47 protein-coding genes are annotated in these 54,258 nt (G+C 70.1%); 29 read left to right on the forward strand and 18 right to left on the reverse strand.

All coding sequences use genetic code 11. The features are described 5' to 3' along the window. On the reverse strand, nt 1-574 hold a 574-nt coding region (locus tag A3IG_RS0115275), incomplete at its 3' end, for an RNA-guided endonuclease InsQ/TnpB family protein (RefSeq protein WP_018384347.1). 161 nt (nt 575-735) lie between these two features. Between A3IG_RS0115275 and A3IG_RS0115280 the strand changes: the two genes are divergently transcribed. Next, nucleotides 736-2,145: a glucoamylase family protein gene (locus A3IG_RS0115280; protein ID WP_018384446.1), complete on the forward strand. Its 1,410-nt coding sequence runs from the start codon at nt 736-738 to the stop codon at nt 2,143-2,145. Between the two features lie 67 nt (nt 2,146-2,212). Here the strand turns inward: A3IG_RS0115280 and A3IG_RS0115285 are convergent, their stop codons facing one another. Then, nucleotides 2,213-2,602, reverse strand: coding sequence for a VOC family protein (locus A3IG_RS0115285; RefSeq protein ID WP_026220286.1), 390 nt, complete (start codon nt 2,600-2,602; stop codon nt 2,213-2,215). 85 nt (nt 2,603-2,687) lie between these two features. Beyond that, nucleotides 2,688-4,121 carry an MFS transporter gene (locus A3IG_RS0115290; protein ID WP_236719058.1) on the reverse strand — a complete coding sequence of 478 codons (1,434 nt, stop codon included), beginning with the start codon at nt 4,119-4,121 and terminating at the stop codon, nt 2,688-2,690. A 190-nt stretch (nt 4,122-4,311) separates the two neighbouring features. Between A3IG_RS0115290 and A3IG_RS29875 the strand changes: the two genes are divergently transcribed. Beyond that, nucleotides 4,312-5,211, forward strand: a complete 900-nt coding sequence (locus A3IG_RS29875; RefSeq protein ID WP_018384449.1) for a helix-turn-helix transcriptional regulator — start codon at nt 4,312-4,314, stop codon at nt 5,209-5,211. Between the two features lie 25 nt (nt 5,212-5,236). Here A3IG_RS29875 and A3IG_RS0115300 read toward each other — a convergent pair whose 3' ends face one another. The 4 genes from A3IG_RS0115300 to A3IG_RS0115315 form a co-directional block, all read right to left on the reverse strand. Further along, nucleotides 5,237-5,629: an SgcJ/EcaC family oxidoreductase gene (locus A3IG_RS0115300; protein WP_051087513.1), complete on the reverse strand. Its 393-nt coding sequence runs from the start codon at nt 5,627-5,629 to the stop codon at nt 5,237-5,239. A 70-nt stretch (nt 5,630-5,699) separates the two neighbouring features. Continuing rightward, nucleotides 5,700-7,532, reverse strand: a complete 1,833-nt coding sequence (locus A3IG_RS0115305) for a serine/threonine protein kinase (RefSeq protein WP_018384451.1) — start codon at nt 7,530-7,532, stop codon at nt 5,700-5,702. 227 nt (nt 7,533-7,759) lie between these two features. Then, nucleotides 7,760-9,382, reverse strand: a complete 1,623-nt coding sequence (locus A3IG_RS0115310; RefSeq protein WP_018384452.1) for an alkaline phosphatase D family protein — start codon at nt 9,380-9,382, stop codon at nt 7,760-7,762. A 273-nt stretch (nt 9,383-9,655) separates the two neighbouring features. Beyond that, nucleotides 9,656-10,153, reverse strand: coding sequence for a YbaK/EbsC family protein (locus tag A3IG_RS0115315; protein WP_018384453.1), 498 nt, complete (start codon nt 10,151-10,153; stop codon nt 9,656-9,658). A gap of 109 nt (nt 10,154-10,262) precedes the next feature. Here A3IG_RS0115315 and A3IG_RS0115320 point away from each other — a divergent pair, with 109 nt between their 5' ends. Then, the gene (locus A3IG_RS0115320) at nt 10,263-10,805 is read left to right on the forward strand and encodes an XRE family transcriptional regulator (protein ID WP_018384454.1); all 543 of its coding nucleotides are present in this window, start codon (nt 10,263-10,265) and stop codon (nt 10,803-10,805) included. Between the two features lie 16 nt (nt 10,806-10,821). Here A3IG_RS0115320 and A3IG_RS0115325 read toward each other — a convergent pair whose 3' ends face one another. Further along, complete coding sequence (locus tag A3IG_RS0115325; protein ID WP_078500529.1) at nt 10,822-12,165, reverse strand: transcriptional regulator; 1,344 nt, start codon at nt 12,163-12,165, stop codon at nt 10,822-10,824. A gap of 337 nt (nt 12,166-12,502) precedes the next feature. Here A3IG_RS0115325 and A3IG_RS0115335 point away from each other — a divergent pair, with 337 nt between their 5' ends. Further along, on the forward strand, nt 12,503-12,658 hold the full coding sequence (locus A3IG_RS0115335) for a hypothetical protein (RefSeq protein ID WP_236719056.1): 156 nt from the start codon (nt 12,503-12,505) through the stop codon (nt 12,656-12,658). A 318-nt stretch (nt 12,659-12,976) separates the two neighbouring features. Here the strand turns inward: A3IG_RS0115335 and pdxR are convergent, their stop codons facing one another. Continuing rightward, nucleotides 12,977-14,302, reverse strand: a complete 1,326-nt coding sequence (gene pdxR / locus A3IG_RS0115345; protein WP_018384459.1) for a MocR-like pyridoxine biosynthesis transcription factor PdxR — start codon at nt 14,300-14,302, stop codon at nt 12,977-12,979. A 184-nt stretch (nt 14,303-14,486) separates the two neighbouring features. On the opposite strand from pdxR, the gene A3IG_RS0115350 reads away from it, so the two are divergent. After that, on the forward strand, nt 14,487-14,939 hold the full coding sequence (locus A3IG_RS0115350; protein WP_018384460.1) for a carboxymuconolactone decarboxylase family protein: 453 nt from the start codon (nt 14,487-14,489) through the stop codon (nt 14,937-14,939). A 123-nt stretch (nt 14,940-15,062) separates the two neighbouring features. On the opposite strand, the gene A3IG_RS34275 is transcribed toward A3IG_RS0115350, so the two are convergent. The 5 genes from A3IG_RS34275 to A3IG_RS31960 form a co-directional block, all read right to left on the reverse strand. Further along, on the reverse strand, nt 15,063-15,641 hold the full coding sequence (locus tag A3IG_RS34275; protein WP_157862235.1) for a hypothetical protein: 579 nt from the start codon (nt 15,639-15,641) through the stop codon (nt 15,063-15,065). A 2-nt stretch (nt 15,642-15,643) separates the two neighbouring features. Further along, nucleotides 15,644-17,923, reverse strand: coding sequence for a hypothetical protein (locus tag A3IG_RS0115355; RefSeq protein WP_018384461.1), 2,280 nt, complete (start codon nt 17,921-17,923; stop codon nt 15,644-15,646). 6 nt (nt 17,924-17,929) lie between these two features. Next, nucleotides 17,930-18,322 carry a hypothetical protein gene (locus A3IG_RS0115360; protein WP_018384462.1) on the reverse strand — a complete coding sequence of 131 codons (393 nt, stop codon included), beginning with the start codon at nt 18,320-18,322 and terminating at the stop codon, nt 17,930-17,932. Between the two features lie 210 nt (nt 18,323-18,532). Continuing rightward, nucleotides 18,533-20,938: an ATP-binding protein gene (locus A3IG_RS29880; protein ID WP_018384463.1), complete on the reverse strand. Its 2,406-nt coding sequence runs from the start codon at nt 20,936-20,938 to the stop codon at nt 18,533-18,535. Between the two features lie 4 nt (nt 20,939-20,942). Next, nucleotides 20,943-21,455 (reverse strand): hypothetical protein, encoded by a 513-nt coding sequence (locus tag A3IG_RS31960; RefSeq protein ID WP_018384464.1) that lies wholly within the window; start codon nt 21,453-21,455, stop codon nt 20,943-20,945. Nucleotides 21,456-21,826: 371 nt separating this feature from the next. Here A3IG_RS31960 and A3IG_RS0115375 point away from each other — a divergent pair, with 371 nt between their 5' ends. The 3 genes from A3IG_RS0115375 to A3IG_RS0115385 all read left to right on the forward strand — a co-directional run bounded on the left by A3IG_RS0115375 (nt 21,827) and on the right by A3IG_RS0115385 (nt 25,379). Next, nucleotides 21,827-23,095: a DUF1266 domain-containing protein gene (locus tag A3IG_RS0115375; protein ID WP_018384465.1), complete on the forward strand. Its 1,269-nt coding sequence runs from the start codon at nt 21,827-21,829 to the stop codon at nt 23,093-23,095. 91 nt (nt 23,096-23,186) lie between these two features. Next, nucleotides 23,187-23,918 carry a demethylmenaquinone methyltransferase gene (locus A3IG_RS0115380; RefSeq protein WP_018384466.1) on the forward strand — a complete coding sequence of 244 codons (732 nt, stop codon included), beginning with the start codon at nt 23,187-23,189 and terminating at the stop codon, nt 23,916-23,918. 174 nt (nt 23,919-24,092) lie between these two features. After that, nucleotides 24,093-25,379 (forward strand): geranylgeranyl reductase family protein, encoded by a 1,287-nt coding sequence (locus A3IG_RS0115385; RefSeq protein WP_026220289.1) that lies wholly within the window; start codon nt 24,093-24,095, stop codon nt 25,377-25,379. A 75-nt stretch (nt 25,380-25,454) separates the two neighbouring features. Here the strand turns inward: A3IG_RS0115385 and yidD are convergent, their stop codons facing one another. After that, the gene (gene yidD, locus A3IG_RS35250; RefSeq protein WP_018384468.1) at nt 25,455-25,769 is read right to left on the reverse strand and encodes a membrane protein insertion efficiency factor YidD; all 315 of its coding nucleotides are present in this window, start codon (nt 25,767-25,769) and stop codon (nt 25,455-25,457) included. 555 nt (nt 25,770-26,324) lie between these two features. On the opposite strand from yidD, the gene A3IG_RS0115395 reads away from it, so the two are divergent. The 21 genes from A3IG_RS0115395 (at nt 26,325) to A3IG_RS0115495 (ending at nt 51,386) form a co-directional block, all read left to right on the forward strand. Further along, on the forward strand, nt 26,325-26,684 hold the full coding sequence (locus tag A3IG_RS0115395; protein WP_018384469.1) for an NADH-quinone oxidoreductase subunit A: 360 nt from the start codon (nt 26,325-26,327) through the stop codon (nt 26,682-26,684). 65 nt (nt 26,685-26,749) lie between these two features. After that, nucleotides 26,750-27,304 carry a NuoB/complex I 20 kDa subunit family protein gene (locus A3IG_RS0115400; RefSeq protein ID WP_018384470.1) on the forward strand — a complete coding sequence of 185 codons (555 nt, stop codon included), beginning with the start codon at nt 26,750-26,752 and terminating at the stop codon, nt 27,302-27,304. An 88-nt stretch (nt 27,305-27,392) separates the two neighbouring features. After that, a complete protein-coding gene (locus tag A3IG_RS0115405) occupies nt 27,393-28,106 on the forward strand; it encodes an NADH-quinone oxidoreductase subunit C (protein ID WP_236719055.1) in 714 nt (237 codons plus the stop codon). Next, complete coding sequence (locus A3IG_RS0115410) at nt 28,106-29,440, forward strand: NADH-quinone oxidoreductase subunit D (RefSeq protein ID WP_018384472.1); 1,335 nt, start codon at nt 28,106-28,108, stop codon at nt 29,438-29,440. The genes A3IG_RS0115405 and A3IG_RS0115410 overlap by 1 nt, the downstream gene beginning before the upstream one ends. Beyond that, nucleotides 29,437-30,213: an NADH-quinone oxidoreductase subunit NuoE gene (nuoE, locus tag A3IG_RS0115415; protein WP_018384473.1), complete on the forward strand. Its 777-nt coding sequence runs from the start codon at nt 29,437-29,439 to the stop codon at nt 30,211-30,213. The genes A3IG_RS0115410 and nuoE overlap by 4 nt, the downstream gene beginning before the upstream one ends. Then, nucleotides 30,210-31,574, forward strand: coding sequence for an NADH-quinone oxidoreductase subunit NuoF (nuoF, locus tag A3IG_RS0115420; RefSeq protein WP_018384474.1), 1,365 nt, complete (start codon nt 30,210-30,212; stop codon nt 31,572-31,574). The genes nuoE and nuoF overlap by 4 nt, the downstream gene beginning before the upstream one ends. Next, nucleotides 31,571-34,135 (forward strand): NADH-quinone oxidoreductase subunit G, encoded by a 2,565-nt coding sequence (locus tag A3IG_RS29890; RefSeq protein ID WP_018384475.1) that lies wholly within the window; start codon nt 31,571-31,573, stop codon nt 34,133-34,135. The genes nuoF and A3IG_RS29890 overlap by 4 nt, the downstream gene beginning before the upstream one ends. Then, nucleotides 34,132-35,511 (forward strand): NADH-quinone oxidoreductase subunit NuoH, encoded by a 1,380-nt coding sequence (gene nuoH, locus A3IG_RS0115430; protein WP_018384476.1) that lies wholly within the window; start codon nt 34,132-34,134, stop codon nt 35,509-35,511. The genes A3IG_RS29890 and nuoH overlap by 4 nt, the downstream gene beginning before the upstream one ends. 43 nt (nt 35,512-35,554) lie before the next feature. Beyond that, nucleotides 35,555-36,121: an NADH-quinone oxidoreductase subunit NuoI gene (gene nuoI / locus A3IG_RS29895; protein WP_236719057.1), complete on the forward strand. Its 567-nt coding sequence runs from the start codon at nt 35,555-35,557 to the stop codon at nt 36,119-36,121. After that, entirely contained in the window at nt 36,118-36,987 is an 870-nt protein-coding gene (locus A3IG_RS0115440) for an NADH-quinone oxidoreductase subunit J (RefSeq protein WP_018384478.1), read from the forward strand. Before nuoI ends, A3IG_RS0115440 begins: the two co-directional genes overlap by 4 nt. Beyond that, nucleotides 36,984-37,283, forward strand: a complete 300-nt coding sequence (gene nuoK, locus A3IG_RS0115445) for an NADH-quinone oxidoreductase subunit NuoK (RefSeq protein WP_018384479.1) — start codon at nt 36,984-36,986, stop codon at nt 37,281-37,283. Before A3IG_RS0115440 ends, nuoK begins: the two co-directional genes overlap by 4 nt. A 13-nt stretch (nt 37,284-37,296) precedes the next feature. Then, nucleotides 37,297-39,243 carry an NADH-quinone oxidoreductase subunit L gene (gene nuoL / locus A3IG_RS0115450; RefSeq protein ID WP_018384480.1) on the forward strand — a complete coding sequence of 649 codons (1,947 nt, stop codon included), beginning with the start codon at nt 37,297-37,299 and terminating at the stop codon, nt 39,241-39,243. A gap of 1 nt (nt 39,244) precedes the next feature. Then, nucleotides 39,245-40,984, forward strand: a complete 1,740-nt coding sequence (locus tag A3IG_RS29900; protein WP_051087512.1) for an NADH-quinone oxidoreductase subunit M — start codon at nt 39,245-39,247, stop codon at nt 40,982-40,984. Continuing rightward, the gene (gene nuoN, locus A3IG_RS0115460) at nt 40,981-42,630 is read left to right on the forward strand and encodes an NADH-quinone oxidoreductase subunit NuoN (RefSeq protein WP_018384482.1); all 1,650 of its coding nucleotides are present in this window, start codon (nt 40,981-40,983) and stop codon (nt 42,628-42,630) included. The genes A3IG_RS29900 and nuoN overlap by 4 nt, the downstream gene beginning before the upstream one ends. A 213-nt stretch (nt 42,631-42,843) precedes the next feature. Beyond that, nucleotides 42,844-43,851 (forward strand): polyprenyl synthetase family protein, encoded by a 1,008-nt coding sequence (locus A3IG_RS0115465; RefSeq protein WP_018384483.1) that lies wholly within the window; start codon nt 42,844-42,846, stop codon nt 43,849-43,851. 264 nt (nt 43,852-44,115) lie between these two features. After that, nucleotides 44,116-45,402, forward strand: a complete 1,287-nt coding sequence (locus tag A3IG_RS0115470; protein WP_018384484.1) for a LolA family protein — start codon at nt 44,116-44,118, stop codon at nt 45,400-45,402. Nucleotides 45,403-45,606: 204 nt separating this feature from the next. After that, complete coding sequence (locus tag A3IG_RS0115475; protein WP_018384485.1) at nt 45,607-46,590, forward strand: ABC transporter ATP-binding protein; 984 nt, start codon at nt 45,607-45,609, stop codon at nt 46,588-46,590. Then, the gene (locus A3IG_RS0115480; protein ID WP_018384486.1) at nt 46,577-47,491 is read left to right on the forward strand and encodes an ABC transporter permease; all 915 of its coding nucleotides are present in this window, start codon (nt 46,577-46,579) and stop codon (nt 47,489-47,491) included. Before A3IG_RS0115475 ends, A3IG_RS0115480 begins: the two co-directional genes overlap by 14 nt. A gap of 518 nt (nt 47,492-48,009) precedes the next feature. Next, nucleotides 48,010-49,290: an ABC transporter substrate-binding protein gene (locus A3IG_RS0115485; protein ID WP_026220292.1), complete on the forward strand. Its 1,281-nt coding sequence runs from the start codon at nt 48,010-48,012 to the stop codon at nt 49,288-49,290. 414 nt (nt 49,291-49,704) lie between these two features. After that, the gene (locus A3IG_RS0115490; RefSeq protein ID WP_018384488.1) at nt 49,705-50,529 is read left to right on the forward strand and encodes a carbohydrate ABC transporter permease; all 825 of its coding nucleotides are present in this window, start codon (nt 49,705-49,707) and stop codon (nt 50,527-50,529) included. A 2-nt stretch (nt 50,530-50,531) separates the two neighbouring features. After that, the gene (locus A3IG_RS0115495) at nt 50,532-51,386 is read left to right on the forward strand and encodes a carbohydrate ABC transporter permease (RefSeq protein WP_018384489.1); all 855 of its coding nucleotides are present in this window, start codon (nt 50,532-50,534) and stop codon (nt 51,384-51,386) included. A gap of 115 nt (nt 51,387-51,501) precedes the next feature. On the opposite strand, the gene A3IG_RS0115500 is transcribed toward A3IG_RS0115495, so the two are convergent. From A3IG_RS0115500 to A3IG_RS0115510, 3 genes are all read right to left on the reverse strand, one after another. Continuing rightward, nucleotides 51,502-51,816, reverse strand: coding sequence for a MazG-like family protein (locus A3IG_RS0115500; RefSeq protein WP_018384490.1), 315 nt, complete (start codon nt 51,814-51,816; stop codon nt 51,502-51,504). Between the two features lie 221 nt (nt 51,817-52,037). Continuing rightward, a complete protein-coding gene (rarD, locus tag A3IG_RS0115505) occupies nt 52,038-53,072 on the reverse strand; it encodes an EamA family transporter RarD (protein ID WP_018384491.1) in 1,035 nt (344 codons plus the stop codon). 301 nt (nt 53,073-53,373) lie between these two features. Continuing rightward, on the reverse strand, nt 53,374-54,258 hold an 885-nt coding region (locus tag A3IG_RS0115510), incomplete at its 5' end, for a 2-oxoacid:ferredoxin oxidoreductase subunit beta (protein ID WP_026220294.1).

The following is a 54,258-nucleotide window of genomic DNA, read 5'->3' on the forward strand; positions in this document are numbered from 1 at the left end:
TGATGCCCGCGTCGATACCGACCGCGTTCGTGGTGGCCGGGGCCGGGGTGATGCGGTCATCGCACAGCAGGGACACGTACCAGCGCCCGGCGCTGTTGCGGGACACGGTCACCGTCGTCGGTGCCGCACCCTTCGGAAGGGGACGCGACCAGCGGATGTCCAGCGGGTCGGCCATCTTCGCGAGCGTCAGCTTCCCNTCGCGCCACTTGAACGCGGAGCGGGTGTACTCGGCCGACGCGCGGGACTTCTTCCGGCTCTTGTACCGGGGGTACTTGGCGCGCTTGGCGAAGAAGTTCGTGAACGCCGTCTGAAGGTGGCGCAGTGCCTGCTGGAGCGGGACGCAGGACACCTCTGCCAGGAAGGCGAGTTCCTCGGTCTTCTTCCACTGCGTGAGCGCGGCGGAGGACTGGACGTAGGAGATCCGGCGCTGCTCGCCATACCAGGCCCGCGTGCGTTCCTCCAGCGCCTTGTTGTAGACGAGGCGGACGCAGCCGAACGTGCGCGACAGCTCTGCTGCCTGCTCGTCGGTGGGGTAGAAGCGGTACTTGAAAGCCCGCTTGACCTGCAGCGCCACGCCTCACATTGTGCCAGCCCTTGCGTGAGTGGTGGCTGTTGGCCGGTGATGGGTGGACGCCGGTCCGCCCTGGCGGCGAACCGGCTTTCCCTGCCCTGCTCCGCAGGAGCTTCGTTCCCTCCCCCGGCTGAAGCCGGGGGTATCCACGAAGGAAGGCTCCGATGAACCGTCGTACGTTCTTCACGACCGCCGGCGCCGTCGCGCTGGCGGCCGGCGCCGCCCCCAAGGCTCTCGCCGCTCCCTCCCGCACCTTCTCGGACACCGCGCTGCTGCGGACCTGGTTCGAGGCCACCTACCGCTCGATGGCCGCGCTGACCACCGACTTCGGCCTGACCGCGGACAAGATCGACGTGTCCGGCACCGGGACGCCTGTGCCGTCCCGGCAGACCTCGCCGACCAACATCGGGTGCGGCTTGTGGTCCACGGTGGCTGCCGCCGGACTCGGCGTGATCCCGCACTCGGTCATGTGCCGTGAACTGGCCCGCACCGTCACCGCGGTGGAGCGTCTCGAGCGCGCGCACGGCTTCTGGTTCAACTGGTACGACGCCCACGACGGTTCGGTGCTCACCACCTGGCCGAGCACCGGCGACCCTGTCCGCCCCTTCCTGTCCTCCGTGGACAACGCCTGGCTCGTCACCGGTCTGCGGATCGCCGCCGACGCCGAGCCGGCCCTGCGTCCGCGGGTCGCCAGGCTCCTCGCCGACGCCGACTGGTCGTACTACTACACGCCGTACGACCCGGCCGACCCGGTGGCCGGTCCCGGTCAACTGCGCGGCGGCTACTGGCCCGACAAGCCGGGCAAGGGCGAGCCCACGGGGCACCACTACGGAGCCCTCAACACCGAGCCCAGGATGGCCAGCTACCTCGGCATCGCCGACGGCTCGCTCCCCGCGGACCACTACTGGCACATGTTCCGCACCCTGCTGCCGGGCATGGGGCAGGAACAGGAGCCCGCCGGCTCGTACGTCGAGGTGGACGGCGTGCGGGTGTGGCAGGGGCACTACACCTACCGTGGCCGCAGGCTCGTCCCCTCCTGGGGAGGGTCGATGTTCGAGGCGCTGATGGTGCCGCTCTTCGTGCCGGAGGCCGAGTGGTCGCCGCGCTCCTGGGGCCGCAACCACGACCGCTACGTGCGCAGCCAGATCGAGCACGGACTGGTGGAGGCGGAGTACGGGTACTGGGGGTTCTCCCCGGCCAACATCCCCGAGGGCGGTTACCGCGAGTACGGGGTGGACGCGATCGGCATGCAGCAGGAGGGCTACAACTCCCTCGGCGTGGTCACCCCGCACGCCTCCTTCCTCGCCATGCCGCAGGCCCGCCACGAGGCGGTCGCCAACCTCCGGGCTCTCGCTGGGGACTTCGGCGCGTACGACGACGAGTACGGCTTCCGCGACTCGGTCGACGTCACCACCGGGCGGGTCAGCGACTACCTGCTCGCGCTCGACCAGGGCATGATCGCGGCCGCCCTGGCGCAGCAGCTCAGGCCCGGGCTGCTCCAGCGGCCGTTCCGTACCGGAGGGTTCCGCGCCCGGGTGCGGCCGGTGCTGGCGAGGGAGCAGTTCAGCATCTGAGGGGACCTCCCCGACGCCCCCCGTACGCCCCCTGTCGTGCCGGGGGCGTACGGGGGAGCCCGGGGGGTCACCCGGCGGTGGACCCCTTCCAGTCCACGAGCTGGACGATGACGCCGTTGGGGTCGCGGACCTGGAAGGCGCGCTCGCCCCACTCCTCCTCGGTCAGCGGCATGGTGATGGCGACGCCCTCGGCGCGCAGCCGCTCGAGCTCGCCCTCGAGGTCCTCGACGACGAAGGCGAGGATCAGGCCACAGGCGTGGTCGTCGCGCTGGTCGGCGGGCAGGGTCGGCAGGCCGCGCCGCAGGAACACGACGTTCATGCCGATGTCGTCGCGGGTCAGGGACGCGAACCCGTCGGCGGCCATCTCCTGGTGGAAGCCGAAGTGCTCGACGAGGAAGGCGCTGGAGGCGGGGACGTCGTCAACGTTCAGGGACACGGCGCAAGAGCTGATCTGCACGGGGGGCACTCCTCGTCCATCGTTTTCTGTACGACGTACAATGTACACCGTACAGAGTTATGTGCAAGGGAACCCGTCGGGTGGTTCACGGGCGAGCGACGCCGCTCGCCTCCTCGGCGGCCCGGGCCACGGCGTCGCCGGTGCTGGTGGAGGCCCCGGGCAGGTGCCGCAGGGTGAGGGCGCCGAGCGCGATGTGCAGGACACCCGCGAGGGCGGCGGCGACGTGCAGACCCGTGACGAAGGCCGCCTTCGCGTCGCCGACGACCGCGGCCGACAGGCCGGGGACCAACAGCGTCTCGTTGAGGGTGCCGGCGACACCCGGCCCCTGGAGCCGGAATACCCAGGCGGCCAGCGAGCCGAGGAGCGCGATGCCGAGGGCGTTGCCGATCTCGTTGCTGGTCTCGGCGACCGCCGCGGCGGACCCGGCGCGCTCCGCGGGGACCGTGGCGACGGCGGTGTCGGCGACGACGCTGAACGAGATGCCGTAGCCGAGGCCGGCGACGACGGTGGACGCCACGTACCAGCCGACACCGCCGGAGGCGTTGGTGCCCAGCAGCAGGAGCAGCCCGGCGGCGACGAACACGTGGCAGCCGACCAGCGCCGTCCGGGTGCCGGTGCGCGCGACCAGGGCCGGTGTGACGACGCAGGCGACGATGAGCACGGCCGCGCCCGGGAGCACGACGAGAGCCGCGTCCAGGACCGTCAGTCCGAGTACCGACTGGAGGTAGACACCGCCGAGGTAGGCCGTCGCCGACCAGGCGGCCAGCGGCAGGAGCCCGGTGACGGCCGCGATCGTGAACACCCGGTCGCGGAAGAGGCGGAAGTCGATCAGGGGGTGCTCGAGGCGGAGCTGACGCCGGACGAACCACCCCAGGGCGGCGGTGCCGACGGTCCCCGCGGCCACCGGGGGCACGGTCACCCCCCACGCGGCAGCGTGCTTGACCGCGTAGACGGTCAGCAGGATGCCCGCGGCGGAGAGCACGACGCTCGGGACGTCAACGCGACCGGTCCCCGTGGTGCGTACCTCGCGGAGCAGGACCGGGGCCAGGATCAGGAACAGCACGACGACGGGAAGGTTGATCAGGAAGACCGAACCCCACCAGAAGCTGCTCAACAGCTTCCCCCCGACGATCGGGCCGACCGCGAAACCGGCGGCGAAGGTGGCCGCGAAGATCCCGATCGCCTTCGCCCGCTGGCGCGGGTCGGTGAACAGCTCGCTGAGCACCGCCAGCGCCGACGGGAGCAGCGTGGCGCCGGCCACCCCCATCAGCGCCCGGAAGACGATCAGCAGTTCCGGCCCGGGGGCGAACGCCGCCGCCGCCGAGGCCGCGCCGAACACCGCCGTACCGGCCATCAGCAGCCTCAGCCGCCCGTACCGGTCACCGACGTTCCCGAACGCGACGAGCAGGGACCCGACGGCGAATCCGTAGGCGTCCAGGATCCACAACGTCTGGTCGGCGGTCGGCGACAGCGCCTCGGAGATCCTGGGCATCGCCAGGAACAGCACCGAACCGTCCATCGCGACCAGCAGCACCGGGCCGAGGACCACCAGCAGGCCGAGCCACGCCCGCGGACCGGGCGGAGGAGAAACAGGCTGAGCGTTCACGTCCCCGACGGTGCGCCGCCGCCCGCCCGGCAACCATCCCCACGTCGTGGGTACACCTCGCGGGGACACCCTGACCCGGACCCCTGCACCTACGCTCGGAGTCATGGAACTGGAGGGCCTCGGGGCCTACCTCAGGAGCCGCCGCGGCCGGGTCACGCCCGCCGACGTCGGACTGCGCACCTACGGCACCGCCCGCCGGGTGCCGGGCCTGCGCCGCGAGGAGCTCGCCCAGCTCGCCGGCGTGAGCGTCGGGTACTACACGCGGCTGGAGCAGGGCCAGGCCGGCACCGCCTCCCCACAGGTCCTCGGAGCGCTGGCCAACGTGCTCGGGCTCGATCCGGTCGAGACGGCCCACCTGCACAACCTCGCCCGCCAGCCCGCCACGTCACGGCTGGTCCGCCCCCGCCCGGAGAGGCCGCACCCACGGGTGCTCTCGCTGCTGGCGTCCCTGGGGGACCGCACCCCCGCCGTCGTGCTCGGCCGCCGCGGAGACGTGCTGGCCTGGAACCGGACCGGGCACGCCCTCGTCGCGGAGCACATCGACGTCGAGGCCCCCCACGATCCCGCGCGACGGCCGTCCATCCCCAGGATGTTCTTCCTCGACTCCCGCACCCGGGACCTCCATCGGAACTGGACCGAACTCGCCCGGATCCACGTCGCGTACCTGCGGCTCACCGCGGGTCGGCATCCCACCGACGCCCGACTGGCCGAACTGATCGGGGAACTCGCCATGCACAGCCGGGACTTCGCCAGGCTGTGGGCCGGGGGCGACGTCGCGGACTGCACCGTGGGCACCATGCACCTGCGGCACCCGACCGTCGGCGACGTCTCCGTTGACTACCAGGTGTGGTTGCAGCCCGAGAGCCCCGACCACCGGCTGGAGGTCTACACCCCCGACGACGCCGCCTCGGCCGACGCGCTGCACCTGCTGTCCCACCACGTCGCCGGTCAACAGGAACCCGGGGCCGTCCGTGGCGAGGCGGCCCCGGGCCCCGACAGGTGACCGTTGCTGACGGCTCTGGTCGGTGCTAGCCGACACGCACTTCGGTGTTCTGGCAGGCGTGCAGCAGCCACCTCCCGTCCTCCTGCCTGGTCATGACGTAGAGCGGAGCCCCCTCGGTGTCGCCCCCGGCCGAGTGGTGGACCTGGCGGACCTTGACGGCCGCCACGTCGGGCCGCAGGAACTGCGTGTGCACCGCCTCGTAGGTGACCTCACCGTCCCGGCTCGCGGTGGGCAGCACGGTGCGGGTGAACTCGGCGATCACGTCGAGTCCGATGAGGACCCTGCCGTGGGCGGTCGTCCAGATGGCATCGGGGTGGAACAGCGAGAGGAACCCCTCCACGTCCCTGGCGCGCTGGGCACGTTCGACGGTGGCCACGACCTGTGCGATGGCCTCGATGTCTGCGCTTTCGGTGCTCATGCGGACCACTCTGAGACCTCAAGCGAACTTGAGGTCAAGGGTCGGACGCGTCGGGACCGCCCGGACCGTCCTACTCGGTGGCCGCCGCGTTGCGCCAGACGGTCAGGTCCAGGGTCAGGTACTTGCTCGTCGAGTCCTCGGGTGAGAAGCCCTGGATCGTGATCAGGCCCATGTGACCGTTGCCGGTGTTGATGCACACCTGCCGGCCCTTGGAGATCTTGTCCAGGTAGATCTTCTTGGTGTACCGGGTGTCCTGGCGGCACACGGCGAGGGACCCCTGCTGCCCCGGGTCGAGCAGCACCAGGTTCCCCTCCATCATCTCGGCGTCGAGGTACCCACCGGTGTCGTAGGAGAGCTCGTAGTCGGCGTCCTCGCCCTGCTTGGGCCGGACGTCGTCCTCACTCAGCGTCAGGTGGTAGCCCGCGGGGAGGTTGATGCCCGGGTAGGAGGCCGGCTCCGGGTCAGTTGGCTTCGGATCGGTCGACTGCGGATCGTTGCCCGACTGCTGACCGCTCGTCTGCCCCTCGTCGCTGCTCTGTGCGCTCTGCGACGACCCCCCGTTCTTGGCCTGCGGGTCGTCGTTGTCCTTGAGCAGTGCCCACGCCGTGCAGCTACCGGCGAGGCCGAAGACCAGCACCGCCGCGATGGCGAGGCCGGCGCGCCCCCCACGGCCCTTCGGGGGCTGGGGCGCGGGAGGCATGGGCCGTCCGGGGAACGGGCCACCAGGACGCGGGGCCCCGGGATGGGGGCCCTGGGGCGGCGGGAGCTGGGTCGGGGCGTAGGCATGGGCCTGCGCCTGCATCTGGGCAGGCGTCGGGTACGGCCGAGGGGGACCGGGGGGCTGGTGCGCCGCCGGTGGGACGTGGCCGGGGGCAGGGGCCGGAGCGGGGGCCGCGGGGGCCGCGCCCACCGGCGCGGTGGGGGTGTAGCCCGGGGCCACCGGGGCGGTCGGGGTGTAGCCCGCGGAGGGCGGCGGCGGGGTCTGCACCGGGGCGGGTGCCGCGGCCCGCGTGGTGATGTCGGCGGTGACCGGGCTGGGCAGCCAGTCCTCGGGGCGGCGCAGCACCGTCTCCCCGTTCGCGGCCTGGCACAGCGCGATGATCTCGCTGATCGAGGGCCTGGCGTCGACGTCCTTGGCCATGCAGCGGGTGACCAGCTCCGTCAGCCGCTCCGGGAGCCCGGTGAGGTCGGGTTCCTCGTGGACGATCCGGTAGAGCACGCCGTGTGACGTCCCCTCGCCGAACGCCGGGTTCCCCATCGCCGCGAAGGCCGCGACCTGGCCCAGCGCGAAGACGTCGGTGGCCGGGGTGACCCGGCGGCCCGCCGCCTGCTCGGGAGCCATGAACGAGGGCGTGCCTATGGTGACACCGCTTCCGGTGAGGGAGGTCGCGTCGGCCGCGTACGCGATGCCGAAGTCGATGACGCGGGGCCCGTCGGCGGCGAGCAGCACATTGGACGGCTTCAGGTCACGGTGCACCAGGCCGGCGCCGTGGATGACCTGCAGGGCCTCGGCCATCCCCGCGACCAGCAGCAGCACCGTGTCCACGGGCATCGGCCCGTGCGCGGCCACCGCGTCGGCGAGCGAGGGGCCCGGCACGTAGGCGGTGGCCAGCCAGGGGTGCGGGCCCTCGGTGTCGGCGTCGATGACGGGAGCGGTGAACAGGCCCTGCACCCGCTGCGCCGACTTCACCTCCTGGGTGAACCGGCGGCGGAACTCCGGGTCCTCGCCGAACTCGGGCCGGATCACCTTGATGGCGACGGGCCGCCCACCGGGCGTGTACGACAGGTACACCTTGCCCATGCCGCCCGCGCCGAGCTTGGCGGCCAGCCGGTACCCGGCGATGGTGGTCGGATCGTCTCCGGCGAGTGGTTGGAAGATCTGGTTCGGCTGGTGACCCATCATGCCCTCACGTTTCCCCCGAGCAGAACGCCGAATGTGCCAGGGCACCTTACCTAACCTTGAGTCGCCCGCGTCCATTTCGTAAACCTGTGCGAAAGATGGTCGTGTGACTGAGCGACATGGTCAGTCGGTCCCGGGTGCGGGGACCGCTTCCGGCCACCACGCGGTTCCCACGGCACCTCGCCGGCCGGGGCGGCCCCGTTGGAGTCCCCGGCCGGCGTCAGGTCCGATCAGACGGGTTCCGCGCCCGGCCGCCCCGCCTCCACCACGAAGCTGCCGGCCGTCTCGACCGGCGCCCCCGGCGTCGTCACGTACGGCACGATCCGGTAGTCCGCCCGCAGCTCGTGCCGGTCCAGCCGCATCCTGGTGTAGCCGCGTTGCGCGTTGTGCCACTTCAGGTGCGGGTTGACCCCGGGGGTCAGCCAGTCGCGCCCCACCTTGTCAATCGCCGCGCCGTCCTTGCCCGAGCTGATGGAGCTCCCGGCGAACTCGGTCGCCACCACGGGGGACCGGGGGTCGTCGAAGTCCAGCTTGAGGTCGGCGACGACGCTGCGGTGGATGTCACCGGTGAGCACGACCGGGTTGCTGGCGCCGCGCTCGTGCATCCCGGTCAGCAGCCGGTCCCTGGCAGCGGTGTAGCCGTCCCACATGTCCAGACCGGAGGAGAGCACCTCCGGGGCCGGGTTCTGGTCCACCTGGGCGACCAGGGTCTGGTTGGCCAGCACGTTCCACGTGGCGGCCGACCGCGCGGTGCCGTCGAGCAGCCAGCGTTCCTGCGCCTCGCCGAGCATGGTGCGGGACGGGTCCCTGCGGTCCACGTCGCAGCCCGGCTTGGTGCCGTCGCCGCACGCCTGGTCGTCGCGGTACGAACGCGAGTCCAGCACGTGCAGGTCCATGACCCGGCCGAACGACAGCCGCCGGTACATCGCCGCCCGGGCCCCCGACGGCCGCTGCGGCAGCCGCAGCGGGAGGTTCTCGTAGTACGCCTGGAACGCCGCGGCCTTGCGCGCCCGGAACGCGGTGACGTCCTGGTCGGGGTAGCCGTCCTTGTCCACCTGGGCGACGTCGCCCGCCCAGTTGTTCTCCACCTCGTGGTCGTCCCAGGTGACGATCCACGCGAACGCCTGGTGGGCGGCCTGGAGGTCCGCGTCGAGCTTGGTCAGCGCGTACCGGTTGCGGTACTCCGCCAGCGTGTACGTCTCCCGCAGGAACGACGCGTCGAGCTGCATGTTCCGCACCCCGGCGGTGGGGCCGACCCCGTTCTCGTACAGGTAGTCACCGAGGTGGACCACGAAGTCCAGGTCCTCCGCGGCCATGTGCTGGTACGCGGTGTAGAACCCCTCGTACCAGCACTGGCACGAGGCGAACGCAAACGACACCCGGCCGCCCCGCCCCGGCCCCTGCCCCCAGTCCCGGGCCCCGGCCGCCGTCCTGGCCCGACCCACCTGGCTCAACTCCCCGCCGACCCGGAACCGGTAGAAGTACTCCCGCCCCGGCTCCAACCCCCGCACCTCCGGGTGCACCGAGTGCGCCAGCTCGGGCACCGCCACCTCGGAGCCGCGCCGGGCCACCCGCCGGAACCCCTCGTCGTGGGCCACCTCCCACTCGACCTCGACCGTGCGTTCCGGCATCCCTCCCCGACCGTCCACGGCCAGCGGATCGGGCGCCAGCCGCGTCCACAGCACGAACCCGTCACCCGTGGGGTCCCCGGACGCCACCCCGAGCCGGAACGGGTCCCCGGGGAAACGGGGGGTCGCCCACGCCCTGCCGTTGCTGAACCCCACGCTGAACAGCCCGAGCGCGGCCGCCCCCGCGCTCGCCGAGCCGAGAAGCCGGCGCCTACTGAGTTCCATCAGAAACAACCTGTCTGTACACGGTGCATGACGGGACCTCATGCTCGGTTCGTCCGGTGACGTCCCGATGGAGGCGAGTTCACCGCGACGTGGCCGACGCCGGAACAGCCCACACCGTCCGCCCCGCCCAACCGCATCCGGCCCCGGTGCACCACACCCTCCGGGACACCGTCCCGCCCGCCCCCGGCACCCGTCCGCCGGACCGTCCCCGAACTCACCCGAAAGCGGCACGGGAACGGTCACACGGACCAGTCAGGCGCCCCACGGGCCCGTTCAGGCGGTGACCGCCAGGAGCCGCCCGTCGGTCAGTCGGACCAACTCGGCGGCGGTGGTGGGGAAGACGGTGTGCGGGGTGCCGGCGGCGGCCCAGACCTCGGGGTGGTCGGCGAGGGCCACGTCCACCACCGTGGGGAGCGCCCGGGGGTGGCCGACCGGGGCGACGCCTCCGATCGCCTGCCCCGTGGCCTGGCGCACCTGCTCCGGGGTGGCCCGCCGGAGCGGACCGCGTCCCCAGCGGGCGGCGAGCGCGTCGGTGTCCACCCGGTGCCGGCCGCTGGTCAGGACGAGCACCGGCTCGTCGTCCGAGACGAAGACCAGGCTGTTGGCGATGGCGCCCACGTCGCAGCCGAGGAGCGCGGCGGCCTCCGCCGCCGTGCGCGCCGGTTCGGACAGCACCCGCACCCGGCCGGGCACGGCCGCGTCGGCGAGGACGTTGGCCACCTGCTGGCTGCGGGCGGGCAGGGACTGGTTCGGGGACGGGGACGGGGTCATGGCGCTCCGCGAGGTTGCTCGAGGTCGTTCCGTATACAGAACGTTCTGTTTGTGGAACGGTAGGGGCGGGTGAACGTCACCGTCAACGGGCTTTCAGCGGAGGGCAGCCATGGGCGTGGCCGACCAGGTGGGTCGTCGCTTGCGGGAACTCCGCCTCGAGCGGGAGCTGTCGCTGTCCGAGCTCGCCCGACGGTCCGGGATCGGCAAGGGCACCATCTCCGAGCTGGAGAGCGGCCAGCGCAACCCCACGCTGGAAACCCTCTACGCCCTGACCACCGCACTGGGAGCCCCCCTGAGCGCCGCCCTGGAACCACCGACGGCGCGGGCCCGGATCTCCGGCAGCGCCGTGGACGCGGTCCTCACCGAACGCTTCCAGGACGCCACCGCCGTCACCGAGGTGTTCCGGGTGCGCATCCGCGCCGGGACCGTGCAGGAGTCCGCCGCCCACCCCCCGGGCACCGAGGAACACCTCGTCGTCCTGTCCGGCACCACGTGCGTCGGCAACGCCTCCGCCCCCCAGGAGGTGGGTCCCGGCGGTCACGCCCACTGGGCCGCCGACGTCCCGCATGTCTACCGGGCGCCATCCGGTGACGTCGAAGCCCTGCTGGTCGTGCGGTACCCACTGACGGACCCTGCGCACCGGGAGGGCTGAGCACCGCACCGCCCCCTCACGCCGACGGTGGCGCGGCCGGGACGACGAGCCGAGCCCGTTCGAGCAGCTCCCGGGCGTCCCGGTTCTTCCGGTGCTGGCGCAGCAGCCGCACCATCACCCGCATGCGCTCGTCCACGCGGCCCGACTGCACCAGTGGATAGTCGTCCAGGGCCCGGTGCCAGCTCGCACAGGCCGCCTCCAGGTGCCCCACGGCGAACTGCCGCTCGGCCAGCATGGCGCGTTGCCGAACCCGGGACCGCCGGTAGGTCGAATAACGCAACCGGTCCGCCTGGACCATCGCCTCGACGGCACCGTGTTTGTCGCCGAGTTCGTACCGCACCTGACTGGTGTGGTAGTTCAACGATGACGGGTCATACGAACCGAAAGCCCTCTCATGTGACTCCGCCTTTTCCATGGCGACCCCGGCCTCCCGGAGATGCCGAACTGCATTGCGCCGGTCTCCGATCTGCGCTGCTGCGTGCGCCTGTTGTCCCGAGAGGAACGCCCGCATCCTTGGGCCGGCCTTGGGGGAAGCTGCGGCCGCCGCGTCAGCCAGACGCATCGCGTGCTTCCCGTGCCCCAGGTCCACCGCCTGCACACTCATCCCCCGCAACGTGGTGCAGTACGTGAGGTGGTCCTCGGCGGCCCCGGCGAGCTCCAGTGCCTTGAGGTAGTACTGCTGGGCGAGACCGTGGGACCCCTCGTCCACGGCCATGTAGCCCGTGAGGTAGCACAGGTCGGAGGCGGCGGACAGCATGGCCCTGCGCACCGACGAGGAGGCGTCGGCGTACAGGTACGGAGCCACCGTGTTCACCAGGAACGCCGCCGCCATGGGCCTGGCGTGGCGGCCACCGAACTGGTCGTCCAACTCCGAGATGCGCTCGGTCATGGCGATCACCATGTCCACCTCGGGCATGCCGACCCTGTGCGCCGTCCCCGCTGCGGCGGTCTCCATACGGCCCACCACGTCGGGCCAGTTGGGAACCGCCAGGGCGACCGAGAACAGACTGACTCCGAGGACACCGCGCCGAGACGGATCCACGTCCTGCCTCCCGAGGTCGATCAGCCCTTCCACGGTACTCGTACGGCTGTTTGATTGAAATGACGGTGGGTGAAATCCGGCCTCTCGATGACCGATTGGTCGACCGAGTCTCCTGGTGAGCGCTTCCAGAATCACCGGCCGCACCTGTTCCTTCGGCATGTGCCCCTGGAGCCACTGGTGGGCGGAGGGCTCCCGGTACCGCAAGGGCGTTCCCCATTCGGTGCCCACGCGATTCACCGACTGGGCGAACTGCCTGAGTGTCCAGCCGGTCTCCCGGTACAGCCGCTCCAGATCCCTGTTCGGCCGTCGCTCGCTCATGCGCCTCAACTCCTGGGCCGCTTAAAGCTTTTAAAAACCGCCCCGTTTTTCACGCTAGCGGTTCCTGTGACGAGGCGGTTACCTAGAGCGAGAAAGTCACCCCCGTGACCGACCGACACGGATGGTGACATGGACGTCAACCAGGAGGTACGGACGTGTTCCGCGTGGTCGAGAAGCTGGTCGTGCCGCTGCTGCGGCTCCTCGTTCCCCCCACCGGTCGCCATCGGGCACCGACCGCCCGGCACGCCCGGACCCGGCTGGTCGCCTCGTGAACGCCTCCCGGCCAACCGTTGGCGAGACGGTCCGCGACACCCAACGGGACAGGATCGGCGTGGTGATGGGCCACGTCGGACCCCACGTCCAACTCCGCCCCCTCGGCGGCGGACGCGAGTGGGACGCCGATCCGGCCCGCCTGGAACGCGTACCGGTGTCCACCGCCCTGCGCCCCCTGGTCGCCGAGGCCAACGCCCGCAGCCGTAAGGGGGAACGGTGACCCAGCGTCCCACCCCCGGCGACCGGACCAGCCAGGTGACCGCAGCCACGGCGCCCCGCCGCGCCCCCCGGCTCGTCGTCGGGATGGTCGTCTACGACCGGCGCGTGGAGATGCCCGCCACCGTCGTCGGCTTCGACGGCCCGTTCGTCTGCCTCATGCGCCCCACCGGCCTCGCCTGGCGCTCCCGCATCGCGTCCGTCCGCCCCGCGAACACCTTGGAACGCCGCCAACTCCGCGCCGTCGCCACGCTGTACGCCCGAGCGCGGCGGCCCCCCGGCCCCGCCCGCCCGCCGCCCCAACCGTCTCTGGACGACCCCTCTAATGTGGCGGGCCGGGAAGCGCCAGGCACAGGGCGTCCAACGCCGCCGAGAACGCGTGCTCCGGCGGCGTTCCGTAACCGATGACGAGTCCGTCGCGGGCTGGCATCGCGCTGTTCGGATGCCGGTAGGCGCCGAGGCCCTCCAGGGCGAGACCCTGACGCCGCGCGGCGCGCAGTGCGGCCTGCTCGGTGGCCGGAGGCAGTTCCAGTACGGCGTGCAGCCCAGCGGCGACGCCCCCGACCCTGATGTGCCCGGCGCGTTCGGCGAGCGTCGCGGTGAGCAGGTCGCGGCGCAGTCGGTACACCCGGCGCATCCGGCGCAGATGGCGGTCGTACGCACCACAGGCGATGAAGTCGGCGAGGGTGAGCTGATCCACCACACCCGACCACATCTCCCGGGGACCCTTGGCCGCGATGACGTCATCGACGAGCCAACCGGGTACCACCATCCAGCCGAGCCGTAGTGCGGGGGAAAGGCTCTTGCTGGTTGATCCGAGGTAGACGACGCAGTCGGGGTCCAGTCCCTGCACCGCGCCGACCGGCTCTCGGTCGTAGCGGAACTCACCGTCGTAGTCGTCCTCCAGGAGCAGCCCACCGCCGGTCCGTGCCCAGTCGATGACCGCCGCCCGACGCTCCGGGTGCAACGGGCCCCCGGTGGGGAACTGGTGCGCCGGAGTCAGCAGCGCGGCGCCCGCCCCCGTGCCCGGGAGGTCCTCGACCCGTGCCCCGTGGGCGTCCACGGTCAGGGGTACCGTCTCCAGCCCCGCCCCGGTGATGACGGATCGGTGGAACTCGAGTCCGTAGGCCTCGACGGCCACCGGGCCGCGCAGGAACCGGCACAGCAGTCCCAGCGCGTGCGCGAAACCCGAGCAGATCACGATCCGGTCCGCCTCGGCACGCACCCCTCGGGTGCGTGCCAGGTACTCCACCAGCGCATGGCGCAGCTCGGGCCTGCCACGGGCGTCCCCGACGCCGAACGCCTCACTGGGCGCTGAAGCGAGTGCCCGCCGGGCCGAAGCTGTCCACCCTGAGCGCGGGAAGGCGGACGCGTCCGGGGAACTGGGCATCAGGTCGTGGGTGTTCCAACGCTGGGTGCGGCGTAGCGGGCCGCGCCGCCGTGTGGGCTCGAGGGGGGCGGCACGTCGTGCGACGTATGTCCCCGAGCCCTGCCGGGCCGTGAGCCAGCCCTCCTCGACGAGTTCGGCGTACGCACCGGCGACGGTGTTGCGGGCGACGCCCAGGTCCACGGCGAGAGAACGGTAGGGCGGCAGCCGGGTACCGGATGGCAGTTGCCCCGTCTGGATCGCGGTGCGCAGCGCACGCATCAGCCGCGTCCGCACACCCCCACTGCCGGTGAGCTCTAGATGCAGATCGCTGCCCGTCTCCGGGGCGGGGCTCACTGCGCCGCCCCGGGCCGCCCCGAACCGACGTGGAGCCGGAGATTGACCCACGAATCACCCATGGGAATGCACCATACCTTGGGTCATCCGCACTTCTAGGGTCATTGGTATGACAACCGTGCACATCCCCCAGCGCATGAACTACCCCGCCGTCGCCCCCAAGGTGTTCAAGGCCGTTCTGGCCCTGGACGCCGCCGCCCGCGAGGGCCTGGACCCCGTCCTGCTGGAACTCGTGCAGATCCGCGCCTCCCAGATCAACAGGTGCGCCTACTGCATCGACTACCACACCGGTGACGCCCGCAGGGGCGGCGAGAGCGAGGACCGCATCTACCAGCTCAGCGCCTGGGAGGAGTCCAGTCTCTACACCGCCAAGGAACGCGCCGCCCTCGCCCTGACCGAAGCCGTGACCCTGCTGCCGCAGGGCGTCTCCGACGAGGTGTACGCCGAGGCGGCGGAACACTTCGACGACAAGGAGCTGGCCCACCTCATCGCACTGATCCTCACGGTCAACGCCTGGAACCGCATGAACGTGACCACCCGCAAGACGCCCGGCACCCGCTGACCGGGACGGTTCCCCCTCCGGGCCCGGAACCCACCACTCCGCTGCACGGGCGGTGACCGCTCCTTCTCCCCAGCCACCGCCCGGCCGGAGTACCGGCCCATGGACAGTAGCCCCCTGCTGGGATCAGATCTTAGGGATTTGGGCGCTATCTGCGCATTTGAGTTCCCGTGCGACCTTGTATGAGATGTCTTGAAGGACTGTCATCTGGGTCTTCTGATATTCCCATCCGTCAGGGTCTGATACGGGATAGGTGAGTATTCCGTAGAATAGCTCCTTGTTGCATTGGAAGTAAAGTTCCGCGTGGAGTACGTCAGAAAATGCGCGAACTCCAATATTTGGAAAGTATAGCAGCCCTTTGGCTCTTTCTTCGGGGGGGAGTTTCTTCAGTTTTTCAAAACTGACGCGCGTTTCGATCAGCGGTTCCTTTTTGTTGACTGGAGAGATGGTGCATAGTTCATGAACGTGGCCGTCTAAGGTGATCTTGCGCGCCAAACCCTCTACATTGGCCAGAGAGGTTTCCGAATATCTGCTACGTGATGTGATTTTGTTCAGGGATTCGGCAGCCTTGTCGGTTAGGCCGCCGCACACTTCATTGGCGGAGATTCCTTCCGCCTCACCGCCGCATGCGGTGAGAAAAGATAGGGAAAAAACCGTAGAACTAATGAGTGAGATGGTTACCCGGGCGGCGCGGGCGGTCACCATAGTTATTCCTTACCGATCTGGTCGGTCTCGTTGTCGCCGACGTTGTAGTAGGCTTCGATGTCTACTGTTCCGATCCAAGGGTCGTCGTCCCTGAGATTTGCTGCTGAAATGTAGGCATCGAGCGGGGCCATTGCCATCCTTCTCCCTGCTGAAACAAAGTTCTTACGCTCGTCCTCCTCCTGCTGCTGGAAATCAGCTTCATTCTCTTTGAGTTGCCGCTCGACATCAATGCCAAAGTTCGTGTCCAGGGCCCCGGTTATTCCATCAACCACTGCCGGTACGGCAAAGGCTACGCCGGCGGACGTGGTCGGTCCGCCGAAAGGGAGTGTTACGACACCGGCTGTCACTCCTAAGCCCTCGCTGAAGCAGAATTTCTTCCACTCCGCTGCTTCCGCCAGCTTCCTATCGGCTTCCTCGGATTTTTCGGTGTAGGAATCGTTGATGTCGCTGATTCGCGCTTGATCGAGAATTCCGTGCACCTTGGCGCCAGTTTCTAGGATTAGCGACGCTTCTGCGTTCGAGTCTGGATACGTTTTAATCCTGTCGAGCGTGTAATTAAATTGCGCCGCAGAGAGAATCTCATGCGCTCCTTCGTGCCCTCCGATTCGTCTCAAAAAATCTTGAGCGTTCTCGTGGGTGACGGTAATGTGTCCAGGGGTGGGCTCCCCCTTTTGGTTGACGTGGCCAAATGCCTTATCTCGAATTTCTTCGCCGTGCTTGGCGTCGCCAAAGTTGGACAATGACCGATCTAGGTCGTCAATGTATCCAGCGCCCATATGGGCAAAGCTATTACTGATACCAAATCGCTTGTCGATCAATTCGCTATCCGAGTAGGTAGCGCTTATTACCTGCTCCATGACGTTCGCGGTCGTAGCATTACGAAGGAGCCCCAAGTCCGGTCGATCATAAGGCCTGCCCAGCGTGGCTGCCTCCAACGCGTGACCTAGCTCGTCATAGCCATAACCGCGATCTGCTTCCTTTCCGCTGACCGGGTCATGAGGCCACTCGCGCTCGGTGAGAAGGTATTTGAGGTCCGAGTCCATTTGCTCAGCCGGGGGTTTTTCGTAATCGAAGTTGTCCCAGGCCTTCGAGTGGAACAGGTCCTGTGCGGCGTCGGAGTTGCGCCCCAGGGCCTCCATGTACCCCACCATCGGGTCGTTGCCCCAGTCGCTGCCGCTGAGGTTGAGGCGGGCGCGTTCGTTGGTAGGTGTCCAGACGCCGGGGCCACCCTGGTCCTTCTCATACGCGAGCAGGGCCTTTCCGTAGTCGTTGAGGAAGTCGGTGTCGTATTGCCCGTTGCGGAGCAGGCTGCTCATGACCTGGAAGCCGAAGGTGGTTGAGGTGCGGCCAGCAGCGGTGTCCTCGGACATGACCAGGTCGTCGCCGAGGGCGATGACGTCCTTCTTCCACTCCCTCATCGCCTTGCTGTCCGAGTGGCTTGCGGTGGCAAGCGTGCGTCCAAGGGACTTCTGCATCTGTTGCAGGGTCGCGCGGCGGTCGTCGCCGAGGTGTTCCTTGTCAGCGACGTTGCGCCAGAAGTTGAGGGTGCCGCTCGGCCCGAGGGCGGTGGTGAACCGTTCGGCGAAGTAGGGGTCGCCCTCGCGGCGGGAGAGGATGGTGTTGAGCTGGGTGAGTTGCTTGTCGGTGGCGTCGGCGCCGAGGGCGGCGATCTCGGTGGCGGTCTTCACGTCCCGTGCCGCCTGGCGACGGTCGCGTTGGGCTTCTGCGACGCTGCGGTACATGTCGGCGTCGAAGCCTCTACTGCGGCCGTTGTGGTCCTGGGTGAGCGCCCAGTTCAGGGCGGTGTCGGCCTCGGTGGCGTCGGCGAGGGCCTGCCGGATGCCGTCGTTGTAGCCGCGGACGACGTCCTGGTAACTCTTCTGGAGGGCGGCGGCGTGCTCGTCGGGGACCCTGGCCTGGTCCAGGGAGACCACGCCGTCGGCGGAGAGGGTGAGCTTGCCGTTCTCGGTGACCTCGGCGGCGATGTCCTTCAGCCGGCGTTGCGCGGAACTCAGCGCCTGCAGGGCGCTGTCGAGTAACTGATGGATGTCCTTGGCCTCGTCCGAGGCGGCCTTCAACTGTTTCTGCACCGTGTCGAGCTTGGCGAACGCGGCGTCCGCTGCGTCGCCCTCCCAGTCGGAGTCGCGCAGACCCTTGGCGACGTCGTTGCGGAAGGAGTCCGCGATGGTGTCGAACTGGCCAGGCAGCAGACGCCACTTGGCCACGGCCTCGGAGAACGGCTTGAGATCTGCGTCACGAACCGTCTGGTAGCTGAGCGACATCGCGTGTCAGATCCTCGTGTTGTTCGACTGGGCGCGGTCTTCTGCTTCGAACTGCCTGGCCGCCGAGCGCAGGGCACCGGCGACCCCGTGCTCGAGGAGGCTTTCGAGATAGGAGACCTGGTTCCGCCAGCGTTCCTGGAAGGCGTCGAGCCCGGACGCCGAGCTGAAACCCTTCAGGCCGGACTTGATCTGCGCGGTCTCCTTCGTGGCCGCGTCGTCGGCCTTGGTGAAGTTGCCCCGAACGGCGTCGGCGTGCTTGGCCCGAGACTCCAGCACACTCGCCGTGACCTGGAGCTTCTTGCCGCCTTTGGCGCCGCTGGCCTGGTTGAGTCGCGTCTCCGCGCCACGCTCGCGTGCTGCCTCGGCGCGGATCTGGGCCCACTCGTCCTCGAATGACACGCTGTCCCCACCCCGTCACGGAAATGAACTGTCCCGAGGCTAGCAACGCCGCGCGGGGGAGGGGCAGATGGCGTGCGCGCGGTGTTGGGGTGTGTTCGGCCAGACTCATGTGGGTGGCGACGGGCAGTCAGTCGTTGGCCAGGGGCTTGTGATGTGACTCACAAGCCGGGGCCCGGCGACCGCCGTGGGTGTCAGCGACCCGTCGGCCGGTCACTCCCCGCGGATCTCGGCTGCCTTGGCCCGGGAGGCGGCTGCCCGCTCCTCCGCGTTGGCCGCCGTGTAGGCGTCGGCCGAGTTGGCCCAGGCGTCGGCGATCTCGACGGGCTCCCGGTCCGCGGCGGCGAGGGTCGCGGCGAGTTCGGCGTAGGCCTCGCCGGCGAGGTACTGGTCGCCGATCTCGGTGAAGATGCGCCCTGCCTGGTAGCCGGCGTCGATGGCGTCGGCGTGGTGTCCCGCTCCCCGGTGGGCGGTGCCCAGGTTGTTCCAGGCGATGCCCTCGCCGTCGCGGGCTCGTGCCTCGCGGTAGTGGCGCAGCGCGGTGTCGAACGCGGCGATGGCCTCGTCGTAGCGCTCGAGTTCCTGCAGGGTCAGGCCACGGTTGTTCCAGGCGCGGGCCCGGATGCGGGACTTCTTGGCCCCCTCGCTGATCCGGTCCGCGGTGTCGGCGGCGTCCAGGGACTCGTCGTGGCGACCCAGGCCCCGGTAGGCGGAGGCGAGTTGGTTCCAGGACACGGCCAGCACCCGCTGGTCGCCGGTCTCCTCCGCCATGCCGCGGGCGGTCTCGGCGGCGTCGAGCGCCTCGTCGAAGCGTTTCAGTTCCTGGAGGTCGATGGAGATGCTGTTCCAGGTGTCGGCTTCCTCCGCGCGTTTGCCGAGTTCCCGGTAGATGTCCCGGGCCGCGCTGTGGACGACGAGGGACTCCTCGTGGCGCCGCAGTTCCTGGAGGACGGTGCCGATGTTGTCCCACGCCTCGGCTTCTTCCGCGCGTTTGCCGAGTTCCTGGTAGATGTCCCGGGCGGTGGAGTAGGCGCTGAGCGCCTCGTCGAACCGTTGCTGTTCCTGAGCGACTGAGCCGACGAACTCCCAGCCCAGGGCCTGGCCGTTGCGGTCGCCCGTCTCCTGCGCGACGTCCCGGATGGTGACCGCGAGGGTGTACAGGAAGTCGAAGTAGCGACGCTGGAGCATGTACGGCGCCAGCGCCGTGGCGAGCTGCCCGGCGGCCGGGCTGTTGGTGACGATGTGGCCGAGCGCGCTGAGCACCGAGTGCTCGGCGTCCATCCAGGCCATCGCCTCGTCCTCGCTGGCGAAGAGCCCCGACGGTTGCTGCCCGGGTTCGGCCTCGAGCCAGACGTTGACCGAGGTGACGGTGCGCAGGTAGTGGTCCCTGAGCCGGGTCTGGGCCTGCTGGTAGCGGCGGCGGACGTCCCTGCTGCGTTGGGCGTGGTCAGTGGCCTGCTCGGCGGCGTAGTCACGGAGCAGGTCGTGGATCTGCCAGCGGTCCCGGCTGGAGGGGACCCGTTCCAGCAGGTGGGCCCCGGCCAGGTCGTTGAGCAGTTTCCGGGTGTCGGTCTCGGTCCGGTCGGACAGCAGCGAGGCGGCCTTGGTGGAGATGTGCGGGCCGGGGTTCAGACTCAGCAGCCGGAACAGGTCCGCCTGCTGCGGGGTCAGCAGCCGCAACGACTGCTCGAACGCGGCCCGCACCGCGCGGCTGCCGTCGTCGAGGCCGGCGAGCCGGCTGCCCGCGGCGGTGAGGAGCTCGGCGCGTTCGGACAGGGGCTGGCCCGGGTCGGCGATCAGCAGGGACGCGGTGATCTGGAGGGCGAGCGGAAGCAGGCCGCAGGCGCGGGCGAGGTTCTCGGCGCCCTCGGGATCGTCGTCCACCCGGCGGTCGTTCGGGTCGGCGACGTACAGGGCGCGGCGCACCAGGTCGATCGCGGCAGGCAGGGGCAGGGTCCGCAGGTCGGTGAACCGGGCTCCGAGACCGGTGAGGGTGTGCCGGGAGGTGACCAGTACCCGGTGGACGGGGGTGCCCGGGAGCAGCGGCTGGACCTGGTCGGGGCCGGAGGCGTTGTCCGCGACGATCAGCAGGCGCTCGCCCTGCCTGGCCATGGCGTCGAGCTGCGAGCGGTACATGTTGGCTCGTTCGTCCCGCGTCGGCGGTATGTGGTCGGGTGGGACGCCCAGGGAACGCAGCAGGGCGTCGAGGGCCTGCTCGGGGGGCACCGGCGTCTGGTCGTAGCCGCGAAGGTTGATCATTTGGACGCCGGTGAACCAGCCGCGTCCCACGGCCCGGTGGGCGGCGCCGACCGCGAGCGTGGTCTTGCCCACTCCGGGGAGCCCGGTGACGACCGCGGTGGTGGGCACCGGCATGGCGGTGCCGCCCGGTGACGCGGCCTCGCGGGGCGCGAGCAGGGCGAGCAGGTCGTCGGTCTCCGCCTCCCGCCCGGTGAACTCGGGCGGAACCGGGGGGAGCACCGCGAGCGCCACCGGAACGGCCGGCGCGGACAGCGCGTTGTAGCTGATGTTCTGGACGCCGCTGCCCTGGACCGGCGCCCCGTACTTCCCGTGCCGCAGGTCGTTCCGGGAGCGCCCCCGCGCGGACTTCTTCTTGCCCATGCCGTCAGGTGCGGTAGGTGATGTTCTGGGTGCCGCTGCCCTGGACCGGGCCCTTGAACGTGCCGTGCCGGAAGTCGTTGTGCACGGCGCCCGCGTCGGCCCGCTCCTCCTGGGGGGCGAGTGCCCTGGCCGCGTCCGCCAGGGCCTCGGCGGCCTCCGGGTCCGCGGCCAGCGTCGCCTGGAACGACGCCGCCCACATCGCCATCGCCCGGGCGAAGTCCGGGTCGGTCTCCTGCTGTGCCCGCAGGGTGCGCTCCAGTTCGCCGGCCCTGGACAGGTCGTTCGGCTGCTCCTCCAGGGCGGCCAGCGCGGCCTGGGTGGGCGTCGCCGGCTCGTCCTGGACGGCGGTGGCGTCCCCGGCGCCGTCTCCTGACGGGGAGGGGGCGTCCGGCGTGGTGCGGCTGGCGTTCCTGCGGCGCCGGATGACGCCGGTGAGCCCGGCCCACGCCTGACGTCCGAGCTCCCCGCCCGCGCCGCCCGCCAGGGCGGCCAGAACAGCCAGCGATATCGGGTCCATGCCGTCCCCACCCACCTTGTCGATCCCTGTGCCGGGTCAACGTACTGACCAGCAGTCACCCGAGAGTAGCCGAAGGCCCGTCACGCCGGTGCCGGCTCGCCCGGAGGTGGCCGCGCCGGCCCCGGACGCCGTCCGCGCCTGGCGGTCACCGCTCCCGTTCCGGCGGTGGCGCTGCCGCCGGCGGTGGACCCGACGGCGCCGCCGGGGACGCTCCGGGGGGTGGCGACAATGGGTGGCCTGGTCGGCGGTGCGCCGGTTCCGGCGCCTTCACCGGCGGCCGGGAACGGGACGGCGCGCAGCGGGGGCGCCCCACCACGACGTCGAGTGAGCCGCCCGCGGCGAGGCGGGCGAGCAGGGAGGGAGCACCGCAGATGAGCGCGGGCAACGACGTGACGACCGACCCGTACCGCGGCTCGGGGGCGGTGCCGCCCCCGGTGCCACCCCCAGTGCCGCCCCCGGTGCCGCCGCTGCCCCCGCCCCCGGCGTGGCAGCCACCGACCGACGTGGAGCAGGCCCTGTACGCGGCGAAGGCGCGCGGGGACTGGAACGCCTACCTCGCGGCCCTCGCCGGGGCCTGGCTGTACGTGCTGGTCCCCCGGCAGGGCGCGGAGACCGACCCGCGCTTCCGGTACTACCAGGACCAGCGGACCGGCGTGCGGTGCCTGGCGGTGTGGACCAAGGGCCTGCTCCCGGTCCCCGTGCCCGACCCCGTGTTCGTCAGGAGGTCGCTGCGCGAGGTGGCCGGTTTCGTGTGGGGGCCCGGCACGTGGCTGGCCGTCGATCCCGGGACGCCGTGTGAGGGGTACTTCCCGACGACCCCGGAGAACCTGGCGCTGTGGGCGCGCCACGGCGACCAGGCCTCCCCGGACCACGTGCGCGGGACGCTGCAGACGCTGCGGGTGGGCGGGGCGACCGGCGGCGCGGTCGCCCACGGCCTGGCCTGCGGGGCGCTGCTGTGCGTGTACAACGGCTCGCTGTGGAACGCCATGGCCTGGCACGGCACCGGTTACGACGAGGAACGCGAACGGCTGCGGGACTGGTGGGGCATCACCACCCGCGAGGAGTGGCGGTCGGCGCAGGACCGCCTGCTCGAGGGGAGGATGTCGAGCCCGGTGTGGGAGTTCGTGCTCGAGGTGCGCCGGGAGGTCGGCCGGACCTACGGCGGTGGCCCGGTGGACCCGGGGCACTGGCGGCAGGCCGTGGAGCGGGTGATCCGCGGCAACAACCAGCACGTGACGGCGAGCGAGCTGGACGCCGAGGTCAGGCGTCTGCACCGGCTGATCGGCCGGATCACCCGGTACGAGTCGCGGTTCCGCGCCGACGGGCTGCTCCCCGAGGGCAGGTACGTGACGTCGGTGCTCGCCTGGGACTTCGGTCGGGCGTCGAAGATGGCCAGGTGGGGTCTCGGGGGCCGGTTCTGCGACATGGAGGAGGCGCGGGCGGCGGTGGTGCGCACCAGCGAGGTCAGCCGGTTGAACTACGCGTCCTGGGAGCAGTTCTCCGCCGGCTACGTGCTGGGCAGGTGCCTGCACTTCGACGACGAGGAGTTCGGCGACTGGTACACGGACATGCTCCACGCCCACCAGGTGCTGACCACCGACCCGGAAAGCCCCTGGCTGACCGTTCCCTGGAAGGGGTAGCGACACCCGGCCCCGGGCGGGCCCCCGGCCTGGCGGCGGCCCCCGGGCGCCCCCGCGCCGGGGGTTGGGCCGGGCGGGGGACAATGGCGGGGTGACCCGAGCCTTCCTGGACAAGAAACCGACGGATGTCGCCGCCATGTTCGACGGCGTCGCGGAGAAGTACGACCTGGCCAACGACGTCCTGTCCCTCGGCCAGGCCCGGCTCTGGCGCAGGGCCGTGGCCCGCGCGGTGGCCGCTCGCCCCGGGGACCGGGTGCTGGACCTCGGGGCGGGGACCGGAACGTCCTCGCTGCCCTTTGTCGAGGCCGGGGCGAAGGTGGTGAGCTGCGACTTCTCCACGGGGATGCTCCGCGTCGGCCGCCGCAGGTACCCGCACCTGGTGTTCGCCGCGGGCGACGCCACCCGACTGCCGTTCCGGGACGCCAGCTTCGACGTGGTGACCATCTCGTTCGCGCTGCGCAACGTCCAGGACCACCCGGCCGCGCTCGCCGAGATGCTGCGGGTGACCAGGCCGGGGGGGCGGCTGGTGGTGTGCGAGTTCTCCAGCCCCACCTTCTCGCCGTTCCGCACCGTGTACAACGAGTACCTCATGCGGGCCATCCCGCCGGTCGCCCAGTCGGTCACCAGCAACCCGGAGGCCTACGTCTACCTGGCGGAGTCGATCAGGGCCTGGCCGGACCAGGCGGAGCTGGCCGGGACGATCCGGCGGGCCGGGTGGGAACGGGCGGCCTGGCGGAACCTCACCGGGGGCATCGTGGCGCTGCACCGGGCCTTCGCGCCGCAGGTCGGGGGCGCGGGCCGGGCGGGAGCGGGGCGCGGCTGACCGGGCGGGCGACGGCGGCGGCCACCGCGGCGGGGCGGAGGCCCGGAGCCGGCGCGGGCCGGAGGCCGGTGGGCCGGGGAGCGGCGGTGCCAGGGGAACTAAACTGGCCGCGGAGTAGTCCCCTGCGCCGGTCTGGTCCGGACCGCCGCCCAGCCGTCCTGCGGGAGATGGAACGTGACCAACACCCCAGCGTCCGAGCACGGTGCTGATGTGATCGTTGTCGGTGCGGGGCCAGCGGGCTCCGTGACCGCCTATCACCTGGCCCGGTCGGGACTCGATGTGCTGTTGCTGGAGAAGACGGCGTTCCCCCGCGAGAAGGTGTGCGGTGACGGGCTGACCCCGCGGGCGGTCAAGCAGCTCGTCGCCATGGGGGTGGACGTCTCCGAGGAAGCCGGCTGGCTGCGCAACAAGGGGCTGCGGATCATCAGCGGCGGGCTGCGCCTGGAGCTGGACTGGCCGGAGCTGGCCGCTTTCCCCGACTACGGCCTGGTCCGCAAGCGCGCGGACTTCGACGAGATCCTGGCCCGCCAGGCGCAGAAGGCCGGCGCCCGCCTGTACGAACGGTGCAACGTCACCGGGCCGGTGCGGGACGAGCGCTCGGGGCGGATCACCGGGGTCCAGGCCAAGCTCGGCGAGGACAAGGCGCCGGTGACGTTCCGGGCCCCGCTGGTGGTGGCGGCGGACGGCAACTCCTCGCGGCTCTCCCTGGCCATGGGCCTGCACCGGCGTGACGACCGGCCCATGGGCGTGGCCGTGCGCACCTACTTCACCACGCCCCGGCACGAGGACGACTACCTGGAGTCCTGGCTCGAGCTGTGGGACCGGCGGGGTGCCCAGGACCGGCTGCTGCCCGGATACGGGTGGATCTTCGGGATGGGCGACGGCACCTCCAACGTGGGCCTCGGGGTGCTCAACACCTCGGCGTCGTTCAAGGAGTTGGACTGGCGCGAGGTGCTCAAGGCGTGGTGCGCCTCCATGCCCGAGGACTGGGGGTACACCGAGGAGAACATGACGGGGCCCATTCGGGGCGCCGCGCTCCCGATGGCATTCAACCGCCAGCCGCACTACGACCGGGGCCTGATGCTGGTCGGGGACGCCGGCGGAATGGTCAATCCCTTCAACGGCGAGGGAATCGCGTATGCGATGGAGTCCGGCGAGATTGCCGCCGGCGCCATTGTCCAGGCGCACGCCCGGGCCACGCCGGCGCAACGGGAACTCGCTCTGCAGAACTACCCGAGGATCCTCAAGGAGACGTACGGCGGCTACTACACACTGGGGCGGGCGTTCGTCCGTCTGATCGGCAATCCCACGGTGATGAAACTCTGCACCGAGCGCGGGCTGACACATCCGGTGCTGATGCGGTTCACCCTGAAACTGCTCGCCAACCTCACCGACCCGCGGGGTGGGGACGCAATGGACCGGATCATCAACGGACTCTCCAAGGTGACGCCGAGGTCGTGACCGCCGGGTGGCGGGGCAGCCGGTGCCCCGCCACCCCGGGACGTCCCCGGGTCCGCCCGTGCCGCGGGCGACCGCTCAGCTCCCCGGCACCGGGTCCGCCCCCCGGCCGCCGTTGGGGGTGCAACGGGCCAGCCTGCGCCACGTCAGGACGCTGCCGCGCACCGCGCCGTGCCGGCGGAGCGCGGTGACCGCGTACGCCGAGCAGGTCGGGGTGTACCGGCAGCGCGGGCCGTACCGGGGGCTGATCCGCTCCTGGTAGTAGCGCACCGCGAGGTGCATCCGGCGGGCGAGGAGCCCCCGGGGCGCGCCGGGTTCCCGTTCCAGCCGCCGGGCGGTGGGGCCGAGGCCGAACACGGCGCAGCCCACCGCGGCCAGGACACGGGCGTGCATGAACAGTGAGAGATCGCAGCAGTCGGCGGGGCCGCAACAGTCCCCTCCACCGCCGTCCTTCTTCTTCTTGTTCTTTTTCTTTCGATCAAGGAACCCCACGAGTTTGTTTCCCCCGTTCTGTGTTGTTGACGGAACCTGAGTTGTTCATGATGCGGTACTTCCGGGTCGCGTGGCAGCGCCGGGGCCGCTTGTGAATCCGGGGACATCCTTGTCCGGCACCTCGCCCGTTCTCCAGCGCCCCACGGCACTATCACGGCGTACTGCCCATATCAAATTTGCCCGGGGGGCATCTGGTTGCTAGCGGGCGCACCTCTCCGACCTGCGAGAACGAGATGACGCGTCACCGAGGGTGAGCGTTTTCCCGCGACGCGTGGGGCTGGCGGCACGGCGTAGATCAGATGCTCTTCTGCCGGGTGTCGAAGATCACAAACACTGAACAGGACCCCGTGTCGCAGATCACAGATGCGGGGGCATAGGATGCACCCGATCGGGCTTGTGAACTGACTCACATATAGCCAACGCAGTCATCGCCGACTGGAGAGAGGAGCCGAGGACGTGAATGCCTACGCGCCGATCCTCGTACTCGGGGGCCTCGCGGCCGTCTTTGCCATCGGGTCCGTGGTCGCCGCCGCCCTCATCGGGCCGAGCCGCTACAACCGGGCCAAGGTGGAGGCGTACGAGTGCGGCATCGAGCCGACTCCGCAGGCGGTGGGTGGCGGACGCTTCCCGATCAAGTACTACCTGACGGCGATGCTGTTCATCATCTTCGACATCGAGATCATCTTCCTCTACCCATGGGCGGTGTCGTTCGACGCCATGGGGCTGTTCGGGCTCGTCGAGATGCTGCTCTTCGCCCTCACCGTGGCGGTCGCCTACGCCTACGTGTGGCGGCGGGGCGGTCTGGAGTGGGACTAGGGCCGGTTGGCGGGCCGTTGCCGTCGCCGAGGCTGCGGGCCGACATCTAGATTGGGGCAATTCGGATGGGTATTGAGGAGAAGCTGCCGAGCGGCTTTCTGCTCGACACGGTCGAGAACGCCGCGGGCTGGGCTCGAAAGTCGTCGGTCTTCCCGGCCACCTTCGGCCTCGCCTGCTGCGCCATCGAGATGATGACGACGGGTGCGGGCCGCTACGACCTGGCCCGCTTCGGCATGGAGGTCTTCCGGGCCTCGCCACGGCAGGCCGACCTGATGATCGTCGCCGGCCGGGTGAGCCAGAAGATGGCCCCGGTGCTGCGGCAGATCTACGACCAGATGCCCAACCCCAAGTGGGTGATCTCCATGGGCGTGTGCGCCTCCTCCGGCGGCATGTTCAACAACTACGCGATCGTGCAGGGCGTCGACCACATCGTCCCGGTCGACATCTACCTGCCGGGCTGCCCACCGCGCCCCGAGATGCTGATGGACGCGATCCTCAAGCTCCACGAGAAGATCCGCAAGGAGCCGCTCGGGGTCAACCGCGAACGGGCCGCGGCCGAAGCCGAGGAGGCGGCGCTCAAGGCGCTGCCGACGATCGAGATGAAGGGGTTGCTCCGGTGAGCGACGCACGCGAGGCCGCCCGGCGGCAGTTGTCAGCGTCACCGCAGCTTCGCCTCGTGGGCGGAGAAGCGAACGAAGGGGTGCTCTGGTGAGCAGCGAGCCACATGTGAACGGCGGTGTGCCCGCCCCGCGGGGGGACGAGGGAGATCCCGTCAGCACCCGCCGCGGCATGTTCGGGGCCCACGGCTCCGGAGACACCTCGGGCTACGGCGGCCTGGTGCGTACCGTCCGGCTGCCCGGCGCCTCGGCGCGCCCCTACGGCGGGTGGTTCGACGAGGTCGCCGACGAGCTCGACGGTGCGCTGGAGGAACAGGGCATCGACTACGAGCTGGCGGTGGAGAAGGTCGTCGTCGACCGCGGCCAGATCACCTTCCACGTCCGCCGGGAGCACCTGAAGCAGGTGGCGAGGACGCTGCGCGACGACCCCGCGCTGCGCTTCGAGTTGTGCGCCGGGATGAACGGGGTGCACTTCCCGCAGGAGACGGGGCGTGAGCTGCACGCCGTCTACCACCTGCGGTCGATCACCCACAACCGGCTGATCCGGCTCGAGGTCACCGCTCCGGACGCCGACCCGCACATCCCGTCGTTGGTCGAGGTGTACCCGACCAACGACTGGCACGAGCGTGAGACCTACGACTTCTTCGGGCTGATCTTCGACGGCCACCCGGCCCTGACCCGCCTGATGATGCCCGACGACTGGCAGGGCTTCCCCCAGCGCAAGGACTACCCGCTCGGTGGCATCCCGGTCGAGTACAAGGGCGCCCAGATCCCGGCTCCGGACCAGCGGAGGTCGTACAGCTAATGAGTACACCGCACAGCACCCACCAGGCGGAGTCCAGGGAGACCACCGAGGGCCCGGTCTACACCGTCACCGGCGGCGACTGGGACGAGGTCGTCCAGGCCGCGGGCCGCACCGACGACGAGCTCATCGTCGTGAACATGGGCCCCCAGCACCCGTCCACCCACGGTGTGCTGCGCCTGATCCTGGAGATCGACGGCGAGAACGTGCAGGAGGCCCGCTGCGGCATCGGCTACCTGCACACCGGGATCGAGAAGAACCTCGAGTACCGCACCTGGACGCAGGGCACCACCTTCGTCACCCGCATGGACTACCTGACGCCGTTCTTCAACGAGGCGGCGTACTGCCTGGGGGTGGAGAAGCTGCTGGGGATCGAGGACGACGTCCCCGAGCGGGCCAACGTCATCCGGGTCCTGCTGATGGAGCTGAACCGGCTCTCCTCCCACCTGGTGTGCATCGCCACCGGGGGTATGGAGCTGGGCGCCACCACGGTCATGATCTACGGCTTCCGGGACCGCGAGATGATCCTGGACGCCTACGAGCTGATCACCGGCCTGCGGATGAACCACGCGTACTTCCGCCCCGGCGGGCTGGCCCAGGACCTGCCCCCGGGCAGCGTGGACCACCTGCGGGAACTGGTGAAGAAGCTGCGCAAGAACCTGCCGGAGTACGACAAGCTCGCCACCGGGAACCCGATCTTCCGGGCCCGGATGATGGGCATCGGCTACCTCGACCTCGCCGGCTGCATGGCGCTCGGCGCCACCGGTCCGATCCTGCGGTCCGCGGGCCTCCCGCACGACCTGCGCAAGTCGCAGCCCTACTGCGGCTACGAGAACTACGAGTTCGAGGTGCCGACCACCGACACCTGCGACGCCTACGGGCGGTTCCTGATCCGCATCGAGGAGATGCGGCAGTCGCTGAACATCGTCGAGCAGTGCCTGGACCGGCTGGAGCCGGGCCCGGTGATGGTCGGGGACAAGAAGATCGCCTGGCCGGCGCAACTGGCCCTCGGCCCGGACGGTCTCGGCAACTCCCTGGACCACATCAGGAACATCATGGGCACCTCCATGGAGGCCCTGATCCACCACTTCAAGCTGGTCACCGAGGGGTTCCGGGTGCCGCCCGGGCAGGCGTACGCGGCGGTGGAGTCGGCCAAGGGAGAGCTCGGCGCCCACGTGGTGAGCGACGGGGGCACCAGGCCGTACCGGGTCCACTTCCGTGACCCGTCGTTCGTCAATCTCCAGTCGATGGCGGCGATGTGCGAGGGCGGCCAGGTCGCCGACGTGATCGTGGCCGTGGCGAGCATCGATCCCGTGATGGGAGGGGTGGACCGATGACCACGCAGGTCAACCTGGGGCTGCCGGAGCTGCCCGCCGAGGACTATCCGGACGAGGTGCGCGCCCGCCTGGAGGTGGACGCGAAGGAGATCATCGCCCGCTACCCCGGCAGCCGTTCCGCGCTGCTGCCCATGCTGCACCTGGTGCAGTCCGAGGAGGGCTACGTCAGCCGCACCGGGATGCGGTTCTGCGCCCGGATGCTCGACCTGACCGACGCGGAGGTGGCGGCGGTCGCCACCTTCTACACCATGTACCGGCGCCGGCCGTCGGGCGACTACCACGTCGGGGTGTGCACCAACACCCTGTGCGCGATCATGGGCGGCGACCAGATCTTCGCCGAGCTCAAGGAGCACCTCGGCGTCGACAACCAGGGGACCACCGAGGACGGCACGATCACGCTCGAGCACATCGAGTGCAACGCCGCCTGCGACTTCGCCCCCGTGGTGATGGTCAACTGGGAGTTCTTCGACAACCAGACCCCCGATTCGGTCAAGCAGATGGTGGACGACCTGCGGGCCGGGCGCACCGTGTCGCCGACCCGGGGCGCGCCCCTGTGCTCGTTCAAACAAACGGCCAGGATCCTCGCTGGGTTCCCGGACACCCGCCCGGGCGCGGTCAGCGCGTCCGGCAGCGCGGGGCCGGCCTCCCTGGCCGGTCTGCGCCTGGCCAAGGGCGCAACCGCCCCGGCACGGCCGGACGCGGCCCACGGCCTGGTTCCGTCCCAGGGCGAGTCGACCGCTGAGAACGGTACGCAGGAAGGGGAGGGCCAGTGACCACCGCCGCACCCGGCAGCTACGGGACGGGTCCGGAGAAGCTGCTGTCCCCGGTGCTCTCCGAGATCTGGGACGAGCCGGAGTCCTGGACGCTGGAGACGTACCTGCGCCACGACGGCTACCAGGGCCTGCGCAAGGCCCTCGCGATGCCGCCGGACGACGTCATCGCCCTGGTGAAGGAGGCGGGGCTGCGCGGCCGTGGCGGCGCGGGCTTCCCCACCGGCATGAAGTGGCAGTTCATCCCGCAGGGCGACGGCAAGCCGCACTACCTGGTCGTCAACGCTGACGAGTCCGAGCCGGGCACCTGCAAGGACATCCCGCTGATGTTCGCCAACCCGCACGTGCTGCTCGAGGGCATGCTGATCGCCTGTCACGCGATCCGGTCCAACCACGCCTTCATCTACCTGCGCGGAGAGGTCGTCCCCGTGCTCCGCCGGCTCCACGAGGCGGTCCGCGAGGCGTACGAGGCCGGGTACATCGGCCGGAACGTCCTCGGCTCCGGCCTGGACGTGGACATCACCGTGCACGCCGGCGCCGGCGCCTACATCTGCGGTGAGGAGACGGCGCTGCTCGACTCCCTCGAGGGACGCCGCGGCCAGCCCAGGCTGCGCCCGCCGTTCCCCGCGGTGGCCGGCCTCTACGCGTGCCCCACCGTGGTGAACAACGTGGAGTCCGTCGCCTCGGTGCCGTCGATCCTGCACCGCGGCAAGGAGTGGTTCCGCTCCATGGGCACCGAGAAGTGCCCCGGGTACACGCTGTACTCGCTGTCCGGACACGTGGTCAACCCCGGTCAGTACGAGGCCCCGATGGGCATCACCCTGCGACAGCTCCTGGAACTCGCGGGGGGCATCCGCCCAGGGCACCGACTGAAGTTCTGGACCCCCGGCGGCTCCTCCACCCCGCTGCTCACCGAGGAGCACCTGGACGTCCCGCTGGACTTCGACAGCGTCGCCGCCGCCGGGTCGCTGCTCGGCACCAAGGCGTTGCAGTGCTTCGACGAGACCACCTGCGTGGTGCGCGCGGTCACCCGGTGGACGGAGTTCTACGCCCACGAGTCCTGCGGCAAGTGCACGCCCTGCCGCGAGGGTACGTACTGGCTGGTCCAACTGATGCGGGACATCGAGGCCGGCAAGGGAACCCTGTCCGACCTGGACAAGCTCGCCGACATCTCGGACAACATCTTCGGCCGCTCCTTCTGCGCGCTGGGCGACGGCGCCGCCGCGCCCATCCTGTCCTCGCTCCAGTACTTCAGGGACGAGTACGAGGCCCACATCGAGCAGCGCGGCTGCCCCTTCGACCCGGCCGCGTCCACCCTCTGGGCCGACCAGCCGAGCACCGCTCACCAGGAGGTGAACGCATGACGGTCACGACCGGTTCCACCCCGGCCGCCCCGGCCGAACCTCCGCGGCGCCCGGCGCCCGAGGACGCCGTGACGGTCACCATCGACGGCGCCGAGGTCACCGTGCCCAAGGGCACGCTGGTGATCCGGGCGGCGGAGCAGATCGGGGTGGAGATCCCGCGGTTCTGCGACCACCCGCTGCTGGACCCGGTGGGCGCCTGCCGGCAGTGCCTCGTGGAGGTCGAGGGCCAGCGCAAGCCCATGGCCTCGTGCACCATCACCTGCACCGACGGGATGGTCGTCAAGACCCAGCTCAGCTCGCCGGTCGCCGAGAAGGCGCAGCGCGGGGTGATGGAGCTGCTGCTGATCAACCACCCGCTGGACTGCCCGGTCTGCGACAAGGGCGGCGAGTGCCCCCTGCAGAACCAGGCGATGCAGGTCGGTGACCCCGACACCCGCTTCGACGGGGTCAAGCGGACCTACGCCAAGCCGGTGCCGATCTCCACCCAGGTGCTGCTGGACCGGGAGCGGTGCGTGCTGTGCGCCCGCTGCACCCGGTTCTCCCAGCAGGTCGCCGGGGACCCGTTCATCGAGTTGCTGGAGCGCGGCGCGCTCCAGCAGGTCGGCACCGGCGAGTCGGCGCCGTTCCAGTCCTACTTCTCCGGCAACACCATCCAGATCTGTCCGGTGGGCGCCCTCACCTCCACCGCCTACCGCTTCCGCTCCCGCCCCTTCGACCTGGTCTCCTCGCCGGGGGTGTGCGAGCACTGCTCGTCCGGCTGCGCCATCCGCACCGACCACCGGCGCGGCAAGGTGCTGCGCCGGCTCGCCGCGGAGGACCCGCAGGTCAACGAGGAGTGGAACTGCGACAAGGGCCGGTTCGCCTTCCGTTACGCGGCCAAGGACCGGATCACCACACCGCTGGTGCGGGACCCGGAGACCGGCGAGCTCACGCCGGCGAGCTGGCCCGAGGCGCTGGCGACCGCGGCCCGCGGGTTGTCGGCCGCCCGCGGCGCGGCCGGGGTGCTCCCCGGTGGCCGGCTCACCGTCGAGGACGCCTACGCCTACGCCAAGTTCGCCCGGGTCGCGCTGCGCACCAACGACGTGGACTTCCGGGCCCGCGTGCACAGCCAGGAGGAGGCCGACTTCCTCGCCGCCGAGATCGCCGGCCAGGGCGTGGACCTGGACGGCACCGGGGTCAGCTACGCCGCGCTGGAGAAGGCCCCGGCCGTGCTGCTGGTCGGCTTCGAGCCGGAGGAGGAGTCGCCGATCGTCTTCCTGCGGCTGCGCAAGGCGTGGCGCAAGAAGAGGGTGAAGGTCTACTCGGTGGCCCCGTTCGCCACGTCGGGCCTCACCAAGCTCGGCGGCACGCTGCTGCCGGCCGCGCCGGGCACCGAGCCGGAGTGGCTGGACGCGCTCGCCGGTTCGCAGCCCCCCGAGGGCGCGCTCGCCGCAGCCGAGGCGCTGCGCGAGCCCGGGGCCGTGGTGCTGGTCGGGGAGCGGCTCGCCGGGGTGCCCGGCGCGCTCACCGCGGTGATCCGGCTGTCCACCTCGACCGGGGCCGACCTGGCCTGGATTCCGCGCCGGGCGGGGGAGCGGGGCGCGCTGGAAGCCGGCGCGCTGCCCGGTCTGCTGCCCTCGGGACGGCCGGTGATGGACCCGGTGGCCCGTGAGGAGACCGCGGTGCTGTGGGGGGTGGGGGAGCTGCCCCACCGGTTCGGCCGGGACACCACCCACATCCTGAACGCGGCGGCCGGCGGCGAGATCCACGCGCTGCTGGTCGGCGGCGTCGAACCGGACGACCTGCCGGACCCGGACAAGGCCCTGGAGGCCCTGGACGCGGTGGACTTCCTGGTCAGTCTGGAGCAGCGGCACTCGGCGGTCACCGAGCGGGCCGACGTGGTGCTGCCGGTGGCCGCGGTCACCGAGCGGGCCGGGACCTACCTGGACTGGGAGGGCCGGGCCCGCCCGTTCGAGGCGGCGCTCAAGCCCGACCAGATGACCGCCAGGCACCTGCTGCCCGACCTCCGGGTGATCAACATGCTGGCGGACGCGATGGACGTCCACCTGGGGCTGCCCGACCTGCCGGCGGCACGCCACGAACTGACCACCCTGGGGCCGTGGACCGGCGGCTACGTCGCCCCGCCCACCGTGCCGGGCCGCCCGCTGCCCCGTCCCGGCGCGGGCGAGGCGCTGCTCGCCGGGCACCGGATGCTGTTGGACAACGGCCGCCTCCAGGACGGCGACGCGTCCCTGGCCGGCACCCGGCACCCCGCGGTGGCCCGGGTCTCCGCCGCGACCGCCGCCGAGGCCGGCGTCACCGACGGCGGGCGGCTGCGGGTGGCCGGCCCCGCCGGTGCCCTGGAACTGCCGGTGGAGATCACCGCCATGCCGGACCGGGTGGTGTGGCTGCCGCTGAACTCGGTGGGCCGCGGGGTGGCCCGCGAGCTGGGTTGTGTGCCCGGCGAGGTGGTGCGGATCACCGTGGCCGGCGACGCCACCGGGGCGGACGGCGCGACCGCGACCGACGGTGCGCCAGGGGCCGCGGCGAGTGAGCAGGTAGTTGCGGAGGAGAGTTCATGATCGTGTCCGCGGCCGAGGACCTGTCGGTCTTCGGCACCGATCCCTGGTGGCTGGTCTGCGTCAAGGCCGTCTTCGTCTTTGCCTTCCTGATGGTCTTCGTCCTGGTGTCCATCGTGATGGAACGCAAGGTCGTCGCATGGATGCAGCGACGCGTCGGCCCCAACCGCCACGGTCCGTGGGGACTGCTGCAGTCGCTGGCGGACGGCGTCAAGCTGATGCTGAAGGAAGACCTGATCGTCAAGGGATCCGACAAGGTCGTGTTCCTGCTGGCGCCGGTCGTCGCCGCGATCCCCGCGTTCATGGCGTTCGCGGTGATCCCGTTCGGCCCGGCGGACCACCAGATCTCGATCTTCGGTGAGCGCACCACCATGCAGCTCACCGACCTCCCGGTCGGCATCCTGTACATCCTGGCGACCGCGTCGGTCGGCATCTACGGCATCGTGCTGGCGGGTTGGTCGTCCAACTCGCCCTACCCGCTGCTCGGCGGACTCCGCTCCACCGCGCAGATGATCTCCTACGAGATCGCGATGGGCCTGTCGTTCGCGGCGGTGTTCATCTACTCGGGTTCGATGTCCACCTCCGAGATCGTCAACTCGCAGGACGAGCGCTGGTTCGCGGTCCTGCTGCCGGTGTCGTTCATCGTCTACATCATCGCGATGGTCGGTGAGACCAACCGCGCCCCGTTCGACCTCCCCGAGGCGGAGGGCGAGCTGGTCGGTGGCTTCAACACCGAGTACTCCTCGATCAAGTTCGCGATGTTCATGCTCGCCGAGTACGTGAACATGGTCACCGTCTCCGCGGTGGCCACCACGCTGTTCCTCGGCGGCTGGCGGGCGCCCTGGCCGATCAGCGGCGTCTGGGAGGGCGCCAACCACGGCTGGTGGCCGATGCTGTGGTTCACCCTCAAGCTCCAGCTCCTGATCTTCCTGTTCATCTGGCTGCGCGGCACGCTCCCGCGGATGCGCTACGACCAGTTCATGAAGCTGGGCTGGAAGGTGCTCATCCCGGTCTCCATGGTCTGGCTGCTGCTGGTGGCCACCGTCCGGGCCCTGCGCAACGACGGCTACGACTTCCAGGAGATCACGCTCTACGTCGCCGGCGGCGTGTTCGCCGTGCTGCTGGTCTCCCTGCTCGTGGACTACCTGCGGGAGAAGGGCGACAAGGAGGAGGAGGCGGCGAGAAGCCTCGCCCCGCAGGAGCAGTTCGACCCGATGGCCGGTGGCTTCCCCGTTCCGCCACTGCCGGGGCAGACCCTGCCGCCGGTGCCGCGCCGCAAGCCGCGGTCCGAGCGGCAACTGGTCCCCGCCGCCGCCGAGAGTCTCAACGACACGGTGAGTGTCGACAACACAGCGGTTAAGGAGACGGACGGTGCCTGATTTCCTGGGGCCGGTCTCGGGCTTCGGCGTGACCTTCGGGGCCATGTTCAAGAAGCGCCTGACCGAGCAGTATCCAGAGCAGAAGAAGATCACAGCGCCGCGCTTCCACGGACGTCACCAGCTCAACCGGCACCCTGACGGCCTGGAGAAGTGCATCGGCTGTGAGCTGTGTGCCTGGGCGTGCCCGGCGGACGCGATCTACGTGGAGGGCGCGGACAACACCGAGGAGGAGCGGTACTCCCCCGGTGAGCGGTACGGCGCGGTCTACCAGATCAACTACCTGCGCTGCATCCTGTGCGGGCTGTGCGTCGAGGCGTGCCCCACCCGGGCGCTGACCATGACCAACGAGTACGAGCTCGCCGACCGCAGCCGGGCGTCGCTGATCTACACCAAGCAGGAGCTGCTGGTCGGCCTCACCGACGGCATGGTGGCTCCGCCGCACGAGATGTACCCGGGCACCGAGGACGACGACTACTACCGCGGTGAGGTCACCGCGGCCGCCCCGGGCACCACCACCCAGCGGCCGGCCCGTGCGGCCGACGACCAGGACGGTGGCCCGTCGGCAGACTCCCAGGTGGCGGAGCCGGTGCGGGCGGAGGGCAGGTCGTGAACGTTCTCGCCGCCACCACCAGCACCTCCACCGGGGAGGCGGTGCAGTTCTGGGTCCTGGGCACCATCGCGCTGGTCGGGGCCCTGTGCACGGTGATGATGAAGAAGGCCGTGCACAGTGCGCTCAGCCTGGCCGGCACCATGATCATCCTTGCGGTGTTCTACCTGTCCCAGGGTGCGTACTTCCTCGGCATCGTCCAGATCGTCGTCTACACCGGCGCGATCATGATGCTGTTCCTGTTCGTGCTGATGCTGGTCGGCGTCACCTCGGCCGACTCGCTGAAGGAGACCCTCAAGGGGCAGCGCTGGCTCGCCGCCACCTGCGGACTCGGTTTCGGCATCCTGCTGATCGCCGGCATCGGCAACGCCTCCATCGACTCCTACGCCGGGCTCGGCAAGGCCAACGCGGACGGCAACGTCGAGGCCCTGGCGGCCCTGATCTTCAACCGCTACGTGTGGGCCTTCGAGCTCACCGGGGCGCTGCTGATCACCGCCGCGGTCGGCGCCATGGTGCTCACCCACCGCGAGCGGATCACCAAGCCGGAGACCCAGCGCGAGCTGTCCCAGCGCCGGGTCCGCGAGGGCAAGCAGGTCACGCCGCTGCCCGCGCCCGGGGTCTACGCCCGGCACAACGCGAACGACATCCCCGCCCTGCTCCCCGACGGCAGCATCGCGGAGGTCTCGGTCAACAAGACGCTGCGTGCCCGCGGTCAGATGCGGGACGTCAGCAACGAGCCGATGTCCAACGTCGCCGAGCTCGAGGGCCAGGCCGAGTCCTGGCTCGGCCGGGTCACGCCCAAGCGCGTCGTGCGGCAGCCCGAGGAGAACGGCTCGCCGGAGTCCGAGTCGGAGGGCGCAGCCAAGTGAACCCGGTCAACTACCTGTACCTGTCCGCGCTGCTGTTCACCATCGGCGCCGCGGGAGTGCTGGTCAGGCGCAACGCGATCATCGTCTTCATGTGCGTGGAGCTGATGCTCAACGCGTGCAACCTGGCGTTCGTCACCTTCTCCAGGATCCACGGCAACCTCGACGGGCAGATCATCGCGTTCTTCACGATGGTCGTCGCCGCGGCCGAGGTCGTGGTCGGCCTGGCGATCATCCTGATGATCTTCCGCGTCCGTCACTCGGCCTCGGTCGACGACGCCAACCTGATGAAGCTGTAGAGGGGCTTGGAACGTGGAGAACCTCATCGGAGTGCTCGTCGGGGCGCCACTGCTCGGAGCACTGATCCTGTTGGTCGGCGGTCGGGCCCTGGACCGGCTCGGCCACTGGCTCGGCATCGTGTTCGCGACCACCTCGTTCGCGGTCGGCTGTGTCCTGTTCGCGGACATGGTGGGGAAGGACGCCGAGGAACGGGCGCTGCACGACCACCTGTTCTCGTGGGTGCCGGTCGAGGGCTTCCAGGCGGACGTCGCCTTCCAGCTCGACCAGCTCTCGATGACCTTCGTGCTGCTGATCACCGGAGTGGGCACACTGATCCACTTCTACTCGGTCGGCTACATGGAGCACGACGAGCGCAGGCGCCGTTTCTTCGGCTACCTCAACCTCTTCCTCGCGGCGATGCTGGTGCTGGTCCTCGCCGACAACTACCTGCTGCTCTACGTCGGCTGGGAGGGCGTGGGCCTCGCCTCGTACCTGCTGATCGGCTTCTGGCAGCACAAGCCCAGCGCGGCCACCGCGGCGAAGAAGGCCTTCCTGGTCAACCGGGTGGGCGACGTCGGCCTCTCCATCGCGATCATGCTGATGTTCACCACGTTCGGCACGTTCGCCTTCTCCGAGGTGCTGCCGGACGCCGGCAGCGCGAGCGAGGGCCAGCTCACCGCGATCGGCCTGATGCTGCTGCTCGCCGCGTGCGGCAAGTCCGCCCAGGTGCCGCTGCAGTCCTGGCTCGGTGACGCCATGGAGGGCCCGACCCCGGTCTCCGCGCTGATCCACGCGGCGACCATGGTCACCGCGGGCGTCTACCTGATCACCCGCTCCGGGGAGATCTTCAACGGTGCCCCGGCCGCGCAGACCGCGGTGGTCACCGTGGGCGCGGTCACGCTGGTCTTCGGTGCGATCGTCGGTTGCGCCAAGGACGACATCAAGAAGGCGCTCGCCGGATCGACCATGTCGCAGATCGGCTACATGATCATGGCGGCGGGGTTGGGGCCGATCGGCTACGTCTTCGCCATCATGCACCTGGTCACCCACGGCTTCTTCAAGGCGGGGCTGTTCCTCGGCGCCGGGTCGGTCATGCACGGCATGAACGACGAGGTGGACATGCGCAAGTACGGCGGGCTGCGCAAGTACATGCCGATCACCTTCGTCACCTTCGGCCTCGGCTACCTGGCGATCATCGGGTTCCCCGGTCTGTCCGGCTTCTTCTCCAAGGACAAGATCATCGAGGCGGCGTTCGCCAAGGGCGGCACCGAGGGGTGGATCCTGGGCTCGGTGGCGCTGCTCGGCGCGGCCATCACCGCGTTCTACATGACCCGGGTGATGCTGCTGACCTTCTTTGGCGAGAAGCGCTGGGCCGGCGCCCCCGACCCGCAGACCACACCGGACGTGGAACCCGCCGACGGGCACCCCGCGGTGGGTGCCGCCCCGCACCCGCACGAGTCGCCGCTGAGCATGACCGTGCCGATGATCCTGCTCGCGTTCGGCTCGGTCTTCGCCGGTCTGTTGTTCACCGTGAACGACACCTTCCTCAACTGGCTGGAGCCGGTCACCCACCACGAGCACGGCGACTCGCCGATCAGCGCCGGCGTGGTCACCGGCTGCACGGTCACCGCCATGGTCGTCGGCGTCACCATCGCCTGGCTGATGTACGGCCGGTCGCCGGTCCCCGCCGTGGCGCCCCGTGGCTCGCTGCTCACCCGCGCCGCCCGGCGCGACCTGCTCCAGGACGACTTCAACCACGTCGCGTTCGTGCAGACCGGCTCCTACCTGACCCGCGGACTGGTCTACCTGGACCACAAGGTCGTGGACGGCATGGCCAACGGGACGGCCGCCTTCATCGGCGGCGTCTCCAGCCGCATGCGGCGCTTGCAGAACGGCTACGCGCGCTCCTACGCGGTGTCGATGTTCGGTGGTACCGCGGTGCTCGTCGCCGCGACCCTGCTGATGAGGGCGGTCGCCTGATATGTCATTCCTGCTCACTGCAACGGCTGCGACGCCTGCCGTCGGCGCGGTGGTCACCGCCGCCGTGCCGGCCGGCCGGCGCACCGCTGCCAAATGGACCGCGCTGGTGTTCTCACTGGCCACCCTGGTCCTCGCGGGCACCGCCCTGGGCCGCTTCGACCCGGACGGCGACCGCTACCAGCTCACCGAGTCGCACACCTGGATAAAGGAGTTCGGCGTCCGGTACGAGCTCGGCGTGGACGGCATCGCGGTGGCGCTGATCTCGCTGACCGCGCTGCTCATCCCGTTCGTGATCGCCGCCGGGTGGAACGACGCGGACCCGCCCTCCTCGCCCGCCGGCGGGAAGACGCCCGCGGGTGCCGAGACCACCAGCCGGTGGCGGCCCACCCAGGGCTTCTTCGCGCTGATCCTCATGGTCGAGGCCATGGTGGTGATGTCGTTCGCGGCGACCGACGTCTTCCTCTTCTACATCTTCTTCGAAGCCATGCTGATCCCGATGTACTTCCTCATCGGTGGCTTCGGGGACCGGGCCGGCGGGCACGACGAGGCGGAGGCGGCGAAGCAGCGGTCCTACGCGGCGGTCAAGTTCCTGCTGTACAACCTGCTGGGCGGCCTGGTGATGCTGGCCGCGGTGGTCGGTCTGTACGCCGTCACCGCCGACCAGCTCGGCACCGGCACCTTCTCCCTCCAGGAGATCCTGGCCGCCCGTGAGGCCGGCCGGCTGGACATCAGCGACAACGGGGAGAAGGCGCTGTTCCTCGGCTTCTTCTTCGCCTTCGCGATCAAGGCTCCGCTGTGGCCGCTGCACACCTGGCTGCCCAACGCCATGGGGGAGTCCACCGCGCCCGTCGCGGTGCTGATCACCGCCGTGGTCGACAAGGTGGGCACCTTCGCGATGCTGCGCTGGTGCCTCCAGCTCTTCCCCGAGGCCAGCGACTGGGCGACCCCGGTGATCCTGGTCCTGGCCGCGATCAGCATCCTGTACGGGGCGTTGCTCGCGGTGGGCCAGCGGGACATCAAGCGGCTCATCGCCTACGCCTCGATCTCCCACTTCGGGTTCATCATCCTGGGCATCTTCGCCATGACCAGCCAGGGCCAGAACGGCGCCACGCTGTACATGGTCAACCACGGCATCTCCACCGCCGCGCTGATGCTGGTCGCCGGGTTCCTGATCTCGCGTCGCGGCAGCCGGCTGATCGCCGACTTCGGCGGGGTGCAGAAGGTGGCGCCGGTGCTCGCCGGGACGTTCCTCGTCGGTGGCCTCGCCACCCTGTCCCTGCCCGGACTCGCGCCGTTCGTCAGCGAGTTCCTGGTGCTGGTGGGCACGTTCAGCAGGTACAAGGCGCTGGGCGTGGTCGCCACGGTGGGCATCGTGTTCGGCGCGCTGTACGTGCTGCTGCTGTACCAACGCACCATGACCGGGCCGGTCAAGGCGGAGGTCGAGGGGATGCCCGACCTGAAGGCCCGGGAGATCGCGGTGGTGGCACCGCTGATCGCCCTGCTGCTCTTCCTCGGCGTCTACCCCAAGCCGGTGCTCAACGTGATCGACCCGGCCGTCGGCCACACCCTGTCCGACGTCAACAAGACCGATCCGAAGCCGGACATCGACCTCGATGCCGTGCACAAGCAGCGGAAGGCTGACCACGGCGCCGAGGGTGCCGAGGGGGGCCACGCCGAGGCTGCGGGCACCGAGGCCGCGGGCACCGAGTCCGGGGCCGAAACGCACGGAGGTGACAAGTGACCGCCAGCACCACCGTCCACGGCCTGTGGACAACGGCGGCCGAGCGGCAGGCGGACATCCCCNCCCCGGACATCGAGTACGCCCAGCTCTCGCCGATCCTGATCGTGCTGGGCACGGCCATCATCGGTGTGCTGCTGGACGCGTTCCTGCCCCGGCACCGCAGGCACACGGCACAGCTCGTGGTGTCCTCGCTCGGCCTCATCTCCGCGTTCGGCGCGGTCCTGTACCTCGCGGCGGACGGCTACGCCACCGACAAGGCACACCTCGCGGCGATGGGCGCGGTCGCGGTGGACGGACCGGCGCTGTTCCTCCAGGGCACCATCGTCCTGGTCGCGCTGGTGGCGACGTTCAGCGTCGCCGAGCGGCGGTTGGAGTCCAAGGTCGCCGGGCAGCGGGTGGACGCCTTCGCCCCGATGGGCGCCTCGGTCCCCAACAGCGACCAGGAGCGGGACGCGGTCAAGGCGGGCATGTCCACCACCGAGGTGTTCCCGCTGATGCTCTTCGCGGTCAGCGGGATGATGGTGTTCCCCGCCGCGGCCGACCTGCTGACCCTGTTCATCGCGCTCGAGGTGTTCTCCCTCCCGCTGTACCTGCTGTGCGCGCTGGCCCGCCGTCGCCGGATGCTCTCCCAGGAAGCCGCGGTGAAGTACTTCCTGCTCGGGGCGTTCTCCTCGGCGTTCCTGCTGTTCGGCATCGCCCTGCTGTACGGCTACGCCGGCACCGTCAACCTCGGCGGGATCGCCGACGTGGTCTCCGGGAACGCCCCGGTCACCGAGGGCCTGGCGGAGACCGCGGGCAACGACGCGCTGCTGCTGATCGGCGGGGCGATGGTGCTGATGGGCCTGCTGTTCAAGGTGGGCGCGGTGCCGTTCCACTCCTGGACCCCGGACGTCTACCAGGGCGCGCCCACGCCGGTGACCGGCTTCATGGCCGCGGCCACCAAGGTCGCCGCCTTCGGCGCCATGCTGCGCTTCCTGTACGTCGCCCTGCCCGGGCTGCGTTGGGACTGGCGGCCGGTGATGTGGGGCGTGGCCATCCTGACCATGTCGGTCGGCGCCATCGTCGCCGTCACCCAGACCGACGTGAAGCGCCTGCTGGCGTACTCCTCGATCGCGCACGCCGGGTTCATCCTGGCCGGTGTGGTGGCCACCACACCGGACGGCATCTCCTCGGTGATGTTCTACCTGGGGGCGTACTCGTTCGTGACGCTGGGCGCCTTCGCGGTGGTCACCCTGGTCAGGGACGCCGGTGGGGAGGCGACCCACCTGTCCCGTTGGGCTGGTCTCGGTCGGCGTTCCCCGCTGGTGGCAGGGGTCTTCGCGCTGTTCCTGCTCGCCTTCGCCGGCATCCCGCTGACCAGTGGCTTCTCCGGGAAGTTCGCGGTGTTCAAGGCGGCGGCGGACGGCGGGGCCACTCCGCTGGTGATCGTCGGTGTGCTGTGCAGCGCGGTGGCCGCGTTCTTCTACATCCGGGTCATCGTGGTGATGTTCTTCTCCGAGCCGAGCCCGGAGGGGCCGACGGTCGCGGTGCCCAGCCTCCTCACCTCGACCACCATCGCCTTCGGGGTGGTGACCACCGTGGTGCTGGGTGTGGCGCCGCAGTACTTCCTCGACCTGGCGGACACGGCGTCGGTGTTCACCCGCTGACGCGGGCGGTCCGCTGACCAGGAGCGGTTGCAGGGGCAGTCACCCGGTGCCGGGTGACTGCCCCGCGGTGTTCCCCGGGCGGGTCGGCGAACGCGCCCGCGGGGTCCCTTGCGTGGGGGTATGCCTGTGCGAGAGGCGGGAAGACGACCGGCTACCCTGCTGGGGACTGTGGTCCGTAGTCCGAGTATCGACCTAGCGACAGGAGAACCCGCGGTGACCGTCGTCGGGCCCTTCGGGCTGAGCTTGCGGGACGACGCCCTCGACGCCGACGTCCGTGCCGGGATGGCCGCGGTCGAGCAGGGGCTGCTCGAGGCGACCAAGAGCGACGTCCCGTTCATCACGCAGACGGCCCGGCACCTGGTGGAGGCGGGCGGCAAGCGGTTCCGGCCACTGCTGACCCTGCTGGCCGCCCAGTTCGGCGACCCCTACGCGCCGGGGGTGGTCCCGGCGGCCGTCGTGGTCGAACTGACCCACCTGGCCACCCTCTACCACGACGACGTGATGGACGAGGCCACCCTGCGGCGCGGCGCGGCCAGCGCCAACGCCCGCTGGGACAACTCGGTGGCCATCCTCACCGGTGACTTCCTGTTCTCCCGGGCCTCCAACATCCTGGCCGACCTCGGCCCCGAGGCCGTGCGCATCCAGGCCGAGGCGTTCGAGCGGCTGGTCACCGGTCAGATCCTGGAGACCACGGGACCGGCCCCGGACAACGACCCGATCGCCCACTACCTGGACGTGATCGCCGGCAAGACCGGCTCGTTGATCGCTGTCTCGGGCCGGTTCGGCGCGATGATGTCCGGTGCCGACGAACGGACCGTGGACATCCTCACCCAGTACGGCGAGCGGATCGGCACCGCCTTCCAACTCGCCGACGACGTCCTGGACATCGCCAGCGACACCAGCGAGTCCGGCAAGACCCCCGGCACGGACCTGCGGGAGGGCGTCCCCACCCTGCCGGTGCTGTACCTGCGGGCGAGGGGCGGCGGTCAGGACGCCGACGACGTCCGGCTGCGGGAGCTGCTGGACGGTGACCTCAGCGACGACGCGCGGCACGCGGAGGCCCTGCGGCTGCTGCGCGCCCACCCCGCCCTGGAGCGGGCCCGCAGGGACACCGTGCGGTACGCGGACGAGGCCCACACCCTGCTCTCCGGGCTCCCGGCGATCCCGGCCCGGGCGGCCCTGGAGGACCTCTGCACCGCGGTGGTGCACCGGGCCGGCTGAACCCGGCCCCCGGGACCCCGCCCCGGGCCGCTCCGGCCCCCCTGGGGGCTTTCCCGGCCGGTGTCGGCCCTGCGGCCCCCATGGAGGGCGACCAGTCATCCCTTGGGCGTACGTCCGGTTGATGCTGCTGGCTGATGTCTACGCCACGGCTCGTTGGTGGAATTGGTGCTACGCCGTCCTTCCCCCGGCTTGGGGTAACAATGAGGGGGACAGCGGCGGACACATGCACCCGGCAGGCGACTGCCGCCACAGGAGGTACGCCACATGGCACCGATAGAACCGACGACCCACGACCAGGACCCCGGGGACGAGACCAGGTCACTGCGCAGACGGCGCACCGTGCGGTTGCTGGTCCCGGTGGCCGTGGCCGGGGTGGCCGCGGGGACCATCGGCCTCGTTCCCGCCCTCGCCGACTCCGGCTCGAGTGATCCCAAGCTGCCCGGGGTCACCGCCGAGGAACTGGTGACCAAGCTGGCCGGCACGCAGGTGGACACGTTCTCCGGCACGGTGAAGATCAGTACCGATCTGGGGCTGCCCGGGCTGATCGCCGGTGGCGCGTCCGGTGCCGGCAGCAGCCCGTTCGGTCCTGGTGCCGGGGGAGAGGAGGACGCCGAGGGCGCCGGGGCCACCGCCGACCCCAGGTCCCAGCTCCCCGCGCTGCTCTCCGGCTCGCACACCGTGCGGGTGGCCGTTGACGGCCCGGACAAGCAGCGGCTGTCCATCGTGGACGAGACGTCCGAGTACAGCCTCATCCACAACGCGGACCAGGTGTGGGCGTACGACAGCGCCACCAACCAGGTGTTCCACGCCGAGGGCGGCGACCACCGGGCCCCCGGCGGCCAGCACGAGGGGCGGCTCCCCGCGGAGCTGCCCACCCCGCAGGAGGCCGCCGAGCAGGCCCTCGCGGCGGTGGACGCCACCACCTCGGTCACCGTGGACGGCACCTCCGAGGTCGCCGGCCGGGACGCCTACGACCTGCTCATCACGCCCAAGCAGGACGGTTCGACGGTGGGCTCCGTCCGGATCGCGGTGGACGCGGAGAACGGCGCCCCGCTGAAGTTCACCCTCACCCCCAAGGGCAGCGAGAGGGCCGCGGTGGACATCGGTTTCACCAAGGTCAGTTTCGCCGAGCCGAAGGCCGGGTCGTTCGACTTCACCCCGCCCAAGGGGGCGGAGGTGACCGAGGCCGAGGACCTGCGGGAGAAGGCCGACGCCGCCGGGGAGTCCGCGCGCGGGTCCTTCGAGGACCTCGCCGGGCTCGGCCTGAACCCGGGCGACGTGTCCCTGATCGGCGAGGGCTGGGACAGCGTGCTGCGGACGGAGCTCCCCGAGGGCGTCCTCAGCGGGAAGGCGTTCGAGAAGGGGAAGCAACTGCCCGAGGGCTTCGACCCGAAGACGCTGCTCAACAGCCTCGGTGACCGGGTCGACGGCGACTTCGGCGAGGGCACGGTGATCACCAGCCGGCTGGTCAACGTGCTGGTCACCGACGACGGCCAGGTGTACCTCGGTGCGGTGACCAAGGACGCCCTGATCGCGGCGGCCGAGAAGTAACAGCGGCGGCGCGGGGCCCGGTGCCCGGGGGAGACCACCCGACGGGCCCGGGCGTCGCCGGCGAGCGGCTGGCGGGGGCTTCCCCATGGACGGGGAGGCCCCCGCGTCGCGCCGGGCCACGTAGCCGGGGCGGCACCGCGGGGGGAGGGACCCGGCGAGGACGCCGGGCAGATCCACGACAACGCACGAGGGAGCGGTTCGACGATGCACCTGTCCGTCCCCACGACCGACGCCGGGGCTCCGCAGGAGGAGCCGGCTCTGGTCACCAGGGGGCTCACCAAACGCTACCGGGGCGGGCAGCTCGCCGTTGACGGTCTCGACCTGTCCGTGCCCCGGGGCAGCGTCTTCGGCTTCCTCGGCCCCAACGGGTCGGGCAAGACGACCACCATCCGGATGCTGATGGGCCTGATCGCGCCCAGCGCGGGCGCCATGCGGGTCCTGGGGCAGCCCATGCCGCGGGCGGCCCGCACGGTGCTGCCGAGGGTGGGCGCGCTGATCGAGGGCCCGGCGCTGTACGGCTTCCTGTCCGGCTGGGACAACCTCGTCAGGTTCGACTCCGCCGACCCGGACGCCGACCCGGGGACGCGGCGGGAACGGGTGGGCCACGCCCTGGAGCGGGTCGGGTTGACGTCCGCCGCGGGCAAGAAGGCCCGTGCGTACTCCCTGGGCATGAAACAGCGCCTCGGGCTCGCCGCGGCGCTGCTCCAGCCACGCGAACTGCTGGTCCTGGACGAGCCGACCAACGGCCTCGACCCGCAGGGCATGCGGGAGATCCGGGCGCTGGTGCGGGAACTGGCCGCCGACGGCACCACGGTGTTCCTCTCCTCCCACCTCCTCGACGAGATCGAGCACATCTGCACGCACGCCGCGGTGATGGCCCGCGGGCGGCTGGTCACCCAGGGAACGGTGGCCGACCTGGCCGCGGGCGTCCACAGCCACCTGGTGGTGGGCACCCCCGATCCGGAGGACGCCCTGCGGGTGCTGAAGGAGCACGGGGTGCTGGACCTCGTCGCCGAAGGGGAGCGGGTGCTGGGCCAACTGCCAGGTGAGGACCCGCCGGACCTGGCGGACCTCAACGCGGCGCTGGTGCGCGCCGGGGTCCGGGTCCGGGCGTTCGGCACGGAGCGGGGATCGCTCGAGGACGCCTTCGTGGCGCTGACCGGGGAGGGGTTCGATGTTGCGGGTTGACACGGAGGAGCGGGCGGGGGAGGTGGTGACGCCGCGGGTGGCCGAGCCGCTGGCGCGCCCCGGCCGCTCGGGGACGCTCTCGTTGTTCTGGTCCGAACTCGGCCTCACCTTCCGTCGCTGGCGCACCCTGGCGCTGTTCGCCATCCTCGCGGTGATCCCCGTCGTGGTGGGCATCGCCGTCAAGATCGAGACCCGGGACGGTGGGGTGGCGGGCGGCGGGGACGGCGAGGGCCCGGCGTTCCTGAGCCAGGTCACCAACAACAGCCTGTTCCTGGTGTTCACCTCGCTCGCGGTCACCCTGCCGTTCTTCCTGCCGATGGCGATCGGTGTGATCGCCGGTGACGCCGTCGCCGGTGAGGCGGGCGTGGGGACCCTGCGCTACCTGCTGGTCGCCCCGGCGGGACGCAGCCGGCTGTTGCTGGCCAAGGCGAACGCCACGGCGGTGTTCTGCGCGGCGGCGGTCCTGGTGGTGTCGGTGTCCGCACTGCTCACCGGCATGGCGCTGTTCCCGGTGGGGGACGTGACCCTGCTGTCCGGGTCCACCATCTCCTTCGGGGACGGGCTATTGCGGGTGCTCGCGGTGGCCGGGGTGGTGGCCGCGTCGTTGCTCGGTCTCGCCGCCATCGGCCTGTTCATCTCCACCCTGACCAACAGTGGGATCGCCGCCATGGCGACCACGGTTGGCGTGATGATCACGGTGCAGATCCTTGACGCCATCCCGCAACTGGACATGATCCACCCGTATCTCTTCCCGCACTACTGGCTGGGCTTCGTTGACCTGGTCAGGGACCCCGTCATCTGGGACCAGGTGCAGGACAACCTGGTTCTCCAGGCGGTCTATGTGGCGATCTTCGGTTCAGCGGCCTGGGCACGGTTCACCACCCGGGACATTTCGGCGTGAGGGAAAAGCGTGGCTCAGGGCAACGAGCCGGTGACTTTCCCACCGGTGAACCGTCATGCGGTCAGCGCGAGTGTTTCTTTGTGAATGGCGGTGACTGACGCCGTCCGGAACGTTCCGGCCAACGCCCCTGGGCGGACTACTCCGGCGCGTGCCTCGACAACGCCTCGAGCGGTGCCCCGAACCCCGTCGTGATGACACGACCCGGTTCGGGGCATCGGGCGTTTCCGGCCAGCTCGCCTGCTTCTTGGAGGGAGGAGGCAGCTCTCCAGGTGGTCATCGTCGGTGACGTCGATGACGGCGGAGCGTGCACACCGACTTGGTGTTGTTTGCTCAATCTGATCCCGTGTAGTCAAAATTGTCCGATGACAGCGTTGTTACGATGCTCCCAACAGTCTTGACAGACACGGTCGGTGAACGGTCAGATTGGCGCTCAGTTATTACGACATTGCGACGTAATCGCTAACTGGTTCGTTCACTGCTACTCCCGAACCAATGGAGAAGAGGGAGAAAACTCAGCCATGTCCATCAGTCGTAGAGGATTCCTGGCGGCATCTGGACTCGCGGTGGCGTCCTGGACGCTGACTGCCTGTGGAGATGACAACGACGACGGCGGCGACAGCGGCGGCAAGACGAAACTCTCCGTCTTCTCCTGGTGGACAGGAGGCGGCGAAGAGGCCGGCTTGAAGGCCATGGTCGCCGACTTCGAGAAGAAGAACGCGAAGATCAAGTTCGTCAACGACGCGATAGCCGGCGGCGCGGGCGACAAGGCCAAGGCCGTGCTCGCGTCCCGCCTCCAGGCCAAGCAGCCGCCGGACACCTTCCAGGGCCACGCCGGCGCCGAGCTGCTCGACTACGTCAAGGCCAAGCAGATCGAGGACATCACGTTCCTGTACGAGCAGGAGGGTTGGAAGGAGGTCTTCCCGGAGACCCTGCTGCCCCTGCTGACCATGGACAACAAGATCTACTCGGTCCCGGTCAACATCCACCGCGCCAACGTGCTGTGGCACAACAGCCAGGTGCTCGACGAGGCCGGGGTCTCGGCGCCGCCCAAGACCCTGGACGAGTTCCTCGACGCCCTGGACAAGGTCAAGAGCAAGGGCAAGATCGGCCTGTCCATCGGCGAGGAGTGGACCCAGCAGCACCTGCTGGAGACGGTGCTGCTCGGCAAGCTCGGCGCCGACGGGTACTCGGCGCTGTTCAAGAAGGGCGGCGACTGGGGCGGTTCGGACGTCACCGCGGCGCTGGAGGTCTGGAAGGAGCTGCTGGGCTTCACCAACAGCGATGCCGCCTCCCTGACCTGGCAGGACGCCACCAAGCTGCTGTCCGACGGACAGGCCGGGTTCAACGTGATGGGTGACTGGGCGGACTCCTACCTCTCCGGGGACCTCAAGCGGAAGCCGGAGACGGACTACGGCTGGGCCGCGGCACCGGACACCGACGGGACCTACCAGTTCCTGTCGGACTCGTTCACCCTGCCGGTGGGAGCCAAGCACCGCGACGCGGCCATCGCCTGGCTCAAGGAGTGCGGCAGCAAGTCCGGTCAGGACGCCTTCAACCCCAAGAAGGGCTCCATTCCGGCGCGCAACGACGCCGACCCCGCGCTCTACGGGCCCTACCTGAAGTGGGCGCTCGAGGAGTGGAAGAAGGACAAGATCGTCGGCTCGCTCTCCCACGGAGCGGTGGCCAGCCTGGCCTGGACCACGGAGATCGGCACCGCACTCGGCCTGTTCCTGCAGAGCAAGAACGTCGGCAAGTTCCAGGACGCCCTGGGCGAAGCCGCCGAGAAGCACGCCGTCTGAGCCCGGGTGACGCGCCGTCCGGGCCGCGGCCGACCCGGGACCTGGTCCTGGAGGCGTCCCGGACACACCCGCCGCGACGTGCGGACCGTCCGGACGGGCCCGGCGCGGGGGCGACCCCGCGCCGGGCAACCGTCCCGTCCGTCCTGCGGCTCCCCGGGTGAACAGCGCCGTTCACCAGCCCACCCCGCGGGAGGACCGGGGGGCCCGAGCGGGCGTCCCCCGTGGTGTCAGGTGCTCCGCCCGCCCCGCCCCTCATCCCGCCCGCCCCACCGGTCCGGCCGGGTGCCGTGCCCGGGTTGCAGACCCGTTGGCGCTTCGCCCGCCCCGGTCGCGTCGAGGAGTCCCGTAACTGTGAAACGTGTGACAAGCACCTGGTTGCCAGGGTTGCTTCTGATATCCCCATCGCTCATCGCCGTGGGAATCTTCGTCTACGGCATGATCGGCTGGAACATCAAGGTTTCGCTGTCCAACTGGCACACCGTTGTCGAGGACAACTCCTATGCCGGGTTCGGCACCTACCGGGACCTGATGGACGACGAGCGGTTCACCGCCGCCTGGGAGAACCTGCTCACCTTCACCGTGGTCTTCATCGTGGGGACCATGGTGATGGGCCTGATCATGGCTTTGCTGCTGGAGAAGGGGGTGCGGGCGGAGGGGTTCTTCCGGTCCGTCTACCTCTTCCCGATGGCGATCTCGTTCATCGCCTCCGGCATCGTCTGGCGCTGGCTGATGAACCCGGCCCCCGGTGAGCGTGCCTCGGGCCTCAACGTCCTGTTCTCCAAGGTGGGCCTGGACAGCCTGCAGAACCCCTGGTGGCAGGATCAGAAGTGGGGCATGGCGGCCATGGCCATGCCGGCCATCTGGCAGATGTCCGGCTATGTGATGGCCCTGTTCCTCGCCGGCTTCCGCGGCATCCCCGACGAACTGCGCGAGGCGGCCCGGATGGACGGGGCCACCGAGGGCCAGATCTACCGGCACGTCATCTTCCCGCAACTGCGCCCGGTGGCCCTCTCCGCACTGATCATCGTCGGACACATCTCGCTGAAGGTGTTCGACCTGATCGTGGCCGTCGCCGGCCAGCAGATCATCGCCGACGTGCCCGCCGTCTACATGTGGCAGTCGGTGTTCGAGGCACAGGACTACGCCAAGGGTGCGGCCATCGCGACCTGTCTGCTGTTGTTCGTGGCCGTGCTCGTCGTTCCCTACCTCGTCTACACCTTCCGGCAGGAGAAGCGCTGACCATGGCCACCCCCGCTGTTACCGGCGCGGCACGCGCCAGGCTGATCACGGCCAGGACGGTCAAGTACCTCCTGCTGCTGTCCTTCGTACTCGTCGTGGCCATGCCGGTCTACGTCCTGCTCGTCACCAGCTTCAAGCCGTTGGACGAGATCGACCCGACCAGGGCGTGGGACCTGCCGTCCACCTGGACCACGGACGCGTGGAGCACCGCCTACGACCAGTTGAAGACCGGCCTGGGCAACAGCCTGATGCTCGCCGTCCCCGGTTCGATCATCTCCGCCGTGCTCGGCTCGCTGAACGGCTACGTCCTGGCCAAGTGGCGGTTCCCCGGCGCCGACCTGGTCTTCACCATCTGCCTGTTCGGGATGTTCATCCCCTACCAGGCGGTCATGATCCCCGTGGTGAAGGTGCTCACCGAGGTGGACCTCTACGGGAACATCTGGGGGCTGATGATGGTCCACGTCATCTACGGCATCCCCATCTCCACGCTGATCTTCCGCAACTACTACGCCTCCATCCCCAACGAACTCATCGAGTCCGCGCGGGTGGACGGCGCGGGGATGCTGCGGACCTACGCCTGGATCGTGCTGCCCAACTCGGCGCCCGCCTTCGTGGTCGTGATCATCTGGCAGTTCACCTCGATGTGGAACGACTTCCTGTTCGCCGTCTTCCTGGTCCCCTCGGCCCAGGACTCCACGGTCACCGTGGCGTTGAACAACCTCACCGGCGCCAACGTCGTCCCGTTCAACCAGCAGATGGCCGGTGCCCTGCTGGCCTCGTTGCCCACACTGGTGGTCTACATCCTCCTGGGCCGGTTCTTCATGCGCGGCCTGATGGCCGGTGCGCTGAAGTCCTGACCGGTGCGCTGGCGTCCTGGCCGGCGCCGAGCGGCTCCGACTCCGACGAGGCGTGACCTCGCCGGAGTCGGAGCCGCCGCACCGGGACCGGTGGTCACCCGCTGGGCCCCCGCCGTCAGGAGCCCAGGGCCCGCTCGGCGACGCGAGCGAGGCGTTCGGCGAACACCTTGTCAGCGTCCGGGGTGAAGGTCCTCAGGGCGACCATGCCGGTCATGATGACGTCGCAGAGTTCCCTGTGCACGTCCTCCCAGGTGTGGCTGTGGCCCTTGCGGGGATTGGCGCCGGTGGCGCCGTGGATGGCCTCGGCAACCTCGCCGGCCTCTTCGCTGATCTTCAGCACCCGTAGGAGGCGAGCCGCCTCGGGGGGCGCCTCGCTGGTCGCGTCGAGCCACGCGACGAGCCGGTCGATGGTGTTCCAGGTGTCGAGCATGGGCGAGGGACTCCCGGATGCCGTCGGGACGGGTGTCGTCGGGGAGGCAGCGGGGCGGAAACGCGGCATCGCTCCCCGGTCGTGTCGGGCACCGACGCTACCCGGTCGGGACGACGAGACGAACGGTTCACCCGAGATGGCATTCGATGGGGTGATATTGCCGGCATCTGTGGTGATGACTGTTCCCGTCCGGGGCCGGCCGCCCAGCCCCGAACCTGGTGCTACGAGGTCCCTCCGCTGGCCGTGGGAGCGCCGCCGGGGGCGGCCGGGGCAGGGGTTCCACCGCTCCCCTCCCCGTCAACCGTGCCCGCCGCGGGCCCGCCCCCCGACGGCGCCGAAGCACCCTGTGCCGCCAGGCGCCGGCGGTTCCGGTGAGCGGTGCGCAGGCCGTCCCAGACGATCAGCGAGAGGGCCAGCCAGACCAGGACGAAGCCGGCCCAGCGCTCGGGGGGCATCTCCTCGTGGAAGTGGATGATGCCCAGCAGGAACTGGAAGATCGGAGCCAGGTACTGGAGCAGGCCGAGCACACTCAGCTTCACCCGGACCGCGGCCATGCCGAAGCACACCAGGGGCACGGCGGTGATCACGCCCGAGGCGACCACCAGCAGGGTGTGACCGGTGGACTCGGTGCCGAAGACGGCGTCGCCGCGTGCGGTGAGCACGATGATGAAGGCGGTGGCGGGGAGGAACTGCATCGCGGTCTCGGCGGCGAGGGACTCCAGGCCGCCGAGGCGCACCTGTTTCTTGATCAGGCCGTATATGCCGAAGGAGAAGGCGAGCGTCAACGCGATCCACGGCAGTCGCCCGTACCCGATGGTGAGCACGAGCACCGCGACGGTCCCGACGCCGACAGCCACCCACTGGGCTGGCCGGAGCCGCTCGTGCAGGAGCAGGACGCCGAAGCCGATCGAGACCAGGGGATTGATGAAGTACCCCAGTGACGCCTCGACGACGTGGCCGCTGTTGACGCCCCAGATGTACAGGCCCCAGTTGACGGAGATCAACGCCGCGGCGAGGGCGATCAGGGCCAGCCGGCGGGGCTGACGCAGCAGTTCCCCGATCCAGGACCAGCGGCGCAGCACGGTGAGGATGAGCCCGACCGCGACCAGTGACCACACCATGCGGTGGGCCAGGATCTCGGTGGCGCCCATGGGTTCGAGCAGCGGCCAGTACAGGGGGAACAGGCCCCACAGCGAGTAGGCGGTGACGCCATACCAGAAGCCTGCCTGCTGCTCGTTCCGGTACTCCGCCGCCATCAGACCTTCCTTCGGGGGGCCGCCAGCACGGGCTGGTGGCGGACGCGCGTGCACACGTGGGTGGAGTGGCGCCGTGTCCTGTCTCTTCCACGCGGGTGCGCGGGGCCACCCCCGCGTTGTTCACGGTATCCAGCGCGAGGCCGCTTGTCATCTCCGTTGAGCGTGGACGCTCATGACAGGAGCGGTCGGTGTCAGTCGATCGCCGGCAACGCGACCGCCCCGCGCTGGCACGGCAGTCAGCGCGGGGCGGTGGGGGCTCGTCTACGGGGACCTCGGCGGTGATCGGACGTGGACCCGCCGGTCAGCCTTCGATCGTCCAGGTGTCGTTTCCTGCCAGGAGGGCGGCGAGGTCGCCTTTGCCCTGGTGTTCGGTGGCGTGGTCGAGTTGGTGGGTCATGGTGTGGTCGTAGACGGGGCGGGTGATGTCGCGGAAGACGCCGATGGGGGTGTGGGTGAGGGTGTGGGGGTCGGCGAGGCGGGAGAGGGCGTAGGCGGTGGTGGGGTCGGGGTTGTGGGCGTCGTGGATGAGGATGTTGGGGGGGTTGGGGGTTTGGGTGAGGTCGGTGATTTCGAGGGTGCCGGTGGTGGGGTTGCGGGTGAGGGCTTTGCTGCCGTGTCCGTCGGGGGCGGGGGGGCCGAAGCGGATGGGTTGGCCGTGGGTGAGGCGGATGAGGTGGTGGTGTTGGGTGTCTTTGTTCTTCAGGGGTTCGAAGGCGCCGTCGTTGAAGATGTTGCAGTTTTGGTAGATCTCGACGAGGGAGGTGCCGGGGTGGTGGGCGGCTTGGCGGAGGGTGTCGGTGAGGTGGGTGCGGTCGGAGTCGATGGTGCGGGCGACGAAGGAGGCTTCGGCTCCCAGGGCGAGGGAGATGGGGTTGAAGGGGGTGTCGAGGCTTCCCATGGGGGTGGATTTGGTGATTTTGCCGGTTTCTGAGGTGGGGGAGTACTGGCCTTTGGTGAGGCCGTAGATGCGGTTGTTGAACAGCAGGATGTTGAGGTTGACGTTGCGGCGCAGGGCGTGGATGAGGTGGTTGCCGCCGATGGACAGGGCGTCGCCGTCGCCGGTGATGACCCAGACGGACAGGTCGGGGCGGGTGGTGGACAGTCCGGTGGCGATGGCGGGGGCGCGGCCGTGGATGGAGTGCATCCCGTAGGTGTTCATGTAGTAGGGGAATCGGGAGGAGCAGCC

Source organism: Wenjunlia vitaminophila DSM 41686 (assembly GCF_000380165.1).
GTDB classification, from domain to species: Bacteria; Actinomycetota; Actinomycetes; order Streptomycetales; family Streptomycetaceae; genus Wenjunlia; species Wenjunlia vitaminophila.

What these genes read in the sequence shown, in the direction of transcription:
- A3IG_RS0115280 (WP_018384446.1), top strand. Translation starts at nt 736, where the DNA reads ATGAACCGTCGTACGTTCTTCACGACCGCCGGCGCCGTCGCGCTGGCG.
- A3IG_RS0115290 (WP_236719058.1), bottom strand. Translation starts at nt 4,121, where the DNA reads ATGGACGGTTCGGTGCTGTTCCTGGCGATGCCCAGGATCTCCGAGGCG.
- A3IG_RS29875 (WP_018384449.1), top strand. Translation starts at nt 4,312, where the DNA reads ATGGAACTGGAGGGCCTCGGGGCCTACCTCAGGAGCCGCCGCGGCCGG.
- A3IG_RS0115300 (WP_051087513.1), bottom strand. Translation starts at nt 5,629, where the DNA reads ATGAGCACCGAAAGCGCAGACATCGAGGCCATCGCACAGGTCGTGGCC.
- A3IG_RS0115305 (WP_018384451.1), bottom strand. Translation starts at nt 7,532, where the DNA reads ATGATGGGTCACCAGCCGAACCAGATCTTCCAACCACTCGCCGGAGAC.
- A3IG_RS0115310 (WP_018384452.1), bottom strand. Translation starts at nt 9,382, where the DNA reads ATGGAACTCAGTAGGCGCCGGCTTCTCGGCTCGGCGAGCGCGGGGGCG.
- A3IG_RS0115315 (WP_018384453.1), bottom strand. Translation starts at nt 10,153, where the DNA reads ATGACCCCGTCCCCGTCCCCGAACCAGTCCCTGCCCGCCCGCAGCCAG.
- A3IG_RS0115320 (WP_018384454.1), top strand. Translation starts at nt 10,263, where the DNA reads ATGGGCGTGGCCGACCAGGTGGGTCGTCGCTTGCGGGAACTCCGCCTC.
- A3IG_RS0115325 (WP_078500529.1), bottom strand. Translation starts at nt 12,165, where the DNA reads ATGAGCGAGCGACGGCCGAACAGGGATCTGGAGCGGCTGTACCGGGAG.
- A3IG_RS0115335 (WP_236719056.1), top strand. Translation starts at nt 12,503, where the DNA reads ATGGGCCACGTCGGACCCCACGTCCAACTCCGCCCCCTCGGCGGCGGA.
- pdxR (WP_018384459.1), bottom strand. Translation starts at nt 14,302, where the DNA reads ATGCGTGCGCTGCGCACCGCGATCCAGACGGGGCAACTGCCATCCGGT.
- A3IG_RS0115350 (WP_018384460.1), top strand. Translation starts at nt 14,487, where the DNA reads ATGACAACCGTGCACATCCCCCAGCGCATGAACTACCCCGCCGTCGCC.
- A3IG_RS34275 (WP_157862235.1), bottom strand. Translation starts at nt 15,641, where the DNA reads ATGGTGACCGCCCGCGCCGCCCGGGTAACCATCTCACTCATTAGTTCT.
- A3IG_RS0115355 (WP_018384461.1), bottom strand. Translation starts at nt 17,923, where the DNA reads ATGTCGCTCAGCTACCAGACGGTTCGTGACGCAGATCTCAAGCCGTTC.
- A3IG_RS29880 (WP_018384463.1), bottom strand. Translation starts at nt 20,938, where the DNA reads ATGGGCAAGAAGAAGTCCGCGCGGGGGCGCTCCCGGAACGACCTGCGG.
- A3IG_RS31960 (WP_018384464.1), bottom strand. Translation starts at nt 21,455, where the DNA reads ATGGACCCGATATCGCTGGCTGTTCTGGCCGCCCTGGCGGGCGGCGCG.
- A3IG_RS0115375 (WP_018384465.1), top strand. Translation starts at nt 21,827, where the DNA reads ATGAGCGCGGGCAACGACGTGACGACCGACCCGTACCGCGGCTCGGGG.
- yidD (WP_018384468.1), bottom strand. Translation starts at nt 25,769, where the DNA reads ATGCACGCCCGTGTCCTGGCCGCGGTGGGCTGCGCCGTGTTCGGCCTC.
- A3IG_RS0115400 (WP_018384470.1), top strand. Translation starts at nt 26,750, where the DNA reads ATGGGTATTGAGGAGAAGCTGCCGAGCGGCTTTCTGCTCGACACGGTC.
- A3IG_RS0115410 (WP_018384472.1), top strand. Translation starts at nt 28,106, where the DNA reads ATGAGTACACCGCACAGCACCCACCAGGCGGAGTCCAGGGAGACCACC.
- nuoE (WP_018384473.1), top strand. Translation starts at nt 29,437, where the DNA reads ATGACCACGCAGGTCAACCTGGGGCTGCCGGAGCTGCCCGCCGAGGAC.
- A3IG_RS29890 (WP_018384475.1), top strand. Translation starts at nt 31,571, where the DNA reads ATGACGGTCACGACCGGTTCCACCCCGGCCGCCCCGGCCGAACCTCCG.
- nuoH (WP_018384476.1), top strand. Translation starts at nt 34,132, where the DNA reads ATGATCGTGTCCGCGGCCGAGGACCTGTCGGTCTTCGGCACCGATCCC.
- nuoI (WP_236719057.1), top strand. Translation starts at nt 35,555, where the DNA reads ATGTTCAAGAAGCGCCTGACCGAGCAGTATCCAGAGCAGAAGAAGATC.
- A3IG_RS29900 (WP_051087512.1), top strand. Translation starts at nt 39,245, where the DNA reads ATGTCATTCCTGCTCACTGCAACGGCTGCGACGCCTGCCGTCGGCGCG.
- A3IG_RS0115470 (WP_018384484.1), top strand. Translation starts at nt 44,116, where the DNA reads ATGGCACCGATAGAACCGACGACCCACGACCAGGACCCCGGGGACGAG.
- A3IG_RS0115475 (WP_018384485.1), top strand. Translation starts at nt 45,607, where the DNA reads ATGCACCTGTCCGTCCCCACGACCGACGCCGGGGCTCCGCAGGAGGAG.
- A3IG_RS0115480 (WP_018384486.1), top strand. Translation starts at nt 46,577, where the DNA reads ATGTTGCGGGTTGACACGGAGGAGCGGGCGGGGGAGGTGGTGACGCCG.
- A3IG_RS0115485 (WP_026220292.1), top strand. Translation starts at nt 48,010, where the DNA reads ATGTCCATCAGTCGTAGAGGATTCCTGGCGGCATCTGGACTCGCGGTG.
- A3IG_RS0115495 (WP_018384489.1), top strand. Translation starts at nt 50,532, where the DNA reads ATGGCCACCCCCGCTGTTACCGGCGCGGCACGCGCCAGGCTGATCACG.
- A3IG_RS0115500 (WP_018384490.1), bottom strand. Translation starts at nt 51,816, where the DNA reads ATGCTCGACACCTGGAACACCATCGACCGGCTCGTCGCGTGGCTCGAC.
- rarD (WP_018384491.1), bottom strand. Translation starts at nt 53,072, where the DNA reads ATGGCGGCGGAGTACCGGAACGAGCAGCAGGCAGGCTTCTGGTATGGC.